The organism is Facklamia sp. P13055, assembly GCF_050409445.1.
Lineage (GTDB): Bacteria > Bacillota > Bacilli > Lactobacillales > Aerococcaceae > Facklamia.
Map to the genome: position 1 here is coordinate 1 of NZ_JBNUPL010000010.1, position 57,671 is coordinate 57,671.

Sequence of the window (57,671 nt, forward strand, 5' to 3'; positions counted from 1 at the left end):
AAGGTGAAAATTGAATTAGGCATTGCATTACTGGCATACAATATCAATAAACTGGGTGTTTTAATCATTTTAATCTATATCAATCGAAACAGGGTACTCAATATTTAAGTCAGGATCTTCTTCGTTCACTAATTTTAGCGTCATTTCTAAATCATCATCTAATTCAGGTGCCTCTTCATCTTCTTCTAAGCTTTGAATTTTTAAGATGATTTCGCCTTTAGCGCTTGCTTCAATTTCTTCTGAAAGAAAAACCATTTTTTATCGATTAAATCATCATCGATAGTAACATCTTCTGCCATGATATTCATGGTTCTATCTGTCTTATTTTCTACTTCAAAGACGAACTCATAATAATACCCTAATTCTTCATCATCTTTTTCATTTACTTCGACATATTTAATGAAGAAGTCTTTGTCATCCGTAATAATATATTCTTCATCTCCACCTGTTAATTCTTTTAACTTGGCTTTCTTGTCTTTCAGCTCCACTTTGAGAACTTTAATTTCGATTTTCAATTCTTCAATCTTTTCTTCATCTTGAGCGGAGACAGTCACTCCCCCCAACATCATCATACTTGCCAATAGCACTATATTTTTTTCATCAATGACTCCTCCTTTTGATTTTAACAGTTTTATTTCTTGTCTATATATTAACCATAACATTGAAGGAGAAGGCATTCAATTAGATAGCTTATTGCCTTAGAGAATAATAAATAGAAAACCAAAAGGACTTAAAAACTTTTTGAATTTTTATAACAATATAGTTTTAGAATAATTAAAGATAATTAAAATTTCTAATTGGAACAATTGTAAATAAAGTTAATTTCTTTATCTTTTTCCCTAGAATTTATCTATTAGATGGAGTATGCTTAAAAAGATGTAAAAAAGCTGGAAAAAAATTGTGAATAAAATAAGGTGATCAAATGTATAAGAAAATAGCAGCCAGCCTAGCAGTGTGTTCAATTTTACTGTTAATCATTTATATGACATTTAATGCTAACAATCAGAATGAATCGACCTTTTCAAAAATCGAATTGAGTGCTCGAAAGAACAAATCGCCTGAAGCTTATCGCAAAGAACTATTGGAATTATATGAAACGCAACCCTTAACCGGAGAGGGTGTGGTTGAAGAAAGAGAATTAAGAGATATTAGTCTCAATGAGTATAATACAAAAATAGAGACCATTTTAGCTGAAATAACTGATCAACCACTCAAAGAATCCATCCATTCTTTAGCCGAGAGAGATCGGCCGCTAGTCGAATTAAATCAAGAGGTTCGTAATCTTAAAAAGAATATGGAAAATCCTAACAAATATTCTCCAGGTTTTTTAATTAAAGTGAAAGAAATTGATCGTAAATTAGAAGCAAACAACTTAACAAGAACATACAAAGACTTGAGTCACTGTTATCAAAGTTGGGGAAAGGCAATTTATGAACATTCTATTCCAGTCCCTCGTAAAGTCTATGCTGACCCAGACCTAGGGAAGTTTATAAACATATCAGCCCAGCCAGATGAAAATACTAATACTCAAATGCACTCTGCTAAATTTGCAGTCTTAACGTTTGATGACGGGCCCAACCCAGTCACTACGCCACAAATCCTAGATATTCTTAAAGCACATGATGTGAAAGCAACCTTTTTTGTATTGGGTCAAAATGCAGAAAAGTATCCCGAAATCATTCAACGCATGCATGATGAAGGGCACTTGGTGGGCAACCATTCCTACAGTCATCGAAATTATACAATAATTAGTGATACTGATGTTCTATATGAACTGAATCACACTAACGAAATTATTGAAAGGGTGACTAATGCCCCTGTCAACTACTATCGAATGCCATATGGAGCAGGTGGCAAACGTGAAATGAATTTAACGGAAATGACTCCTGTTCTATGGAACGTTGATTCGGAAGATTGGAAGAGTCGAAATGAACAAGCCATTATCAACCGTGTAGTAGCAACCCTATTACCTAGTCCAGTAATTTTAATGCACGACATCTATCAAGAATCGGCTAACTCATTAGGAGCAGTCATTGAAAGCGTCCAAGCCAATGGGTATCAGTTTGTGCGACTGGATGAAATGATGTAATTATTCAAACCTCATTATCATAAGTATAAATGCCTAGCTAGAATTCAAGTCTAGTTGGGCATTATTTTTTCTTTTGTTTAATAGTTTTTTACAATTTTAGATTATAACTAATGAGCCATAATCTATTTATAAAAATAATATGCTATATAAACTGATTAAGTAATAACCAAGTGTTATAATTAAATCATGAAGCGTTTACACAAAAATTTAGGAGGTATTTTATGAAGAAGTTTTTCGCAAGCATTGTTGCCATGTTATCGGCAGGAATGTTACTGGCTCAACCAGTAGCTGCCTGTACAGGCGTATATGTTGGTAAGGGCCTTACAGAAGATGGGTCAGTTATTTTTGGCCGAACAGAAGACTTAGAACAAAGCCATAATAAGACTTTTGTAGTAATTGAAGCGACGGAAAATGAAGAAGGCGCAAAGTTAGTGGATGAATATACTAAGTTCGAATTTGAACTACCAGCTCAATCTTATAAGTATTTTGCTGTGCCAGATACCACCCCTGAGTGGGGCTTGTATTATGAAGCAGGTTATAATGAGTATGGTGTAGCGATGGATGCGACCACTACTACTTATACTAATGATGAAGTTTTAGCGGTTGACCCTTTAGTTGAAAATGGTCTTTCAGAAGGAATCATGACGACCGTCGTTTTAGGTCACGTTAAAACAGCGCGTGAGGGCGTGGAGTTGTTAGCATCGATTATCGATGAGAAAGGCTCTTCCGAAGGCAACGGATTGATTATTGCTGATAAAAATGAAACTTGGTATATGGAAATTTTATCCGGTCATCAATATGCTGCGATGAAGTTGCCAGATGATATGTTTGCCGTATTCCCCAACTCGTTCTTCTTAGAAACAATCGATGTGAACGATACTGAAAATGTGATTGCCTCTGCCGATTTAATTAACATTGCAGAAGAAGCGGGTACTTATGTCGAGGAAGAGGGGATGATTCGGGTTGCTGATTCTTATGCAGCTGAAATAGATCCCGGGTCTGTGTCTAGGTATTGGTCTGGAGTAAAAACCTTAGATCCAGATGCAGAAGTTTCTTTAGATGATACAGAGTTTCCATTCTTACATTCTACGGATAAAACAATCACATTAGATCAAGTCATGAGCTTACAACGAAATCGTTTAGAAGATACAGATTATATTCCAGCGGATAACATCGCATCTGCTACCGGTGGACAAGTTGTTAAAGAAACTGAAACAACAGAAGGTGAAGAAACCAAAGCAACAGAAAGCGAAGAGGCTGAGGCAACAGAGGGTGAAGAAACCAAAGCAACAGAAAGCGAAGAGGCTGAGGCAACAGAAGGTGAAGAAACCAAAGCAACAGAAACCGAAGAAACCGAAGTAGAAGAAAGCGAAGAAACCGAAGCAACAGAAACCGAAGAAACCGAAGTAGAAGAAAGCGAAGAGGCTGAAGCAACAGAGGGCGAAGAAGCTGAAGCAACAGAAGGCGAAGAAGCTGAAACAACAGAGGGCGAAGAAACTGAAACGACTGAAAAGCAAGAACCAGAAAAGCCTGAGAATGCTTTATATCCCATTGGTAACAAAAATACAATGGAAGCTCATATCTTCCAAATTTATGAAGATATGCCTGAAAAAGTACCAGGTGTGATGTGGTTAGCGATGGGATCACCTACCGTTTCACCTTACTTACCATACTTTGGAAATATCAATGACACACTATCTGCTTACCAAGTGGAAGCCAATGAATATGATCCAGAATCATTCTATTGGGCAGTAGATAATCTACTAACCATTATGTTAGAAGATGAAGAGAACTTAAAACCAGAAATGAGAGAAAAGATCTTAGCCATTGAAAAAGCTGGTAAAGATAAATACGAAGAATTACGTCAAGAACTTATCACGATGTATGCGGAAGATCCCCAAGCAGCTGCAGAATGGATTACTGAACAAACCATGCAATTAGCTCAAGATGCCTTTGACCAAATTAAAGATTTAGAAGCAGTGTATGTAGAGAAATAAGGCTCATTGTTCAATCGGATTGATAATATTTTTCAAGAGATCAAGCAGCATGTTTTTGTTGCTTGATCTTTTTTTCCTGACGTAAAGCGTTATGAAATGACTAAACCACTTGCTCGGAAGTGTGTGTAGTATTGATAGCCATCAGCATATCTGTTGAGAAGTTTAATCTTATGGTTGATTCCTTCAATTGGTTCATTGATTTGAGGAGGGAGGAATAAGTTCTATTTTTAATAATGGTTTGATGCCCATTATATATCGAACAAATAAGGATAGAATAGGTTAGTATTGTTTGATATAGATATTGTTTCAATAATTAACAGCAAAACATTTCACTATGTTGATGTAATAATTTATGATATCAAAAACTATTAATAAATAGGCTCAAGAAGCTAAGAATTATTGTTTAATCTAAGGCTTCTCTTTTGTTACTCTTAATAAGAGGATAAAACTTGATAAAGTTAAAGAGAGTGTTTCCGTGGAAATAAGAGTGTTGAATGAAGCAGATATAAAGGAAGTTATGACCATGAAAGAACTATTCAAGCGGTAAAAAAGCTTTAAAATTATATTCTGAAGATAAAACAGATAATCCCTTAAGAACAAACATTGATTTAGAAGAATTCGGAGGTCAAAATTTATCCATGCCAAGTTTAGCTGGCTCGGCGACAGGGTTTAAAATAGTTTCTGTCTATCCGAATAATATCCATGTTTAAAACAGGGGGACACGCTCAACATCAATTAGAAGCGATGTTATCAGCGCAACCAATTAAAGAAGAGTGTGCCTTTGATAGTGACCAAGAGCGTGCTAGCGCATTCGCTTAAAAAAATGATGGATTTATTCGCTAAAAAGTTTGACGTTGAAATTAAAGCTGTTGCTTCTCCAAAAGAAACAATCGGTGGGGACGACGTTATCACAATTGTTACCACATTACAAAAGCTGTTTTTGATAGTGAAAATCTTAAACCAGGAGCCCATATTAATGGCGTAGGCTCATACACGCCAGACATGCAAGAACTTCCTGAAGCAATTTTTGCTCAAGCAGGTAAGATCTATTTAGATACCAAAGATGGAGTCTTAAATGAATCAGGCGATTTAATCAATCCGCTCAAAAAAGGTATGATACAAAAAAGTCCATCACAGGTGAATTAGGTCAAATAGATTCAGGTAAAATAGCCGGGCGTCAATCAGAAGACGAACTCACTGTCTTTAAGACGATAGGCTCTGCTGTTTTAGATATTATAGTTGGAAAAGCGATTTATGAAAAAGCTATGGAATTAAACAAGAGCCAAGTGATTGAATTATAAAAAATATTATATTAATAGTAAATCACCCTCCGATTGTGGAGGGTGATTTTTAAAAAAGATTGCCCAAAAAACCAAAATCTTCCTCACTTCTCTAATTAACAATGCTATAATAAATTAAATATATTTTAAATACATTCGAGAAAGAGGTTGCTTATGAAGACGATTGCAAAATTTGGAACTTTTTGCTCAGTCATGATGATGATTAATTGTCTGATAATTCATCCGATGGCACTTGCGCTAGAGAATAGTCATAATGATTATGCAAATTATAAAAGTTCCGAAAACAATTATGAAGATTCGAGTATTTTAACTTCAGAAATATATTATGAAAATACCAGTTTAGTGTCCACTGAAAACATACAAGATAGCAGTGAATATGATTATACCACTAGCGAAGATGACTTCAATGAAACAACAGAAGATAGGCGTACTACGCTCAGTTTTGCAGATGACAAAGAAGCGCCTAAACTATTAAGTGTGATAACGAATAAAAGTGATTACCGCCCAGGCGAACAAATTGAAGTGAAAGTTAAGGTAGAAGATCGATCAACAATCGAATCTATTTTCCTAAGTTTCCATGATGATTTTGGCACAGGATTTGGAACATTCTTAGACATAGAAAATAAAATATATAAAGTGAGAGAAAACACTTATGAAGGAATTCTGTACGCAAAAGTTCCGGAGATTTCATCAAGAAAGTATAGAGTTTCAAAAGTATCAGTGATGGATAGTTCTAAAAATATAAAAGAATACAAACTAGATTTTATAGAAACAAAAAATTTATTTCCAGAAATACAGGTAATTAGTGATCTACAGGAAGATATTTCTCCTCCAAAATTGATTAGTGTTGAAACAGATAAAAATTACTATAATCCGGGAGAAGTAATCGAAGTGCGAGTGGTCGCTAGTGATCAGTCTGAGATAATAGACATGGTCGTCTCATTTAATAATCAGAATAATGAATCGCTTCAACAAATAATAGAAGAAAAAGATAAAGTTTCGAAAATAGGAGAGAATCTTTATGAATTCAAATCTTATTTTAAGGCACCAAATTATTCTGACTCACCCTTTGAACTTAAGTTTGCCTATCTAATAGATACTTATTATCATTACAAATATTACACTTCTTTAGAAGAAATGAATGATTTCGATATACCAACTTTTGAAGTAATAGCTCCAAATGATTGGGAAAGTACTGCTGAGACTAGTGAAGAATTTGAAAGTAGAGTGACAAAAAAAGAATTTTATTTTATTGATAATGACTCGAATGATTTAGTTTTTACAAGGACATCTCTTAATAATAAATATGAGGATATTTCAAAGTTTCTAGATGAATATAATCAAAATTATCATACTCATTTTATTCACTTAAGTAATCAATTGACTGACTCGCTTATATATGATGACGAATCAAATGGGGTTCTTTTTTCAAGATATCAAAAAGATATAGTGACTGTTTATATTAAAAATCTTGATGAAGCGAGCAATTTAAATAGAAGAAAGGAGCTTATCCCAAAAGGTATAATTTATGATGATTCTTGGGATGACGGGCCTCTTTGGAAGAGGATTAAAGTAGTCAATAAAAATGAATTACTATATGAAGACAATTCGGAAATTTCAAATAAATCAATAGATCAACTAATTAAAAAAGCACTTTCTATGCTAGATTCAGACAAGTTCTATTATATATCTACCGATGTAAAAACTAAGTTTTATTCACCTATATTTTCAGAAGTGCCTTATGGGGGCCCAGCTTATAATATTACCGTCTATGTAGGCGAAAGAATGATTGATAATGGAACTAGTGATGAAGAAGCCAACCAAACTCAAACCGAGGAGCTTTTAACCACTGAAGATACGACTACTTCATTGAGTATTGATTTCACCGGAGAAAAAACAACCACAACCGATTCCCAAAATTATTCGACTAACGAAGGGTTCACTCAAGTAGAACCTAATTTTACTTTTGAACTGCCTAATAAGGAAGAAATAGTTGATAGTTTATTAAATGATTATTATGATGAAGTGACTGGAGTATCTATTGGGGTGGACTGGCTAGATAGAGATATTTTTGATTTCATTGTAGCGCCGGTAGCTATGACTGAAGAACATATGAAACTATTGAATAATCGATCAGCTGATATTTATGATATTTATCCAATAGATTCTCAAGGTAAAAAAATTCAAATCAAACACCCAGCTACTGTTACAATCACACTGGATCAGAACCGAGTATTTCATTCGGTCGTCTATTTGGATGTAAACAGTCAAGTTGCATTTCAAGTTCCATCACTTTATTTGGAAAATAAGGTCCAATTCACTGCAGATCATTTTAGTGAATATGCGGTGGTATACAAAGACAATAACAAAAAAACAAAACTAAACAGTGAACAGGATAAAAAAGCATTAAATCAAAAAGAAAATTCTTCTATGTCAGGAAATAATCAAACACAGTTACCAAATACTGGTGAAAGTTATGCAACTAAAATGATGACTTTCCTATTAATAATTTTAATCATTGCTATCATACTTCCTCTTTTACCCAAATTTTCTTCTGAAGAGCCGCTTAACTAGTTTTACTATGAAAAGCTATTGGGTAAATTAAATAGTAAGCTGTTATAATAAGACCAAGGATTAAGTAAAGGAAGTCATCAATGAAGTTACCAACGATTAATTTTGAAGAAGTAAATTTCTTTACCATACTCTTAAGGCCCCTTTTAGCTATGTTGATTAGTGGTATGATTGGTTTTGGACGTGGATTGAAAAATCATCCAGCCGGTATGCGTACTTATATTTTAGTCTGTGTAACTTCAGCCATGGTAATGATGACCAATCAGTTTGCAGCCGAATTTTTTGAAGGGGTTGATCCTACACGGATGGGGTCGCAAGTTGTGAGTGGGATTGGCTTTTTAGGTGCCGGTATGATTTTAGTCACTAATCGTGACAAAATTAAAGGGTTAACCACGGCTGCGGGCTTGTAGTCTTCGGCTTGTATTGGCTTAGCAATTGGGATCGGCTTCTACGAAGTAGCAATTGTTGTAGGCTTTATACTCCTAATCACTTTGACCTTCTTACAAAGACTTGAAAGCTCATTAAGGAAGAAAACACCTTGGGTAACGGTTTTTGTGCAAGCAAATGATGTTCAATCTTTTAATGAGGTCCTTCATTTTATTGAAGTGTCATTAGTTACCGTCACTTTTATCAAACCCTTAGTGAATAATAGTGACCAACTTGATTATTTAGTCCGTCTAGTAATTCCTAAAGAAGTTCATGCTGAAAAGTTCTTTCAAGATATCAATCAGCTTGCAGGCGTGAGTATTTATGAATCGGAAGATGAATATAATGAATAAAAAAGCTAGTCAAATGTTATCACCATTGGCTAGCTTTTTGCTTATATATTTTTATAGAATATTCCTCTTGGATGTAATCAATTAGAGGATGATGATCTTGGTAATGGGTTGATTCAAGTGTTTTAATTGGAGTAATCCCCATCAAACAGTTGGTCATAAAACCAGCTTGGAAAGATTGTCTTTCTTGCCAGTCTATGGGGCGAATAGTCACAGGGAAATGGTCAAGCACCCATTGACGCATAATACCTGGAAGAAGACCTGCGCTTGTTGGAGCAGTGATAAGCTCTTGGTCTTTAACAAAAAAGAGATTCGTAAAGCTTCCCTCAGTGATCTGGTCTTTTTCATTTAAAAAGATGCATTCAAAAGCCCCTTTTTCTCTTATCTGCTTTAAATTAATTTTGTTCGCTAAGTACATAGTGGACTTATGTTGCAAGAGTGTGTTAGAGGAATGGCGCTGCCACTTGGCTAATTTTAATGGCTTTGCAGGCAAGAATCTCTTACCATAGGGATCCGATCGTTCTTGTAGAACAAGATTACCTGGTGAGAGGATGATTTTTAAAGCCCCATCCACCATTTCTTTCTCGTTAATAGAGTTGACAATAACGTTTTTGGTTATAGAACTTTTGAAACCTAAAGCTTTGGCTGATTGACACAAACGGCTAAGATGTTGGTCTAAGAAGAGCGCTTGTCCATTGATGACTTTAAGGGTGGTAAAAACACCTTGTCCAAAAAGAAAGCCTTCATCTAATTTGATGTAAGCCATGGTTGGCACTCCTTCATTAGTTGATCCAACATAGAATAATCAATAGTCTGAGCGGCATCGGTCCAGGCCTGGTCGGGATTGTGATGGACTTCGACCATAATCCCCGAAATATCAGCGGCTAAAGCGGCTTTACTTAAAGGGAGGATGAGGTCGCGTCTACCACTGGCATGGCTAGGATCAATAACGACAGGTTGTTTCGTTTTGGCTTGGAGGAGAATAGCACCTGCTAAATCAAGGGTGTTGCGTGTTTCATCTTGAAAGCTACGTATGCCGCGTTCGCAGTATACAACCGAAGCTTTTCCTTCGCTCATTAAATACTGACCGGCCATTTCCCATTCTTTAAGAGTTGCTGAAAAGCCTCTTTTTAATAGGACAGGTTTACCGGCTTGACCTAACAACTTCAGCAGTTGGTAATTATACATATTTCGAGAACCTACTTGAAACATGTCCACAAGATCGATCAGCTTTTCGACATCATATTCACTTAAAACTTCTGTGACCATCGGGAGGTGAACTGAATCAGCGGCGGCTCTTAAGTACTTTACACCTTCAAAGCCTAAACCTTGAAAAGCATGAGGGCTGGTTCTTGGTTTATAAGCACCCGCTCGAATCATGTCGACTCCCGCCGCCTTCAAGGCTTGAGCTTCTTTAAAAATATGTTCTTCAGATTCAATAGAGCAGGGTCCAGCGATAACAATAGCTGGTTGTTTGCCAAAAGTGACTTGCTTTACAGATACAGAATTCATTGTCATTTATATCTTCTCTTTCTATGTGATAGGTGATGGATTATTAGGATTAAAGAGGTAATTTTTGATAAAATCCAGAGCTTGAAGGTAGCCTGCAGGGCCTTGTCCTTCAATTGTTATTAAGGCTAAATCTTGGATATATGAGACTTGTCGGTAACTTTCTCTTTGACTAATAGAACTTAGATGGACTTCTACAAAAGGAATGGCAACGGCTGCTAAAGCATCGCGAATAGCGATGGATGTATGGGTGTAGGCAGCTGGGTTTATTACTATGCCATCCACCTTTTGATAAGCATTTTGAATTTTATCGACTAAGGCTCCTTCGTGGTTGGATTGAAAGATATCAAGGTCTACAGCATATTCATTTGCCCATTTTTTTAAAGAGTTTGTTAAGTCAGAGTATGAGGTTTGACCGTATATTTCTGGTTGACGGATGCCTAATAAGTTAAGGTTGGGTCCGTTGAGGACTAATAATCGCATGTTTGATCAGCCTTTCTTGCATTTCTTGATAGCTAGTTGGGATAGAAGACTTGACGGGAATAATGAGGTCTGCACTCTCTTGGTAGAGTGTTTTTCGTTCATTCCATAAACGCTTAACTTGGTCTAGTGAAGCTGAAAGTGGTCGGCCCTTTCGAGACAGTTCTTCTAAGGGGCGCTCCAATAGAATCAATCGACCATTCTGAGTTAGAGCTTGTCGGTTCCTTGCCCTTAAAATGGCACCTCCGCCCGTGGCAATTACTTGCCCATTTTCCTTAGCCACTTGATGAATGATTTTTTCTTCTAGGTCGCGAAAAGGTTTTTCGCCCACCTTGGAAATATATTCAGAGATCGGTTGATGGATGACAGCTTCGATCAATTGATCGGTGTCTAAAAAGGGGCGGCCTAGTTGATCAGCCAGTTTTTTTCCGAGAGTGGTCTTGCCAACACCTGGCATTCCGATAAAAACTAAGTTTTCGATTCCCTGCCAATAGGATTGGCAAATTTGATGGATGAAGTCTGTCGGATAAGACTTACCGGTAAAAAGTTGACTGGCAAAAAAAGCTTGAGCAATTAACATGTCGAGTCCACCTATAGCTTGAATGCCTTGGCTTTTGGCTTGGAGGACTAAAGAAGAGCGTAAGGGATTATAGATGAGATCAACGACCGCTTCTAGTTGAGGGAATGCGGTCAAGTTTAATCTTAAATCCTGGTTATTAGGGTACATACCAACCGGTGTCGCATTGAAAATAACTTGAGCCGCCTGATTGTCAGCCTTTAATGGTGGGAAAGCTTGGCGAATGCTTAAATGGCTAACTCGGTGACAGTCATGGTTTTTAGCATAAACAGCGATCATTTTGGCAGAGCCACCGGATCCAAGAATAAGCACATTTTTGCCTGTTAAGGTCAGATGATTATTTTTTAATAAAAAGTCTAAGCCAGCGTAGTCAGTATTATAGCCTTTGAGTTTTCCCTCTTCATTCACAATTGTATTGACCGATCCGATGGCTTTAGCCAAGGGGTCTAGGTTGTCTAAATAAGGTAAGGCCGCTTCTTTATAAGGAATAGTCACATTGAGTCCGAGGTAGTTTTTCTCTAAAAGAAAGTCTTTCAACTGATTGGGTTCTAATTCAATTAAGTGATAGGGATAGTTCCCAATTCGTTGGTGAATAGATTGGGAATAACTATGACCTAATTTACGTCCGATTAAGCCACAAAGAGTGGGTTTTTTATTTTTTTGAGATGTCTGTAACATAAGAACCTACTTTCTAAAGGCGGCAATTAATTTTTTGTTGAAATAGTTGGCCATTGACCGTCCATCATCATTAGGTCTAAAAGGCAAATAGCGGTCATTGCTTCAATAACGGGAACAACCCGAGGGACGATACAAGGATCATGCCGGCCCTCAATCGTCAATTCTTGATTAACTTGTTTATCAAGGTTGACACTTGCTTGGGGTTGACCGATAGAAGAAGTAGGCTTAATTGCTACTCGCATAATCAAGGGCATGCCAGTGGTCAAACCACCGATAATACCGCCGTGATGGTTGGTCAGCGTTTTAACCATCAGGTTATTATCCAAATAATAAGGATCGTTGTGCTGGCTGCCGCGTAAGTTTGCTCCAGCAAAGCCCGTTCCGAATTCTACGCCGCGAGTGGCGGGAATGCCAAACATGGCATGGGCTAATTTAGCTTCACACGAATCATAGAGGGGTTGACCGATACCAACTGGTAAGCCGTCAACGATTACTTCGATTTGCCCTCCTACAGAGTCTTTATCTTCTTTAGCGGCTAGGATAGCTTCCTTCATGGCTTGGCCTTGCAGGTCATCAATTACGGCAAATTCTTTATTAACTAATTCACTTAAGGCTTTAAAATCAGGTTGCGCAAAATCAACTAACCGGTCTTTTATACCAGCGATTGAATGAATGTGGCTATAAATTTGGATGTCGCTTGTTTCTAATAAATAGCGGGCAATACTACCAGCCATTACAATTGGAGCAGTCATGCGCCCTGAAAAGTGTCCGCCCCCACGAATGTCATGGTGTCCCTCATATTTAATGAAAGCAGGATAATCAGCATGTGAGGGGCGAGGGAGATAGTGATGTTGGGCATAATCCTTGGACTGCATGTCTTGATTCCTAATTTCTAAGCAAAGGGGCGCCCCACAGGTTTTACCGTCTACAATACCTGCTTTGACTTCAAATAAATCAGTCTCGTTACGGCTAGTTGACCAAACCTTTTTACCAGGACGACGACGTTCGAGAGCTGTTTGAATGGCTGCATAAGGGAAATCTAAACCGGCAGGAAGGCCATCAATGACTACCCCAATCGCTTTAGCATGGGATTGTCCGTAAACAGTGAGACGAAAATTTTGACCGAGACTAAAGGACATGATAGATACCTCCTAATTTTTGAAAATCATCGAAGAAGTGGGGATAAGATTTAGAAACACAGTCCGCCCCTTTAATAATCATAGGTTCTTGGGCAAAACTACCGGCAATGGCAGCTGTCATTGCAATACGGTGGTCTTGAAAAGTATCCACAATTCCGCCATGAAAGCCTTGCCCTCCTTGCAAGATGAACCCATCAGCTTCAGCTTGTATGTAGACACCTAAAGCTTGCATAAGAGCTACGGTAGATTCTATTCGGTCACTTTCTTTTAAGCGGAGGCGTTGGCCGTTAACGATGCGAGTAATCCCAGTTTTTCTAGCGGCTGCTAGGGTAAGGATAGGAATGGCATCGGGCAATTGACGGGCATCGATTTCCACTATTTGATTACTTGCAGTTGAAGTCTTACTGGGATGATAGTCAGTGGATTGTCTTGCCGGCTCGGGGATGGGATAGCCCAATTTATCCAAATAGGACAAAGCCTGACGGTCTGCTTGGAGACTGTCAAAAGTAAGATTTAAGACCTGGACGCCTGCTACTAAGAAGAAAAGGGCGTTGGACCAATCGCCTTCTACTTGGTAGGGCGCTGCTTGTATAGGTCCATCGAGTAAGTGATAGGCTTGAGTTTGATGAGAAAAATCAATCCTTTTACTAAATTCTTTTAAGCTAGCTAAGGTCATGTCGACATAGGCAGCGGATTCCAAAGGCGAAGTTAATTTTATCTGACTTGCTTTATTTAAATGAGCGAGAGCCAAAGCTAATCCTGAAATAAATTGAGAAGAAACATTACCTGGAAGTTGGTAATTTCCTGCTTCTAACTTGCCTGAAAGCCAGATACTAGGGCCTTCTTCTTGCCAATAAATACCTAATTGGTCAAACAAGTCCCAATAAGGTTGGTTGGTTCGATTGATCAAACTCCCTTGGCGAAGGATTTCGACCTGTTGGTTCTTTTCTAACCGACTAGCTAAGATAGGAATTAGAAAGCGTAAGCTTGTTCCCGACTCGCCCACATTGAAGTGGCGCTTCATAGAATGAGCATCTGGCAGGATATGGTATGCTTTTTGATCTGAATCATGGTGAACCAGGCAACCTAGTCCTTCAATACAAGTCAATGTTGCTTCTAAATCTTTTGAAAGACGGTCTAAATAGATGGTAGAGGGACCATTGGCTAAGCTGGCTGCAAAGAGTGCTCGATGAGCGTCTGATTTAGAAGGAATTGCAGAAATACTGCCTTTTAAAGAGTGAGGCATAATTTGAATATCCATCTACAATCGACTCCCTGCTTCAATCCATTGGCCTAATTCATGAATAGGAATGGCTTGTCGGACACAATTTCCTATTTCAACAGGAATAATTAAGTGAATCGTTTGGTCTTGTTTTTTCTTGTCGTGATTAATGGCGTTCAGTAAATCATGGTTATCACAGTAATAAGTCTGGAATAGTCCTTGTTTTTGGTATAAATCTTCAAGAAGAGGAACAAATGATTGGCGGGCCCAACCCAATTTAAAACTAGCACGAGCCATCCATAATAGGCCGATTGCGACTGCTTCACCATGGTTCACTTGGTGGTTGCTAATACTTTCAATGGCATGGGCGAAAGTATGACCTAAATTAAGGAATTGTCTTTTACCTTGATCGTGAAAATCATTAGCAACATAGGCGTGTTTTATTTCTAAAGACCGTTTAATTAGATTCAAGTAGTTGAGTTGACTTTTATCTCGTCTGATGTCCTCCAATAAAGCGGGGTCAGTAAGGATCGCATATTTTATAATTTCTGCTAACCCATTGTTAATTTGTCTGATATCTAAGGTGTCTAAATAGGCAATATCGATATGAACCCAAGCGGGATGATAGAAAGTACCCACTTGATTTTTATAGGCACCAAAATTAATGCCATTTTTACCCCCAATGGCAGAGTCAACCATAGCTAAAAGAGTCGTCGGAACTTGTATAAAGTTGATTCCTCTTAAATATGTGGCGGCTAAAAAGCCCCCTAAGTCACCAATGACGCCACCACCAAAGGCGATTAGGCAATCAGACCGAGTAAGTTTTTCTTCTACCATACGATTCATCACTTCTTGATAACAAGCTAATGACTTTGACGCTTCACCGGCAGGAACAATATGGTAAGAAAAGGATGCTAACTGACCAAGTTGATCAATTTGTTCTTGGTAAAGGGTCGCCACATTTTGATCCGTTAGTAGAAACTTTTTTCCGCTCATTTGGCTTAAGCGTTTTTTTAATTGACTAAAATGATGGTGTTCTAGATAGATTGGATAAGGAAAAACATTCAATTGGATGTCCAAAATGTACCCTCCTAAACAAAAATAGGAGCTCTGAGAAATTCAGAGCTCCGCTAAAGATGGATAATAAAACAGCGGAAGATAAAAGGCATCGCATGATTGTTCATTTCGTTTTACAGCAACTTCCCATCTGTAAATACTTTACGCACCTTTTATACTCTGTTCAAAGTTCTCCTTCATTATAGGTGAATGATAGCACTTGTCAATCATTGACAAGGATTAAATGCTATTCTTTTTAAATTACTTTTCAGGTATTTTTACTAACTACAAATTGTGATAAAATAGGACAATAACCAGTTGCATAGATATCGTTGAAAAAAATGTTAGGAGAAACCATTATGAAGTTTGTTATCATTGATAATTATGATTCCTATACTTATAATCTGTTTCAATTAATAGCCAAAGTGACGCAAGAAGTTCCGTTGGTTATTAAGAATGATCAAATGTCATATGAAGAATTCAAATTGTTAGATTTTGATGCGGTGGTTATTTCACCAGGTCCTGGAAGTCCTGAAAATCCTGAAGATTTTGGTCTTTGCCGTGAAGTAATCGAAAAAGAAGAACGTCCCATATTGGGCATCTGTTTGGGTCAGCAAGGAATTTACTATCTGAATGGAGGAGAAATTATATTGGCTCCTCAGCCTGTTCATGGGCGGCTGAGTGAAATCAGACATAATAATCAAGGACTTTTTAAAGGACTACCGCAAGATTTTAAAGTGACCCGTTACCATTCTTTAGTCTGTAAAGAAGAGAAATTGGAGAACATTCAAGTGGATGCGAGAACGCACGATGGCTTAATTATGGGGATTTCTCATCGTAGCAAACCTCAATACGCCGTTCAGTTTCATCCAGAGTCAATTGCTTCACAAGAAGGTGAGCGTCTAATTGAGAATTTTGTAGACTTGATCCACACCTTCCAAATACAGACAAATCCTTTGCGTGTTACAAAAGTTCCTTATCAAGGCAATGCACAAGCGTTGTTTAATCAGCTTTATCAAATTAATAAACAAACGCAATGGTTAGACTCTAGTCAAGTGACAAAAGCTTTGTCTCGTTTTTCTATAATTGGACAAGCGGGTCCTCGCCATGGCCATCGTCTGACCTATGATATTACGGATAATTTGGTTATCAAGACAGATATAAAGGGAAGAGAAGAAAGAATTCATCAAGATATATTCACTTATTTAGAAAAACATCAACCTCAATGGCCAATCCATCAAGATTTACCATGTGATTTCCAATTAGGTTATATTGGTTATTTTGGTTATGAGCTCAAAAGTTTAATGGAAGGGCCTAATCAGCATCAGTCATCGTATCCTGATGTCATATTAGATTATATTGATCGAGCGGCTGTTATCGATCATCACGAAAACCAACTCTATTTACTATCCTATAAAGATGACAAAGACTGGATCAAAGATTTAGATTTTTCACAGGCTTATATTTCAGTAGGTGAAAAAGAAGAGCTTATCATGGAGGACTTCGATCAACCAACTATTGCTTGGGCTATGGCTCGCAGTGACTATTTGAAAGCTATCCACCAATGTCAAGACTACATTCGAAAAGGAGAGTCCTATGAAATATGTTTGACCAACCGCTTGGATATCAAAGACCAGCTAGATGCCTATATATATTACCAAACCTTACGCCAAGCCAGTCCAGCCCCTTACGCAGCCTTTTTAACTTTTGATCATTTTGCTGTTGCGTGTTCTTCTATGGAAAAATTCTTAACTTTGAATCGTGATGGTAGAGTTCAAACCAAGCCCATCAAAGGAACGGCTAAAAGGGGTCAAAACTCAGCAGAAGATCAAGCGATTATTCATGCTTTAGCAACCGAGGAAAAGACCATGGCTGAAAACTTGATGATCGTAGACCTATTGCGAAATGATTTAGGTAAGGTCTGTCAGATTGGAACAGTAACGGTTCCCAAGTTGATGGCTGTTGAGAGTTATTCAACCCTTCATCAATTAGTGACTACCGTTCAAGGCTTTCTTGCAAAAAATGTTTCAGCTATTGATCTGTTTAAAGCTTGCTTCCCTGGTGGTTCAATGACTGGAGCGCCGAAGTATCGTACCCTCGAATTAATTGATCAATTAGAAGGACGTCCACGAGGTATCTACTCAGGGGCTATTGGCTATATTGCTAATAATGGTTGTATGGATTTAAATATTGTTATACGCACGGCGGTTATTGAAGAAGAAAAGACTAGTCTCGGTCTAGGGGGAGCAATTATTGCCCTTTCAGATCCAGAAGAAGAGTACCAAGAAACTTTAGTCAAAGCCCAAGGAGCTCTTAATGCCTTAAAAGCCTATTACCATCTACCTTCAACTTACGAATTTAAAATTGAAGGGGCCTAAAAGGATTCATTAAAGATAAATGAGTTTGTTAAACGAAGAAAACCAGCAAGCATACCATTATTATGCTTGCTGGTTTTTTTATTATTTAACTTTCCCAAGTGTTCGCAAACTATTAAGAACTGCAAGGATGGTCACACCAACATCGGCGACAATAGCCATCCACATGGATGAGAAGCCTAAAGCGGCGAGGCTTAGGAAGAGCACCTTAATTCCAAGTGCAAAGGCTATATTTTCTTGAGCAATGCGTAAAGTTTTTTGAGCAATTTTAATAGCTTGAGGGAGTTTGGCTAAAGAATCATTCATAATGACAATGTCTGCTGATTCAATAGCTGCGTCAGATCCCATTCCTCCCATGGCAATTCCAATATCTGCACGGGCAAGAGCCGGGGCATCATTGATGCCATCACCGATAAAGGCTACATTAGAGGATTTTTTATTAGACGTTGATTGCTTAACGTTAGCTAAAATTTTCTCCAGTTCGATCATCTTTTCTTGTGGAAGCAAGTCACCTTTTGCTTGATCAATCCCAACAAGTTGAGCGATTTCGTCGACGGTTGCTTGATTGTCACCAGAAAGTAAGATGGCAGAGGAAATACCTAATTGATGTAATTCTGTCAGCGCGGACTGAGAATCTGGTTTGATCTGGTCTTTAATGAGGACATAGCCTTGATATGCTTGATTAATACTGAGATAAACGACAGTGGCAGCAGTCTTTAATTCTGGCACTTCGATCTTGAATTGATCCATCAAGTCCTTGTTTCCAGCAAGTAAACTTTTACCGTCCACAATTCCTTTAAGACCTTTACCGGTGATTGTTTCTACTTCTTGCACACGATGAGGATCTAAGGGCTGATTATAGGCTTCTTGAATGGAGAGTGCAATAGGATGGTGGGATTGGCTCTCCAAGTGAGCCAGTGCTTCTAAAAACTCATTTTTGCTTAAATATAAGGCCTCTACTTTGTCAATCGCAAAGTTACCTTGAGTGATTGTTCCGGTTTTATCTAAAACTAAGGTCTTAATCTTTGTTAGGGTTTCGAGGAAATTTCCGCCTTTAACCATGATACCTTCACGTGCTGCTGCACCAATTCCACCATAAAAACTCATAGGAACAGAGACAACTAAGGCACAAGGACAAGAGATAACTAAAAATTGTAACGCACGGTAAAAGCTTGTTGACCAAGAAATGTCACTAAAAAAGATAGGAGGCAAAGTAGCCAAAAGAACTGCTAAGGCAACTACAACCGGTGTATAAACGCGTGCGAACCGAGTAATAAATTTCTCAGTAGCTGCCTTTTTGGAAGAAGCATTTTCAACTAAGTCGATAATTTGGCTGACCGTTGAATTTTGGAAGGTCTTAGTGACTTTAACTTTCAGCTGAGAACTTAAGTTGATCGAACCTGAGTAGAGGGTGTCGCCTTCTTTTAAACTCTGAGGAAGAGATTCTCCAGTAATAGCTGAGTGGTCTACTTGAGATTGACCTTGGATAATTTGTCCATCTAGAGGGACCTTGTCTCCGACAGCTACGATAAACTCTTGACCTTCAACTAACTCGCGGGGGTCAATTTTGGTTAATGTACCATCAGTTTGTTGAATACGGGCAAAGTCAGGACGAATTGCCATCAAGGATTGAATTGATTGGCGAGATTGGTTAACGGCACGGTCTTGAAACCATTCTCCGATAGAATAGAACAGCATAACGGCAACTGCTTCAGGGTACTCACCAATCACAAAGGCACCTAAGGTAGCAATCGTCATTAAGAAATTTTCTTCTAACCAGTCCTTATTTTTAATTTTATTCCAAGTAGTTTTAAGTACATTCTGACCTATGAACAGATAGGTCAGACCAAAATAACCCACTAGAAGCCATTCAGAAGAAATATAATTTGTTAAAAAGAATCCTAAGATAAATAAAGGAATGGTAATTAAAATACGCCAGCCTTCGCTATCAAGTAAGCCTTGACTGTCTTTATTTTTATCAAGGTTTAGATTTGATTTTTCTTCTAGCTCAAAGAGCGGAACCAATTTTATCCCTTGTTCGACTTCTTGTACATTTTGTTCCAAGCTTTGAATGAGATTAGACTCCATCACTTGGTCCGTGTCGATTGTTAATTGTCCTTGTGCGAAATTAACGGTCGCTTCAACTTGATCCGAATTGTTTAAGCGAGTTTCAATTTTTTGAGCACAGTTAGCACAAGACAAACCCTGCATTTTAAATTTATAAGTCATTATTATCATTTCCTCCTTCTGCTGCATGTTCCAATGCATTGTGATATAAAATACGCACATGGTCATCAGCAATTGAATAATAAACAATACGTCCTTCTTTGCGCTTTTTAACTAAATTTAATTTAAATAGATAAGCGAGTTGATGAGAAGTGGCAGATTTGGACATGCCTATTAGATGGCCTAAATCGCAAACACACAATTCTGTCTTAAGCAAATACCATAAAATTTTTGCTCGAGAGGGTTCTGCTAATGCTTTAAAGAGTTTGATTAGAATTTTAAAATGTTCTGGATTGAGAGGCACTTCTTGAGCTTTCTTAATCGCTTCAGGATGAATTGCATTCTCTTGACAGCTATCCATGGCATGACCTACTTTCTGTTTATAAATAGTAAAAATTATCATTTATAGTTGAACAGCCGTTCAACCTTTACAACTTAAATATACCACGCACTATTATTTTTGTCAAATGAATACTAATGGTTGATAAACGGCTGTTAAACTATAATAAACTGACCTCTAAATGAATAGAAATCAGGTAGAAAGAGTAAACGATTAAAAAATAATAAGTAAAATAGTATATAGATTGAGGGCCTTTGAGTAGACGTTAGTGAGTTTAATTGACTGTTTTAAAAGGAAATTTAATAAAGTAGAGGTTAGTTTATGAATCTTATTTATCATTTCATTGAAATAAGATTCTTTGACTAAGAGCCGGTTGACTGATAATGATACAAGCCAAATCGCCAAACACCATAAACAGGTATAGCAAAAACTAGACTCAAAAAAGGAAATAGAGCTAATCGCCAATCATTACTCTTACCTACTAAATATAAAAAGGGATAATACTGGACCAAAGCCAGAGGGAGAATAAAGGTTAGAAACTTTAATATCTTCTTTCCATAAATAGAGAAGGGATATTGACCAAATTCACGTCCGCCATCTGTAAAAATATTCATAATCTCTAATCCTTGAATGGTAAAAAAGAAAGGCTTGCTGAAAGAAAATATAATAAGGAAAATAACAAGCTGGCTGTTAAGATCATTATGAATAAAGTAGCAATCTTATTCCACGACCATACCATCTTGCCTCTTTCAATGACGAAAACTAGTAGTAAGGCTGCTTGGATTAAGCGTCCTATACGTGAAAACTCAAATTTTGATCCAATAACTTGGAGTAAGGGGCTTTGGGGGCGAGTGAGGACACGATCAAATTCACCATTAGCAATCATCTGAGGAAAAGAATCGAATCCCCTGGCTAGCATTTCAGCTAAGGCGGCCGCAAAAGTGAAAATTCCAGCACATAAAAGCACTTCATCTTTTGAAAACCCTTGTACGCTGTGAAATCTTTCTAACATAAAATAAATGCCTAGTACAGAGACAAAGGTTGCTAAGAATTGCCCCATAATTAATAACAACATAGAAACAGGGTATTGCCATTGAGCCTGCCAATTGAGTTTAAAATAAAGACCTAAAATTTTAAACACTGCATTTAACCTCCTTGAATAACGAATTTAGATAGAGCATGTTGCATCAGCCACCAACCGACCACCAACAGAAGAATCAGCCAAAAAGCTTGAGGAATGATAATATTCCAAGAGCTAATGTCTAGAGAATAGACTCTAAGAGGAATGTTTTGCATATAGGCGAAGGGTGTCCAATGGATAAAGGTTTGTAAAGGCTGGGGTAAAAAGGGTAATGGAATGATTGCTCCGGTTAGAAATTCCCCGATCGTAGCAACAATCACTCGAATTCCCACGTCCGTTAAGAAATAAAAGACACTAATATAGACTAACATTAAGAAGGCAATGATTAATAAAGTAGACAGAATCATCGTCACTATAAAAAGTAGGAGGTGGTTTGGCGGCAAAAGCTTATAAGGTTCTGGCAGAAAGCTTGCTACAATTATCATTGGCAAACACCGTAATAAAGTGCGAGCAATTCGCATGGCAAGGTTAGATATAAACCAATGGGGATAGAGACCGAGAGGACGCGTCAATTGATAGGCAACATTGCCTGAAATGATTTCTTCGAAGATAGTACGGTCATAAATCCATAAAGCAAACAAATTAAGACCGGCTTGTTGGATCCATATATAAGCGCAGACTTGTTCAAAAGTCATAGGTTGACTTTGTGCGTTGGTTTGATAAAAAGATTCGAACATTTTGATGAGAAGTAGGCCCCAAGCAAATTGGGTAAGAATACCTGCTAAAGCAGTCGTTCGATATTGAATGGCTGATTGAAATTGAATGCGAAATATTGCGCTATAAGTTTTCATAATTGATACTCCCGATAAAGCTGGATTACTAGGTGATCAAGGTTAGTAGCATGAGGGCTTATAGATTGTAAATCAAGATTTTGATTTAATAAAGCAATAAATTCATTTTTGGATAGAAGATCCGAATCAAAAGATAATAAAGCTTCTGATTCAGTCGCTTGATAAATTTGAATACCCGGGTGATGAGGTAGTCTTCCTTTATTAAATTCAATGTTCCAAATCTGTTTTTGTTGATTTTTGTTCTTTAATTCCTCCAGGGAACCGTCGAGCAGTATTTTTCCTTGACCAATCAATATAATCCGTGAAGAGAGTGCTTCAATATCTTGCATGTCATGCGTGGTTAAAATAACTGTTGTCTGTTCTTCTTGATTAAGATCGATAATGAATTTTCGAACAGCTAATTTAGAAACTGCATCTAAACCAATAGTAGGTTCATCTAGAAATAGAATGGCTGGCTGATGAATTAAAGCAGCGGCAATTTCACACCGCATTCTTTGGCCTAAACTGAGTTGTCTAACGGGAGTATCCAGTAAGTTTTCGATAGCTAAAGCATATGCTAACTTATCAATTTGTTGATGATAACGCTGTGGATCCACACGGTAAAGGTCACGGATCAGGTCAAAAGAATCCTTAACTGGTAAATCCCACCATAGTTGAGAACGTTGTCCAAAAACGACGCCGATATTTCTAACATGGTCGATCCTGTTTTTCCAAGGCGTTAGGCCCATTATTTGGCACTCACCAGTATCTGGATGGAGGATACCTGATAGGATTTTAAGTGTGGTACTTTTACCAGCTCCGTTTGGGCCAATATAGCCTATCATTTCGCCTTTTTTAACATTAAAAGATACTTGGTCTAATGCCTGATAGTATTCAGTCTCTCTCTTTAAATAAGATAAACCAGGCATTGAGGAGTGTTTTTTTCGTTTGGCTATTTTAAATTGTTTTGAAATGTTTTCAACCTGAATCATCTAATCTCTCCTAAGTTTTTTGATTATTTGAATTATATAGCTAGCGAACTAAAGAAGTAAAATTGAGCCTTTGAATTGTATAACAAGAAGCCTTTCAAGTCAACGAAGAGAAGGTTTTCAATCATAATCTGTTAATAAAGATGATATAATAGGTAAAAGTGGAAAGGGGTGGATCAATGACTTCTGTTTCCATCGAAAAATTGTATACTTATCTTCTGCAAGAAATGGGTCCCAGTGGTTGGTGGCCGGGGGATTCTAAATTAGAAATCATTTTAGGTGCTATTCTGGTTCAAAATACCAACTGGTCGAATGTTGATAAAGCCTTAACTCAATTAAAGCTGGCGACTGGGTTTGATCCGCAAAGGATTCTAAGGTTGGAAAGTAGTCAGTTAGAACAGCTGATTTATTCAGCTGGTTTTTATAAAAATAAAGCCCTAGCTATCCAAGCCGTTTTGAATTGGTTCCAAGAACACCAGTGGAATTATAGCCATATAGTAGAAAAATACGGATCTGATTTAAGAATAGAATTACTTAAGCTTCGAGGTATCGGCCAAGAAACGGCTGATGTCTTCTTAGTCTATATTTTTGACCAAGTCGCCTTTATTTCAGATGCATACGCTCGCAAGTTGTTTTCTTATATCGATCAAAAAGACTATAAAAGCTATCAGCAATTACATGCAGTCGTGCAAATGCCTGAATCATTCACTTATCTTCAAGCTCAAGACCTGCATGGACTGATTGATGAATTTGGTAAAAATTATTTAAAGGATCCTGTTAGGATGGAACGGATAGCTGGAGAGGTGAAGAAATAGTTACTGTATTTTTATGATCGATGCTAAAGCATTTTAGTCGGAGATGAAGGGCTGTTAACTTATAATTTGAAAAAGGAGTGGTTTGATGAAAATTAAAAATTGGTTACTTGTAGGAGCTCCATTGGTCGGTGGAACAATTATTGGCCGTTTAACGGCCGATAATGCCAAAGCAGACTATGAAAAGTACAAACAACCCCCATTTGCACCTCCCAAAGAGACTTTTGGCATTGTTTGGCCATTATTATATACCATGATTGGGATTGCTCGAATAATCATCGAGGAAAGTAAAGAGAAAGACGAAGCCGTTATAAGCTATCGAACCCAATTAGGTCTTAATGGTCTTGGGTCACTGCTATATTTTAAGTAAAAATACCACGGCATTACTTTAAATGAAAGTTTTGTTTTTCATAGCTGTTCGAGTCACAGCTTGGAAACTTTATCAAAAGGACACTTGGAGGATTACTTTTATTGCTCTATGTAATTTGGTTGGCCTTTGTTTTTTATCTTAATGGAGCTACTTGGTTCTTAAATCGAGATTAAGTGTCTTATTGCAATGAATAAATTAGGAGGGAAATAATGCGATTATGGCATGAAGATTTGATTCCCTTATTACCTCGACAGCAACTCTTAGGACAACATCGAGAATGTTGTGCCTTAAGAGGGAAGGGGTGGGGCAAGCCACATTCTACTGTAAACTATGTTTTTAGTTATCATCCCTATAAATTATACCAATACCATGTTTTAGTAATGGAAGAAATGATAGACAGAGACTATCAGCCGGATAGCCTCTGGCTAGATCCCAAATACCGTGGCAAATCAGCTCCGTCTTATAAGGATTTAGAAGAACGCTCATTAGATTATCCCATTTATCCAGAACATGATGAAGCATATCTTCAAGCTTGTTTGATGAATTTAAAGGATAAGGGGATTGTTATTTAAATAAAAAACAATTAAGACTGTTGCAAAAAATTTTCTTTTGAGAATAATTTTGTTTAATGGGCTAAGAATAACTATTTATTGACAAAAAATTAGTTATAATAGTAAATTGAAAAAGAGGAGGTAGACTATTAAAATAGTGGTTTATTGTGGTGCTTCCTAATGGAACAGGGATATCGGATGAAGTAGTGGAAGCCGTCTCTTGGAGTCGGGTGGGTCAAAACACGAATCCCTGTATATTCATGAATGTTAATGGTTATTACAATGGACTACAAAAAGTTTACCAACAAATGGTTGAAGAAGGATTTCTCTTAACGGAAGATTATAAGCAAATTGAAGGATTCATTAAAAACGAATCACGATTGTAAATAAGTGAAAATCAGCCTCTAGTACAAGTCGCTTAGTAATTGATTCTGGTAGAATAGATATACTATTAAGAAAAGGAGACTAAAATGAAAAACAAACACACTTTTAAATTATCTATCCTATTAATAATGGTTTTAGCTTTGACTGGCTGTCAGGCTATAAGTGAATTTGTTTCTGGCTTTAAACAAGATTTTATTGGTTTGACTATGACCGTCCAAACTTATGATGAGCAAGCCCAGATCATTGATTCTATGACGGGAAAATCAGTTTCAATTGAACGAGATGAAGAGTTCGATTCACAAACAGCTGAAGGCTCAACCAAAGCTGACTCACAGGTTTTAGATATTCAAATTGGTGGGCACACGATGACTCATGTAGGATCATCTTTGATTGCTGCTGAGAAGGGGTTAAATGACTTGACGATGGAGGTAGATAATCGCGTTGAACTTTATGATACGAGATCGAACCTTCCATTCATTTCGCGCTTACAGGACAATTTAGGCCAAACCTTTTTTGGTAAAAAGAAGACGATTATGGTGCGAAGCCAAAACGGAACACCTTTAGCCGTTTATTCAGGGAATAAGGTCTCCTATTTTAAAACGGATGTACCTAAGTCGACAGGACTCATAATAGATGGCAAGTATCTCTTTATTTACCGTTGTGATTACACGATTTATGACAATGAGTTACTCGAAAATAGTTAGTTATTTAAAGCGATTTTTGAAAATAAAAAAGAGGCGGACGTCAGTCACAGCCTCTTTTTAAACTTTCCATCCTCGGGCATGTTTCATTTCTTGCCCTTGATCATCGTATTTCTTTCTTTTGCTCGAAAGGTGCTCTATTTCGATAGCATAGACTTGAACATAATCGAAAGCTGTGTCAATGGCTTTATCAACTAGTGAATAATGTTTAGGGACATATTTTTTGGCGATCAGACGTAAGGCCTTGAGCAATTCTTTTTCGTTAGTAACTTTGCGAATTTTACCATAGATAATGGCTGACTCAAATTCAGTAGTAAAAACAGTACGGGCTAAAGTGCCCCAAGCAGTGGGATCAGCAGCAATCGTTTCGACTTCGCTTTCGCTATATAGATTTGGAACCTGAACCTGTCCAACAAAAGTGACACAGACAGCCATACCGTCTTCAAGTAAATCAACCTTTTTACCGGCTCTTGCACTATGAAAATAGAGGGTTTGATTGTGACGTATCATTGACAAAGGAATTGCATAAGGATAGGGTTGATCGGGCATACTTAGTACACCGTATTGAGCTTGATCGATAACTTTTTCAGCAAAATCATTGGGCATGGCACGGTCTTGACGGCGCATGGCTTGATGGATATCAGACATTTGAGATCTTCTTTCTATGGAGGTAGAGGATAAAAGCGACTTCTAAAAGAAAACATCAGGGGGTTTAGACCTGATGTTTTCTATTGATAGCTTATAAGTCTTTGAATAGAGTGTCAATAATTTGTTGATTACTGATGTTGTGAATTAAATCTTGCGGATAGTTATCATTAAAATGGTCTTGCATGGTTTTTTTATTAAAGCTAATCCCTTTTACAGAATGCTCAAAATCCCTTAAATCGTGCGTGCTAAAGAAGTCTCCTTCAAAAAGGAGTGATTGAATGACACCTTTTTCCACTTTGCAATGAAGTTTGAGGAGACCTCCGGGTAATACCGCTTCGTTAACTAAAGAAAACGCTGGATTACGGCCGAAGACCCACTCCCAGGACTCAAATTTTTCTTTTTTAAGTTTTTGAACGGCTAGTTCGTCTGCTTCACTTAGGTGGAAGTAACTTGGCTGCTCGCCTATAATTTCTTTGACTAAAGCGTCTTTAAAGGTCTTAGCATCCCAATCGTCTGGGCAGTAATTCTTAATATTAGTGGTTCGGTCTTTCACAGATTTGATCCCCTTGGAAATTAATTTATGTTTAGCTGGATTGAGATAGTTTGCCATGGCTGTCAAGTCAGTCTCAAATAAAAGTGATCCATGATGCAGAATGGAATTTCCTTTAAAACATTGTGCATTGCCGGAAATCTTTTTACCATGAATCATTAAATCATTGCGGCTATTCATTTCAGCAGGGATTCCTAAACTTTGCAATGCCTGAATGATGGATTGCATGAAGCGTTCAAAATTAATTGCTTCATGCCGCTTGTCGCCTTGAGGACGAGGTGTGATAAAACTAAATTGCCAGCCACCTCGGTCGGTGAAGATAGTACCGCCCCCTGTATTACGTCGTGTAATAGCGACTTGATCTTTTTCTAGTTCTGGTAAGTTCAGTTCAACATATGCATTCTGGTAATTACCCAGCATGACTGTAAAATCGGTTTGCCAGATCATGAAAAGGTCTTCTTTTAAAGCTTTTTGGGTCATTAAGTATTCTTCTAAGGCAAAGTAATAGTTAGGATCAAGTGAATCAGTCGGTAAATATAACATGGGTCTTTATGCTTCTTCTTTGGCTAATTGAGCCACTAAGCTATTTTCAGCATCAAAGTTATGGTCAACACCGACGGCATCCAAGGATTCATGAGCCTTGTAGGAGCTTCTTACTTGAGGTCCAGAGGCTACGAACTTGAAGCCCTTTTTCATCCCCATTTTATTGTATCTACCAAATTGTTCAAGCGAAATATATTCTTCTAGTTTGTAATGCTTAGGGGAAGGCTGAAGGTATTGTCCAATTGTAAAGAAATCTACGCCTACCGCTAAACTATCATCCATAGCTTGAGCAACCTCTTCTTCAGTTTCACCTAAGCCTAGCATTATCCCTGTCTTTGTATAGATATGGGGTGCTTGTTTTTTAATATATTTTAAAACGTCAAGAGAACGTTCATAGGTAGCGCGGTGACGAATTCTTGGAGATAAACGCTCTACCGTTTCGATATTATGATTAATAATTTCAGGATTTGCTTCAATAACAAGGTCAAGACTTTCTTTGTTACCTAGGAAATCTGGTATAAGCACCTCGATCGTTGTGTCTGGGCATTTTTCTTTAACAGCACGAATTGTGCGAGCAAATTGTTCAGCTCCACCATCTTCTAAATCATCACGTGCCACACTGGTCACTACCACATGGCGAAGCCCCAGTGTTTTACAAGCATCGGCTAAGTTTTCAGGCTCCTTGTCATTCACTTCTTCCATATTGCCTGTCAGAATATCACAAAAACGACAAGCTCTTGAGCAATGGCTACCAAGGATCATGAAGGTGGCTGTACCATTTTTGTAGCACTCACCTAGGTTAGGACAGGTAGCTTCGGCACAAACGGTATTAAGTTGTAGGCTAGAAAGTAAGTTATTAACTTGATCGACGGATTCATTGTCAAAGCGGATACGTGGTTTTACTTGGGTTGATGAAGAGGCAGTGATTTTCATTTAAGCTTCCTCACTTTCTTCAATGGTCGCAATTAAATCACCAGCAGTCACTTTGTCACCTAGCTCTTGATGGATAGCTATTAGCTTTCCAGAAAAAGGCGACTCAATCTCATGAACAGCTTTATCGGTTTCGACTGAATATAATACTTCACCTTTTTGAATGCTTTGGCCAACCTCTGTGGTCCATTCAATAATGACCCCTGACAATACTTTTGAACTTAATTTTGGAAATACAATTTCTTTTTTCAAAATGACTCCTCCAATCAATTAATTTAAAGTTATTTCCTAGGAAATCTCTACGCTCCATTGTAGACATTCCGCTATAAATGTTCAATACTTTTCACAAAAATTTAATCCAGTTCTTGCCTTCCCACCCAAGTTCATAAAACCTAGCGTACAGGCATTTTTATACCAAATACACTTAAGTTCGTGAAAAAAATAATAAGAAAAGTCCGAAAGATTGTGATAAAAATTCAAGAACTAGGTCTTGATTAATCATCATAAAGAGAGGTAAGAATTTATTTTGTGAATGTCTACTTGTGGAATGGGTAAGAATGTTCTATTCTTAATGGAAGATAGAGTGAAATGAGGAAAGGTGCATATGATAGAAAGCTTAAAACTATATTTTGAAGATCAAAAATCTTGGTGGGTATTTGTTTATAATGTTATACTTGCTTTCTTTTTAGCGGTACTTGTTATGTTAATGGATGTGCGCTATTGGGGAGACCTAGATGCGCTACCGAGTGTGTTACTAACCAGTCAAAACTTTGCGCAAATGATATTAAGTTCTTTAGCAGGCTCCCTTTTTGCTGTGGCAACTTTTACTTTTGCTACCATGCTGAGTGTGATGTCCTATTATGCTTCTAGTTTTGGGCCGCGAACAATTGAAAATTTTCTTTTTCGTAAATCGTCTACTCAAACTTTGGGTATTTATTTAGGTGGTTTTGTTTATTGCCTGGTTTCCTTATTTTTCATGCGCGAATCTCAAGGCGAATATTTAGTGATGTCGGGGACAGTGGCTTTAATGTATGGGATTACAAGTGTTTTATACTTTATTCGTTTTGTTTTTGATATCTCACAATCTGTTCAACACAATCAGGTCATTAAAGGACTATTTGAAAGAGCTTCAAAAATTATCTCGGAAAATAAAGCCTTTTTTGAAGCAGCAACATTTGTGGACCAATTGCCTTCTATTAAAGGGGCAGCCAGTCAAAGTGTGCAGTCTTTGAAACAAGGTTATCTAGATTTTGTCGATATTGATCGTTTATTTGATTTAGCAAAAGAATGTAAATGTGTGATTGTTTTGAAGGTTAGAAATGGTGATTTTGTAGGTAAAGGAGCTGTTTTAGCTGAGGCTTATTCTTTGAAGAAACAAAAAGATTGGGAAAAGTTTGAAGAGAAATTGAATCGGTCTTTTATTTTTCAACACGAACCTTCTTCTATGTACAATCCTGATTTTGCTCTTTCGAAGTTAACAGATATCGCTTTGCGGAGTGCCTCACCTTCTATAAATGACCCCAACACCATTAGTCATGTTTTTCGTTACCAGTCCATTTTATTAGGTGAATTAGGGCAAGCTCCGGCCAGGTATGCAGTCTATTTAGAAGAAATAGAATTACCTTCGTCACAAACACTAGAAGTAGGCGTTTGTTATGACTACTGCCCTTTTCAGAAGATTCTATTCCAAAATTTTGGTCAATTGGTTCAGTATATTAATCAAGACGCCTATTTAATTCGTGATCTTTATGAAGCCTTATATTTCATTGGCCTTAATTCTTCTCATAAGCATCAAGAGGTTATTAAAGGGTTTATATCATACTTATCAAATAAAATAACCGACCATTTTGAGTCTGAATATGACCAAAGAATGTTTAACGAAGTGATGGAACCTATTGCTAGGTTAAGGCCTAAAGAAACTGAGAAAAATGAGGAATAAAGGTGTAAAAAATTGCTGTAATTTGTTAGACTATTGGTGTGAGCAAAGATTTTAGTTTTTTAATGAGGCCGATCACAACGAATCAGCTTTATCAGTTTTAATGTGCGATTAAAAGACACCGTTAGTAAATAATGGCACTGTTTATCAAAAAAAAGCATAAAGCCGTTGAAAACGCTTAAATAATCAGCTAATATAGATTCTATAAGAGTAATTATTTGTGATTTATTATATGGAGGGTGACTAATGAGTAAAAAAACAATTATGTTGGTGTGTGGTACTGGAATGTCTACAACCATGTTGGTTAATAAGATGAATAATATTGTAAAGACTGAAGAACTAGATTATGAGATTATTTCATCTTCGATCCATGAAATGGAAGATTATGTAAACAATGAAAATATCGATGTCTTATTATTAGGACCACAAGTTTCTTATTTATCAGAAGGTTTGTCTAAACGCTATGCTCCAAAGCAAATCATTGTTGAAAGTATTGATAAAAATGATTACGGCTTAGCAAACGGTAGAAAAGTCTTGTTGCAAGCCGAATCGCTTTTAGACTAAAATGAAAGTAGAAGAAGTACAAGAAATTGCCATGCTAATGATTGCCAATGGTGGCGATGCGCGCAGTCAATCAATGGAGGCTATCCGCTTTGCTAAAGAAGGCAATTTTGATTTGGCTCAGCAGAAGTTCGCATTAGCCCAGGAGTCAATCTTAACTGCTCATCAATTGCAGACAAAGTTATTGGTAGGCGAAGCTCAAGGGAATAGCTCGGAATTATCTTTATTAATGATTCATGCCCAAGACCACCTGATGAACGCAATGACTGTTAACGATATGGCAAAAGAAATCGTCGATTTATATCAATTAATCCTACCGAATCATAAAAAATTTAAATAAATAATTATTTAAACCTTCTTTTTCTTTAAGAAGGTTTTTCCTTTCCATGGGAGAAGTTCACCAGCCCTATGTTGAAGCTAGCAGCGATAATTGATAAAATAAAGAATATCAAAAATGATAGGAGTGGTTAGATGTTATCTGATTCGATTCAAAGATTAAAAAGACATTATGGCTATTTTATGGGGACTATTCTTATTGCAACTGTAGGATCCTCCGTAATCAATAGAATTCTCAATATGTTCTCTCCGGTTAATGATCAATTGAATACATTTATTACCAGTGTTAATGAAACGATGACACCCGATCAATTAGTTCAATTTAGTCAAGATTTTTTTAAAGCACAATATACAGGTGTAGGAGGCTTAATAGCCTTAATCACTATGATACTATCGGTATTCCTACGCATTATGCAAAGAAGATCCTATTTTCAAAAGCTAAATTTTCCTGAAATGCGAATAGCAGATTCAGCTTTCTTTCATACCTCTCCTGTAAAAATCATTACACTTCCGATCAAGTCATTTTTTGCCAATGTCTTGGGTTGGATCGCCGGGTTCTTACTATTATTTGTTTCTGGCTTGATATTTTTTCAACTAAGCCAATATGGCAATACGGCTAGCTTAGTTTTTGTTTTGATATTTATGCTGTTGGCATTGGCCTTAAGCGTGTTTTTAGTACCTATTTCATATCTAATAGCATATGATGTGGAAGGCAAGTATAATTTCTGGGCAACCTTTACTAAAAGTTTAACGGTAGCTAAAAATAATTTTGGCCGAATCGCAAAAAGCCTAATAGTTATTCTTTTAATCTTTATTGTCTTTTTTATTTTGATAGGTCTTCTAGGCTTCGTTATGATGGATGGAGTTGGAGCGATTGTTACTGTAGGGTTGTTAGGGCTTCTAACAATAATTGGGTTAATTTTTTGGGTAGGTCCTTTAGTTGAAGTGTATATGGCTCAAACTCTAAATCATATTTTTAACAGAGAATATTAATTTCAATTGTTTTTTAAGGAGAAAAAAGATGAACATCGAAAAAATTATGGATATATTTCAAAATGATATGAAAGTCGCTGTGCTAGCAACGGTTGACAATGAAAATAAACCGCATGCTCGACATGTTCATGTTGGTCTAGCAAACGATAAAGGAATCTTTTTCATGACCAATCCTAAAACAAATCTTTATCAACAACTCCAAGACAATAAAGCTGTTGCAATGACAGCTATGAAGGAAGAAGATTATTTGATTCAGGTGATTCGGATTGAAGGGAAAGTACGAGAGTTAGGTAAAGAAAAATTAACAGAAATTTTAGGTAACAACCCTTATGTCGAAATAGTTTACCCTGATCAAGCAGATCAAGTGGGTGCCCAAGTGTTTCAAATATATGAAGGTAAAGGCTTCTACCACTCAATGACTCAAGGTCATAAGTATGAGTTTGAAATTGGTGGAAAATTATCTAAGATGTAATGATAAAGCCCTTTGAAAATGTAGAAGTTACATTTTCAAAGGGCTTCACTAATTGTTCAATTAGAAAGAATGCTGGAGGGATCTTGCTCTCAGTCAAAGATAGGTGGAGCTATACTTTATTAAAGCCAAAATCTCTCAAAGGTAAAGATTTTTTCATATAGCTATTTAGTAATCGAAGTGATTTTATTTAATCGGTTTTTAATCCTAACAAATGTTTTAAAAGGTCCTCTATTACGCTAGCAATTATAAAGGTCACCCAAGAAATTGCCCAAGCGCTACTGATAAACGACCAGAGAAAATAAATAACAGTGACCAATGGCCAGTATATATCATCAAATATTTTATCTGTTTTTTTAAGACGCTCTCGACTGTTGATTTCTTGAGGGCTAACCTGTGATGAAAGGCCAGATTCCAATAACTTTTTATAAGTTGATTGATTTCCTCCTAAATAGATGAAAAGGAAGACTGCGCTAGCAACACAGATCAAGAGTCCGGAAATAGTCAAATCTGCTAGACCAGTTGCTACATTTAGACTGTCAACTATAACGATAGGTATAATGGGTAGAAGAATTAAGGCGATACCAGCAATGAATCCATAAGAGCTAACTTTCTCTTGTTGTTTCAAGTCGTTTTTTAGTTGCCTTTCTAAGTTCTTAGATAAACGATATTCTCCCTTAGCTACTTTTTTTGGTTTGCCATTAAATTGGCTAGCTGTTACATAGAAACCAACAGCAATTACAATTGACACTATGATGATACTAATTCCGAAGCTATCGGCTAAGGTGCTGTTTTCACCTAAGACACTTTCTAAAGTCATGAAGACTGATGAAGAGGCAATCATCAAAAAGGTACCGAGGGCTGTTAATAAATTTGACTTGGTGCTATTGGTAATAAAAGCATGGATTTCTTCTTCTGTGAGTAAGGGATAGTGTGGCAGTTTGTTTTTATCTTGTGTTTTGAATTGATAAGCATCAATCAGTTCCTCAATACTGCCAAATTCAGTAATCACTTTACCAACGGCTTCATGCTCACTCAGACCTGAATCAATTAAGTCTTGGTATTTGTCTTCCATATTTGCCAAGATTTCTGCCTTCAGTTGAAGCATTTCATCATTGACTTCAATCTTGTTAAACATAGAATCAAGATAGGTTTTTATTACGTCCATAATTAAGCTCCTTTAATAATATTTTCCACGATTGCTTTAACGATTGTCCATTCTTTGACTTTATCTTGTAAGACTTCTTTCCCTTTTTGCGTTAATCGATAGTAGGTTCTTGGACGACCATTTGTTTTCTGGCCGGGATAGTCTTCGATTAAACCATCTTTTTTTAAGCGGTTAAAAATGGAGTAAAGAGTTGTTTCTTTCATGATGTATTTTTCATTGGATAAATGAGAAATTGTTTTGCCAATTTCATAACCATAGGAATCACTCTTATCTAAAATAGCTAGGATGAAAAGGTCGTTATACCCTCTAAAAATATCACTATTTATCAATGAATCACCTCACTCTTTTTACTGTATCTGATGGAGTATTTAAATTATAAAACAATTACTACGGCAGATAAAGTAGTTTTTTAAAAAATCAGACCATAGTCCTAGGAAAATAGGAATAAAACAAGCGTCTCTCGATTGTTTAATCGAGAGACGCTTTGATTTTATTATTTGGCTTAGATTTAAAATAGGAATTAAGCTTTAAATAGTAATTGGTGTAATTTCAATGGTTCAATATATTGGCCGTCTTTATAGACACGCATATTACCACCAGAGATTTCATCAATTAGGACAACTTCATCGTTGTTTTGTAAAGTACCAAATTCAAACTTAATATCATAAAGATCAAGACCATGAGCTTTTAATTCATCAGATACAATGGTTGTAATTTGACGAGTGAGCTCAACGGTGCGGTCTACTTGTTCAGCGGATAAAATATCAAGAACAACTAATCCGTCTTTAGTGATTGGTGGATCTTGACGATCATCATCTTTAATTGTGAACTCCACGTATTGAGGAAGATCACTGCCTTCTTCAATATAATCACCGTAGCGACGGAAGAAAGAACCCACTGCTTTTTGGCGGCAAATCACTTCTAAACCTTTACCAAACACTTTAGCAGGCTTAACCTCCATTGTTTGTTCATCCATGTTTGCATTAACAAAGTGTGTTGAGATTCCAGCTTGATGGATTTTTTCAAAGAAAAATTGAGACATTTCTAAACCAGCACGACCAACGCCTTCGATAGATAGACCAACAGAGTTCGCCCCAGGGTCAAAGACACCGTTTTCTCCAGTGACATCGTCTTTAAATTTTAAGAGGTAGTTTCCATTTTCCAAGGAGTAGACGTCTTTTGTTTTGCCTTTATAAACTAATTGCAATTTCAACACCCTTTCTTATTAACATAAGTTAATTTTAGCACACCCCTATCTTAAGGAGTATAAAAAGTTAGATGAATAAACGAAATTCCAGTTAAACGTTCGGGAAAACATACGAACAAATTTTCTGGTTTAGAAAGTGACCTGTGTTATAATGAGGTGAAGAGTTTTTTTACGGACAGAGAAGAGAGGGATTATTTTGACTAAAGATAAAATTACCATCAAGGGTGCAAGAACCCACAATTTAAAAAATATAGACATAGAAATACCTCGTGATCAATTAGTTGTAGTGACTGGATTATCGGGGTCTGGCAAGTCATCACTTGCCTTTGATACCCTATATGCAGAAGGCCAAAGAAGGTATGTAGAAAGTTTGTCAGCCTATGCACGTCAATTTTTAGGGCAAATGGATAAACCGGAAGTCGATTCGATTGAGGGTCTGAGTCCCGCCATTTCAATTGATCAAAAGACAACCAGTAAGAACCCGCGCTCAACCGTAGGAACAGCTACTGAAATTAATGATTTTTTACGTTTGCTTTATGCCAGAGTAGGGACTCCCTACTGTCCTCGTCACAACTTACCCATTGTTAGACAATCTGTTGAACAGATGGTGGATCGCTTATTGGAATTACCAGATCGCAGTAAAATTCAAATTCTTTCACCACTTGTAAGGAATCAAAAAGGGCAGCATAAAAGAGTGTTGGAGCAAGTAGCTAAAGAAGGTTATGTTCGTGTAAGAGTAGATGGAGAAATATTTGATTTAACCGAAGTTCCCGAACTTTCAAAAAAAGTCAGTCATACTATTGAAATTGTGGTCGATCGAATTGTGATTAAAGAAGGGATTCGATCTCGACTTTATGACTCCGTTGAAACAGCAGTGAATGCTTCTAAAGGTTATTTAGTTGTAGATGTAATTGATGGAGAGGAACTTTATTTTAATGAGCATTATACTTGTCCATACTGTGATTTTTCTATTGAAGAGTTAGAACCAAGACTTTTTTCTTTTAATGCACCCTTCGGTTCTTGTCCGGCTTGTGATGGTTTGGGTGCTCGTTTAACTCCTGATGAAGATTTAATTATTCCTGATCCAACCTTAACTTTGCGTGAGGGAGCCTTTTTACCTTGGGGCAAAGAAGGTTCGGGCTACTATGCTTCTATGCTAGAACAATTTGCTAAAGCTTACGGTATCCCAATGGACCTTCCTTATGAAGAATTAACCAAGGACCAACAAGAAGCGCTCAAATATGGGCAACCTAACTTTCACTTTAAATTTACCTTTGAACCCATGCACGGTGGTAAGAAGCGAACGGTTGATCAGACATTTGAAGGGATCTTTAATAATGTTGAAAGACGCTATAATCAAACAAGTTCAGATTATATGCGAGATGTTTTGCGTAATTATATGCAAGAGTTAGAGTGTCCAACTTGTAGAGGTCAACGCTTGAACGAAAAAGCTTTAAGTGTAAGAGTGGCTGATAAAAATATTGCTCAAGTGACAGCATTGTCTATTGATATGGCAAAAATACATTTTGAAAATATACAATTTGATGAGCATGACTTGATGATTGCTCAACCGATTATGAAAGAAATCAATGATCGTTTGACTTTTCTAGATAATGTGGGATTGGAGTATTTGACACTCGATCGAATTGCAGGCTCGTTGTCAGGAGGAGAAGCTCAAAGGATTCGTTTAGCTACCCAAATTGGCTCGCGACTAAGCGGCGTGCTTTATATACTGGATGAACCTTCAATTGGCTTGCATCAACGAGACAATGATCGCTTAATTCATTCATTAATGGAGATGCGTGATTTAGGGAACACCCTAATTGTTGTTGAGCACGATGAAGAGACCATGTTAGCAGCTGACTACCTAATCGATATTGGGCCTGGTGCGGGCGATCAAGGAGGAAAAATTGTAGCTGCTGGAACCCCTCAAGAGGTAATGGGGAACCCTGACTCTCTTACTGGTAAATACCTAAGGGGCGAAAAAGGGATTGTTGTGCCTAAAAAACGTAGACAGGAAGACTTAGGTTGGATTGAGGTCAAGGGTGCTCGTGAAAACAATTTAAAAAATATCGATGTTTCTTTTCCAATTGGTCGCTTAACTTGTGTGACTGGCGTTTCCGGTTCTGGCAAATCGTCCTTAGTGAATCGCATCTTAAAAGTTGCCTTAGCTAAGCGGTTAACCTCTACTCAGGAAAGACCGGGTAAATTCAAAGATATCAGTGGATTTGAAGAGCTAGAAAAAGTGATTGAAATTGATCAAAGTCCAATTGGTCGAACTCCAAGGTCTAACCCGGCAACCTATACTTCTGTTTTTGATGACATTCGTGCATTATTTGCGAATACTAATGATGCTAAAATTCGCGGTTACAATAAAGGAAGATTTTCATTTAATGTCAAGGGAGGACGTTGTGAATCTTGTGGTGGAGCAGGTATTAAGAAAATTGAAATGCATTTTCTCCCAGATGTTTATGTTCCGTGCGATGTCTGTCATGGCGCCCGTTACAATTCAGAGACACTCGAAATTAAATTCAAAGGACAATCGATAAGCGATGTCTTAAATATGACAGTCGATGAAGCAGTGGAATTTTTTGATGCGCATCCAAAGATAGCGCGCAAAATGAAAACGCTGCAAGACGTAGGTTTAGGCTATATCCAGTTAGGACAATCGGCAACCACTTTATCGGGTGGAGAAGCACAGCGAATGAAATTAGCCGCTGAACTTCATCGTGTTTCCAATGGCAAAACGCTTTATATTTTGGATGAACCGACTACTGGATTACATGTTCATGATATTGTTAAATTAATGAATGTTATTAATCGATTAGTAGAGGCTGGCAACACGGTAGTTATTATTGAACACAATCTTGATGTAATTAAAACGGCAGACTATATTATTGATATGGGGCCCGAAGGTGGTAGTCACGGAGGTCAAGTAGTGGCTGTTGGTACTCCGGAAGAAATCGCTAGAAAACGAAAGAGTCATACTGGCAAATTTTTAAAAGATATTTTGAAGCGCGATAAAGATAAGGGTTTTCGATAATAGAGAGCATAGGCTGGGAAATTAAGACGTCCGGCCTATGCTTTTTTAATAATAGCCGCTATCCTAATAACAGGAATCAGATAACGATTTCTTTAAAAACAAATATCAGCCTAGGGACCTATGATTAAAGAGTAATTAACTAGCATAATAGAAGATGAAGAGGGTCAGTATAAATTAGGAGGATTATTATGAACGAGAAAGAAAGAATTATCGAATTAGTTAGACAAAAAATTATATCTATGGATGAAGCCTTAAGATTACTTGAAGCAGGTGGTATGGCAAACGATTCATCAGAACCTACTGAGGATAGCGCTAAGACAAAAGACACTAAAATTGAGAGCAAGACATTGGTAAAAGATGACCTCAACCGCCTGGTTCGTTCAATGGTAGATCAAGCAGTGAATGCAGGGACAAGTGTAGTGAAAGAAGTAGCTCAAGCAAGCAATCAAGTCGTTAAAGAGGTCAATGATTCACTGGAAAACCGTAAAGAAACAAAAGACAGACCTTCTTTTAAAGAACAGACCAGTGATCAAGAAGAACATGCTTCTTATCAAGCAAAGGCTGAAGCTTTTGAAACAAAAGGGCAGGCCATTCAGCAAGAAATTGAAGAGGTTAATGAGCGACTTCATCAATTTAATGAAGAAAAGATTATTATCCAACAGCGGTTAAGAGAACTAGAAATTCTGGCTGAAATTGAAGAACTGACCACTGAGATGAAAGATCAGGTCAAAGATTTTACCTTACAAGAAAGAGCGATTGACAGTGAAATTAAACATTTAGAACAGCAAGTCGAAGGACTTTATGATCAGCAAGAGGATCTATATGAAGAATGTAAAGAAAATCAACAAGCTGACCCTGAATTTAAACGGTTTATTTCTAATTCCACCCAAGTTCTTACTGAGCAAGCGCACCAATTTAAAGAAGAAGCAAGCAGAGAAGGTAAACGCCTTGGCAAGCAAGTGAAGGATCTGATAAAATCCTCACTCAATAATTTCACCACTAAGGATGTTAATGTATCTTTCAATGTGCCTTGGATTAAGAGTCAAGTATTAGACCATACTTTTTCCTTTGATGGAGCAACTTTAACAGCGATGGATTTTAATGTATTAAATGGTGATTTACAAGTAGAATTCCATGAAGGCGACGACATTTTAGTAGAGGCTGCTATTAAGCTGATGGGTGGACAAGATAAGCTAACGGTTGACTTGTTCAAAGAAAAAGTAACTATAACCACCATTGAAAATAAATTGGTTTTTCATGTGGATGCTATGAATTTAGCTATGGATGCCAAGATCAGCTTGCCTCATAAGCTATATCATTCAGTTGTTTTAAATACCCTTAATGGAGATATAAGAGTCAAACAAATGGAAGTAAACAATCTAATCATTTCTAGTAAGCGAGGAGACATCCGTCTTGCTGATACCAAGGCAGATGAAGTGAATATTGACACAAAATTAGGAGATGTTAAACTTAAAAACATCTCAACTGATATATTAGGTTTGAATCTAGTCAATGGTGATGTAAAAATTAAAAACTCAACCATCCAAACAACTAGTCTTAAAAATATTAATGGAGACTTCCGAATTGTTGGACCAGTTGGTAATATTAAGGCCAGTACAGTTAATGGAGATTGTTACATTACTAAAAAAGATATCGAACCAGTTAACATCTCACTTTCAGCTGTTCATGGCGACCTTAAAGTCAGCTTACTAAAAGAACAGGCTTTCACCGCAAGAGGTAATCTCTCTGAAGGACAAATTAAGCATCGAATGTCTGGCTTAGACCGACAAGAAATTTTTGATGGTGGTAAATCATTTATATACAATCGTCCCGGTCATCTGGATCAGAAAGAAGTTCAGATTGATGCAAGTATTACCTTTGGAGATTTGTACCTAAAAGATGGAGATTCTGAGACAGGAAAGGAAGGTAAATAATGCAACGATTAACACGCTCATCATCCGATCGCCGCATTTTTGGTGTTTGTGGTGGTATAGCAGAATACTTTAATATTGATTCGACTTTAGTCCGTTTAATTTTTCTGATTGCTATGTTTTCAGCAGGAGTGGGTTTTTTCCCATACATTTTAATGGCGGTTATTATACCCTATGATTATCAAGTTGGCAAACCCTCTTTACGTCGTAAAGGAAAGAAATATTCAGAAACTAATTCTCATCAGGTGATTAAAGATATTACTCCTCAAGATGACGATAACTGGAGTGACTTTTAGAAAAATAAAACGAGCCCTCATCTTATTAGGTGAGGGCTCATTTTTAATGATAGCGCCATTTGCTAGTCAGAAGGCTCTTTCTATGATACCATTTTAGAGAAAAATGAATGGAGGATCGGACCGTGGGAAAATATGTGACAGTCCAAAAATTAACTGAAACTTTAGATGTGGAGATTGTCTATGGTCATGAACATGTCGATAAGAAAATTGTTTCCAGTGAAGTTTCAAGACCAGGACTTATTCTGGCAGACTTCAAAGAATTCTATCCGAGTGATCGGATTCAATTAATCGGTCGAACAGAAACAGCTTATTTAGATACCTTGACTAGCCAAGAACGTATTGAGAAATTCCGCTCTATCTGTCGTGAAGATACGCCTGCTATTGTAGTCGCTCGAAAAATATCTATACCTTCAGAACTTATTTTAATAGCTAAAGAACGTCAGGTGCCACTACTTTCAGCTCGTTCTCGTACTAGCCGGGTCTTGGCAAATCTAACCAATTATTTAGAAGGACAATTAGCAGAGCGTTTTTCAAAGCATGGAGTCTTTCTTGAAGTATTTGGGATGGGAGTCTTGTTAACAGGCACCTCTGGAGTCGGCAAATCAGAAACCGCTTTAGAGTTGATTCAAAGGGGTCACCGTCTAGTAGCCGATGACCGAGTAGAATTTTTTATGGTGGATGAGCTAACCCTAATTGGTGAAGCGCCGGAAATTCTACAAAACTTATTAGAAATTCGTGGCTTGGGAATTGTTGATGTAATGAGTCTTTATGGAGTCTCGGCCATTGTACGTTCTAAAAAGTTAGAATTAATTATCGAGATGGTATTAGATGATGGACAAATTGAATATGATCGTTTAGGGTCTGGTCAACAATACGACCGGATTTTTGATGTTCAAATCCCAAGAACGAGAATACCGGTAAAAACAGGACGGAACTTAGCAGCTATTATTGAAGCAGCCGCTATGAATTTCAGAGCCAACAGTATGGGCTTTGATGCTACAGATGCCTTTAATGCTAAATTAGATGCTTTGATCATGTCTAATCGTGAGGTGACTAATGATTAATTCTTTCGGCTCAATTTTTATGAAGATAGATCGCATCGCCTTTCATATTGGAAGTTGGCCTGTCTATTGGTATGGGCTAATCATTGGTTTCGGAATGTTATTGGCCTATTTCTTATATATAAGGGAAGTTAAACGTAAAGGGGCCGATCCAGATAAGGCCTTTGATCGCCTTTTTTGGGCAATTATCATCGGTTTTATAGGGGCTAGAATTTATTATGTAGCCTTTTCTTGGCAGTCCTATCAAGATAATTTGTTGAGTGTTTTTGCTATTTGGAACGGTGGTATTGCAATCTATGGCGGAATTATTGCGGGCTTTCTAACCTTAATATATTTTATTCGTAAAGATAATTTAAATGCAGCATTAGAAATGGACATGGCAGCACCTGCCTTGATGTTGGCACAAATTGTTGGGCGGTGGGGTAATTTTATTAACCAGGAGGCTTACGGAGGGATTGTGAGTCGCTCCTATTTAGAAAATTTAAGATTACCTACTTTTATCATTGATCAAATGGAAGTCCAAGGGCAATATCGTCAACCCACCTTCTTATTTGAGTCTTTATGGAACTTTATCGGTCTTGTTTTAATTATGACGATAAGAAGGAAGCGTTTCTTAAAAGAAGGAGAAGTCGCAAGCTTTTATGCAGTTTGGTACGGTATAGGTAGAGCTTGGATTGAAGGTTTACGAACAGATAGTCTTTATTGGGGACCTTTTAGAGTCTCACAAGTTTTTTCGTTAATTATCGTTGTAAGTGCTATTTCAATTATGATTTATCGAAGAGTCCACTTGACACTTCCCTTCTATAAGGAATCAGATATTGCAAGATAAGGAGAAAAAAATGAACATTACAATTCTAGGATCAGGTTCGTGGGGGTCTGCTCTAGCAAAAGTCTTATCAGACAATCAACATAGTGTTACTATTTGGAGCATTGATCCTCAGGTGGTTGATGAGATTAATCAACAACATACCAACTCGCATTTTCTTAAAGAATTTGAGCTGAATGAGACTGTTAAAGCAACGCTTGATTTAGCACAAGCCTTAAAGAAAGCAGAAGTCTTGCTTTTTGCAGTACCCACCCAAGCAATTCGTAAGGTTTCTAAAGAAGTAAATAAACTTTTAGTCAAAATGGAGCGACCTCCTTTAATTATTCATGTGTCTAAAGGACTTGAACAAAAAAGTCACTTGCGTATTTCTCAAGTGCTTCAAGAAGAGCTGACCACAGATCTTTACAGAGCTTTAGTCGTCTTATCCGGTCCTAGCCATGCGGAAGAGGTCGCACGCGAAGATCTTACATCCGTTACCGCGGCCAGTGAATCGCTAGAAGCTGCTGAAACTGTTCAAGAGCTCTTTATGAATAATTATTTCCGTGTATACACTAACACGGATGTGATAGGGGTTGAATTAGGCGCTGCCTTGAAAAACATTATTGCTTTAGGCGCAGGAATTCTTAATGGTTTAAACTACGGGGACAATGCTAAGGCCGGTTTAATTACACGGGGCTTGGCTGAAATATCGCGTTTGGGTATACGCTTAGGGGCAGACCCGCTAACTTTTCTTGGTTTAAGTGGAGTTGGAGACCTCATTGTAACTTGTACCAGCATTCATTCACGTAATTGGCAAGCTGGTAATTTGTTGGCTAAAGGCTTAACCGTTGAAGAAGTGACAGAAGAAGTCCAGATGGTGGTTGAGGGTATTTTTACTTGCCTGGCAGCTTATGAGTTGGCACAAGAATATCAAGTCGATATGCCAATTACTAATGGCCTCTATCAAGTTCTTTATCAAGGAGCGGATGTTAAAGAAGTGGTTAGTCAATTAATGAATCGCTCTGGCAAACAAGAAGCCTCTTTAGCCCAACACAATGAAGTGATCACCTCAGAGAAAGGAAGATAAGATGGAAGATACGATTGAAAAGACAATGATTAATGTCGATGTTGTGATAGTAGGCGCTGGCCCTGGAGGAATGACGGCAGCCCTATACGCTTCACGTGCCAATTTAAAAACAATTATTCTTGAGAAGGGTCTACCAGGAGGAGAAGTTAATAATACGGCTGATGTAGAGAACTATCCAGGTTTTTCTAAAATAGCCGGTCCAGAATTAGCTCATAAATTTTTTGAATCTGCTATGGAGTTTGGCGCGCAGCATTCAATGGAAACGGTGGTTGGAATTGAGTTACATGACCAAGTAAAACATGTCATTACCAGCAAGAACATCTATGTAGCACCTGTTGTCATTATTGCTACTGGATCTCAGCATAGAAAGTTAGATATTCCAGGGGAAAATCTTTTAAGTGGTAAAGGAGTTTCTTATTGTGCTGTTTGTGATGGCTTCTTTTTCCGTAACCGCCACTTAGTGGTTGTAGGAGGGGGAGATTCGGCTGTCGAAGAAGGAATTTACCTCACTCAGTTTGCTGATAAAGTAACCATTGTTCACCGTCGAGACAGTCTTAGAGCTCAACAGATATTACAAGAGCGTGCTTTCAAAAATGATAAAATTGACTTCATTTGGGATACGACTGTTGAAGAAGTTATAGGTGATCAATCCGTAGAAGGCGTGTTCTTACGAAATAGAAAAACCGGCGAACGCTACACATATCCTTGTGAGGGAGTCTTTATCTACATTGGCTTAGTGCCGAACTCTTCGTTGGTTAGCCATCTAGATATTACGGATGAAGAAGGATGGATTATCACCAACGAAAAAATGGAAACGCGGATTCCGGGCATTTTTGCTGTAGGAGATGTTCGCCAAACACATTTACGTCAAATTGCCACGTCTGTTGGCGACGGGAGTCATGCAGGCCATATGGCTTACCAATATATTCAAACCTTAGCAGACTAATTTTTATAATTAATCAGACTTAGCTATTTTTAAAGGTAAGTCTTTTTAAGAAATAACTAAAAACGTGGGAGATTAGTCAAATTTCTACTATTTTATCCCAATCATGATATAATAAATAACAATGAGAAAGGTGGCGAGAATATGCCTTGGCGTGAATTATATAAAAAATGGAAAAACAAAGAAAATCTTGACCAAGCGGTCAAGAAATCTCTAGAAGAACAAGCTGGCGATGAAACAAAAGATGCTTTTAATAATGTTTTAAGCTTTGGTACGGCAGGGATGCGCGGTATTATAGGAGCGGGCCCGAACCGAATGAATATTTATACAGTTAGACAAGCAACAGAAGGTTTAGCCATGTTAATCAATGAAGCAGGTCAAGAAGCAAAAGAGCGTGGTGTTGTTATTGCCTATGATTCGAGACACTATTCCCCCGAGTTTTCAATGGAAGCCGCTTTAGTCTTAGGTAAGCACGGAATTAAGGTTTATTTATATGAAAGCCTACGTCCAACACCTACCTTGTCCTTCGCTGTGCGTTATTTACATGCTTATGCGGGTATCATGGTAACGGCTAGTCACAATCCGGCAGAATATAATGGTTATAAGGTCTATGGTGAAGATGGCGGTCAAATGCCACCAGAAGATGCGGATAAGTTAACTCGGTTTGTACGGTCCATTGAAGATCCACTAGTCATTGAAGTAGGAAATAAGACGGAATTGTTAGGGTCAGGTAAAGTTGAAATTATTGGTGATCGTGTGGATCAAGCTTATCTAGCTGAGATTGCTAAAGTAACGATTGATTCTAATCTAATTGCTGAGATGGCAGAAGAAGTAAAAATTGTTTTTACTCCACTACACGGTACGGGAATGTATCTAGGGATGCAGGCTTTAGAACAAGCAGGGTTTTCTAACATCCATGTTGTTGAAGAGCAAGCAGAACCAGATGGAGGTTTTCCAACTCTTAAATCCCCTAATCCTGAATCGCCTGAATCATTTGACTTGGCTGAACAAATTGGGCGAAATATTGAAGCTGATATTCTTTTAGCAACAGATCCGGATGCTGATCGTTTAGGTGCGATGATTCGTACTCAAGAAGGAAATTATCAATTGCTATCAGGAAACCAAATCGCCTGCTTAATGTTGAACTATATGTTAAAAGCATACCAAGCCAAAGATCAATTACCTGAAAATGGTGTAATCATAAAATCGATTGTTTCAACAGATCTAGCAGAAGAAATTGCTAAAGCCTATAAGGTTGAGACGGTAGATGTTTTAACAGGTTTTAAATTTATTGCAGAAAAAATTAAACAGTACGAAGAATCAAAAGCGCACACCTTCATTATGGGCTTTGAGGAAAGTTTTGGCTATTTATTGAAGAGCTTTACACGTGATAAAGATGCTATTCAAGCCTTAGTAATGTTGGCTGAAATTACAGCCTTTTATAAAAAACAAAACAAAACCCTCGCACAAGCGCTAATGTCAATTTATGAAGAATATGGTTATTATAAAGAAAAAACTTTATCCATCTCTTTTACATCACTTGATGGAAAGCAAGAAATGGAAGCGTTAATGAATGAAACGCGGGCTAATCGCTTGACGGAGGTAGCTGGTATTCCTGTTGCCGAAGCCTACGATTATTTAAATAGTAATTTGATTTATGCAGATGGTAAACAATCCAGTCTTTCATATCCTAAATCCAATGTTTTAAAATATAAATTGAAAGACGGATCATGGATTGCCTTAAGACCAAGTGGCACAGAGCCAAAAATAAAATTATATATGGGCGCTAAAGCTGAAAGTGAACAGGCTGCAAATGACAAAATAGTGAGTTTAGAGGCCTTTTTGAATCAATTGATTAAGTAAGTTAAATCTCTGCTGAAATCTTTTTCTTTTTAAGAAAGTGGATTTCAGCAGCTTTTTTAGCTAAAAGATTCATAGATAGAGTAGAAATTAATTTGTGATATAATAGAGAGTAATAAATATTCACCAAGAAAAGAGGGAGACCATGTCAAATTTGGAATTAGTCATTATCACTGGGATGAGTGGTGCAGGCAAAACCGTTGCTGTTCAAAGTTTTGAAGACCTTGGATATTACTGCATCGATAATATGCCGCCAAGTCTTTTGCCAACCTTTTGGCAATTGATGCGAGAATCAGGTAAAATCACTAAAATCGCTATGGTAATTGATTTAAGAACACGGGAGTTTTTTGATGAGTTATCGGATATAATCGGTACGATGGATAATAATCAAGATGTTACTTCAAGAATTCTCTTTTTAGAAGCCAATGACCAAGAATTGGTTTCTCGTTATAAGGAGTCACGTAGACATCATCCATTATCACAAGCAAATGAAGTCTCAACATTGAGTGCGATTGCTAAAGAAAAAGAGTTATTACGCGATTTAAGAACGCGTGCTCAAATGATTGTAGACACTTCTGAAATGAAACCCAGACAACTAAGAGCTTATATTATGGAACATTTTGCTGAAAAGGAGCAAGTTACCTTTAGAATAGATGTAGTCTCTTTTGGTTTTAAGTATGGTCTTCCAATAGATGCAGATGTTGTCATGGATGTGCGTTTTTTACCTAACCCTTATTATATTCAAGATTTAAGAGGATTAACTGGAGTGGATAATGCGGTTTATGATTATGTTATGAGTCAACCGGAAAGTCAAATTTTTTATAATAAGCTAATCGACTTATTAAATTATTGTGTTCCTGGCTATAAACGCGAAGGCAAAAGTAGGGCTGTGATAGCGATTGGTTGTACAGGGGGGCAACACCGTTCAGTGGCCCTAGCTGAAAGAATTGGCGAACATTTTACTCGCATGAATTATTGTACAAATGTTAATCACCGTGATATGGCAAAAAACCAAAACCAAGTATTAAAGAAGGTTGCTAGAAATGAATCAGATGCGTCAAGCTCGTTATAAAGTTGCGGTAATCGGTGGGGGAACCGGCTTGCCTGTAATTTTAAGAGGGCTAAAGAAATTAGATGCCAACATTACAGCAATCGTTACTGTTGCCGACGACGGAGGGTCATCTGGCGTTATTCGTGATTATATTAACGTTGTTCCACCGGGAGATATCCGTAACTGTATGTCAGCTCTTTCCGAAGCAGACCCAGTCTTACTTGAACTCTTTCAATATCGCTTTAACACGGATGATGATTTTTTAGCAGGCCATGCCATTGGAAATCTTTTGATTGCCGCTTTAAAGGAAATGAAAGGCTCACTGTCGGAAGCCATTGATATCTTATCGCAATTTATGAATATTAATGGTCAAATCCTACCAGCAGCTCCTGAACCATTAATTTTGCAAGCTTTATTTGAAGACGGAACGATTGCTGTTGGCGAGTCGAAAATAGCCCACCATCGTAAACGCATTCAAGAAGTTAATGTAATGACTATTGAAGGAAAACCTGCCGTTAAGGCTTCTTCAAGGGTTGTGGAAGCAATCATGGAAGCAGACTTAATTGTATTAGGTCCAGGCAGTTTGTATACTTCTATTTTGCCCAATTTAATGATTGATGAGATTGGACAAGCGATATCAAAAACCAATGCTCAGGTAGTTTATATTTGTAATATTATGACTCAATTAGGAGAAACAGAAAACTTTACGGATGCAGATCATATTGAAGTATTACATAATCATTTGGGAGTTCGATTTGTCGATACCGTTTTGGTTAATACTACAGAAGTTCCCAAAGAATATATTATCAATCAACCAAACAAAGAGTATCTGCTTCAAGTAAAACACGATTTCAATGGTTTGCGTCGTTTAGGATGTCGGGTTATATCTAGTGAGTTTTTAAGTATGAAAGAAGGCGGCGCTTATCATGATACGGATAAGGTTGTTGAAGAATTAGGGCACTTATTGAATAGTGTGCGTTTGCTTGATAAAAATAGTTCTGATTCAAATAAGCACTCAGTTTTATAAATGGACTAAATGTTGGTTAAGGAGAGAGTAGGATGACATTTGCAGCAGAAGTAAAAAAAGAATGTACATTATTAGAAGTTCACAAAGAGCATGCCAAAGCAGAATTAGCGGCATTGATCCGCATGAATGGTGCGGTTTCTATTTATCAACAAAAGCTAATTTTAAATGTACAAAGTGAAAATGCTGCAATCGCAAGAAGGTTATATACCTTACTCAAGGACTACTTTGATGCTGAAAGCGAACTGATTGTTCGGCGCAAAATGAAATTAAAAAAGAACAATGTCTATATTGTGCGCTGTCGTTATCATGTACAAGAAATTTTAGAAGATTTAGAAATTTTTGATCAATTAAGCCTCATCTCAAGAGTGGCTCCCGAAATAATGCAAAACGACCCAAAGAAGCGCTCTTATTTGCGAGGAGCCTTTTTAGCGGGAGGCTCGGTGAATAATCCGGAGTCAAACTCTTATCATTTAGAAATATACTCGAGTTATGAGGATCATAATGAAGATCTTTGTAAAATGATGAATGATTTTCATTTAAATGCAAAAACAATTGCTCGTAGAAACGGATATATCACCTACTTAAAAGAGGCAGAGAAAATCGCTGACTTTTTAGTAATTATTGGAGCCAATCGAGCAGTCTTAAAATTTGAAGATGTGCGGATTGTTAGGGATATGAGGAATTCAGTTAATCGCTTAGTTAATTGTGAAAACGCTAATCTTAATAAAGTAATTGATGCTTCGCAAAAACAAATTGCAGCTATTAAACGGATTGAAGCCAAAAAAGGATTGTCCTCTTTACCGGAAAAATTAGAAGAAATGGCACGTTTTCGTATTGAAAATCCAGATATGAGCTTAAGAGAGTTGGGAGAGCAAATTCCTAACGGACCTATTTCGAAATCGGGAGTTAATCATCGGTTGAGAAAAATTGTTGAATTGGCCGAAAAAATCTAAATAATATATTTGCTTAGCACTTTTAAACTTCTTTTTTGGTATTTAATATTAACACCATTAAGGAGGAATTATATGAATCAAGTAACTTTTGTTGGTAGATTATGTCGAGACATACAGTTAAAAGAGGTTGGCGATTCAGCGGCTGTTACTAATAATGTCATTGCAATCAAACGTCCTTTTCGCGATCGTAATGGTGAATCAGTGACTGACTTTATTCCTTTCGTCGCTTGGAACGGTTTGGCAAAATTGATTCACAAGTATGCATGCAAGGGGCAACGCATTGCTTTATCAGGAATGATGCAAAGTCGCAGCTATCTCAACGCTGAAAAAGAAGAAATTTATGTTATTGAATGTAATGCCAGCGAAATTACTCTCTTGGATAAGCCGAAATCTAAGGCGGTTTCTAATCAAGAGATGGAGATGAAGGCGGAAGATATGCAGGTGTCCCAAGAAACGATTCAGCAAGTGTTAAATGATATTTCAAATTGATAAGCTGTTTTAAAAAAGTTGCCGAGCAAATACTTGCTCGGTTTTTTGTTTTTATAAAATAATAAGCCCAAAAACTATAATTGTTATATACTACCTTGGACTGAGTGGAGAAGACCTAGTGTCTCTTATAATAAGATTTGTGTATAATAGAAAAAACAGTAGGTTCTTAAAAAGGGGGAAGCCAAATGAAAATATTAATGATTGAGGATAATGAATCCGTTTGTGAAATGATGGGGATGTTCTTTGAAAAAGAAAATTTTGAAGCAAGCTTTCATGGTGATGGAAAAGAAGGATTTGAAGCCTATCGGACGCAACCTAACATTTGGGACATTGTTATTCTGGATTTAAATCTACCTTCTATGGATGGAATGACCATTTGTCGCAAAATTAGACAGATTTCTAAAGAGACGCCTATTATTATGCTAACTGCTCAAGATTCTGAAAGCGACCAAGTGATTGGTTTAGAAATGGGCGCGGATGATTATGTAACCAAACCCTTCAGTCCCTTGACGTTATTAGCGAGGATGAAAGCTCTGCATCGAAGAGCACAAGTAGTTTCAGCTGATGCAGCTGTTAAAGAAGAAAATGAGTTTGATATTGAAACAAAAACTGTCAAAATCAATACTTCTACACGTGAAGCTTACTATCACGATAAAAAAATAGAGAGTTTAACACCTAAGGAATTTGATTTATTTGTAATGTTTGCTCAGCATCCTAAGCGAGTGTTTACCAGAGAGCAATTACTCAAGAGTATTTGGGAAGATCCCTTTTTTGGTGATGAAAGAACAGTAGATGCACACATAAAAAAATTAAGACAAAAAATAGAGCGTTATGGTTCCCAGTTGATTCAAACAGTTTGGGGAGTTGGTTATAAATTTGAAGAACTAGGTGATTAATTATGAAGTTCTTATGGCAGCAAATAATTGTTTTCTTAATAGTATTATTGACTGCCCTAACGGTTTCTGCATACCGTATTTCCGATTATATGGAAAAGAAGATCTATGAGGATCGTGAATTGCAGCTCTTGCGTTATGGTGAAAATATAGTTGATAATTATTTTTCGAGAGAAGATTTGGTTCGTGCATCCCAGTTACTGTCAAGTGAAAAAATAATTATCCAAGTGAATTTGTCCGATGGACGAATAATTTATCCTACTTATGATCAGCGCTTTGGTTCGAAGTTGAGTAAAGAAGATCTGGAACAGATTGCTAAGGGTGGAAATGTTGGTTTACGCTACTCACAAAGATACGTAGACCCAGACACGCAGTTACAAATGGCAACGGTCTACATTCCTTTGAAAGAAAATCAAGTAGCAGGTTTTCCTCCGGGTTTTATTAGTTTAGGGGCACCACTAGAAGATTTAGAAGAAAAAGTGACGGCCATGCAAGAAAAAGTATTATTTGCTTATTTATTAGCAGGTATTGCAGGCTTAGGGATGAGTGTTCTCTTTTCAATCTATCAGACTAATAAGTTAAAACAGCTACGAAAAGCCAGTCAAGAAATTGCCTCTGGAAATTATGAAATTAAGGTGAATACCAAAGGTCAGGATGAATTTGCTGATTTATCTAAAGATTTTCAAAAGATGGCAGATTCTCTTGTTCAATATGAGTCGGAAGTTGAAAGACAAGAGACATTAAGGAAACAATTTATGATGGATGTGGCTCACGAAATGCGAACCCCTCTAACAACCATGAGTGGATTATTAGAAGGTTTACGTTACGATATGATTCCTGAAAATCAAGTGGATCGCAGTTTGGAACTCATCCACTCTGAAACGCAGCGCTTGACACGTTTAGTTAATGAAAATTTAGATTATGAACGAATACGTAACAAACAAATCAGCCTAAATAAAGTTTCTATCAATACCGAAGTTTTATTTGAAAATATAAAAACCCAATTACAAGTAAAAGCTAAAGAAAAGAATGATCAATTAGTTAGTCAAATTGCACCAGATTTCACTTTATGGGCAGACTATGATCGTATTACTCAAGTTTTGATTAATTTAGTAACCAATGCCATTCAATTTTCGCAAGATAGTGAGATTGTTTTAGAAGCTAAAATGGTAGACGCAGGTTCTCAAATAAAAGTGATCGATCATGGTATTGGGATTGACACCGATCAGATTCGTTCCATATGGGAAAGGTTTTATAAAGTTGATGTTTCAAGAAAAAACACAAAGTTTGGGGAATCTGGCATCGGTTTGGCTGTTGTCAAATCCTTGGTTGAAGCTCATAATGGGAAAATAGAAGTTGAGAGCGAACTCAATAAAGGGTCAGTTTTTATAATAACGTTGCCACGTCAAAACAAATAAGCTATAATGTACCCTTGTTAATGATAACTAACAAAACTGACATGATAAGGAGGACTATCGAGTGGGGAAAACTTTAAAAGGCATAATATCTATTGCTCTTATTTTAGGTTTAGTAGGAGTCATTACTTTGAACGCTTACGTAAATTCAAATTCAAAAGCTAATCTTGTTCAAAAGCCTAACCAAGAATTCACCAACATTTTGGACGATATTCAATCTCAAATTGATGAGCTATATTATGATGAAAACCAAGATTTCTTAAAAGAATCATTCCAAGTGGAAATGATAGACCCAATTAAAAAGAATATTAATAAGTTGAATGAATCAACGACTGTTAAGAATCAATATCTTGATCAGTTGAAAGAAATTGAAAAACGTTTCCAAGCACAAAATGAGGTCAATGACTTCTTTGCAGGAACCAAAGATGCTATCCGTGGAAATGAAGTGAATGAAGATTTAATGATCCGCGAAGGGCTCACTAAAGAAAAAGTGCTCAAGGTAAAAGAAGAATATTACTATGAAGAAATTGGAATTGATGAGCAGACTTCGGATTCAAATCAAGAAGTAGAATTAGATGCTTTTCAAAAGGCGATTAATCTTCTGATTGATCAAGTGGAAGAAAGTGTTGTTGAAGGTGATGAACTTTTAGAACTTTTCAAAGATGTAGAAAAAATTGATATCGTTGATGGTAATATTGGTAAAATAGCACAAGCTATGCGCAAATTCGATCAGCGATTATTAGAAGTCAAAGATTCACTTCCTTCTCTGTATAAAACAATGAATAAAAAAGCGGATACTTATACCCATAAAGTGATTAAAGAAGTGGCAAAAATAGCTAAAGATGTGCCACAATACTATCAACTCTTAGTTAGCTCTTTGGAACCATCTGAGCGTTTAAGTCAAGCTCTTGAAGATAATAAGGAACTTTTCGAAGGATCAGAGGAAACAACGGTTGAAGTAGTTGAAACAACTCAAAAGATAGCTGAAACTGTTGAGACTTCTAACGATTATTATTACGAGGAACCAGAAAACTCATGGACTAATCCAGAGCCAACACCTCCAAGTACAACTGTTCGACCAGGAACATCTGAACCAGTTGAATCGACACAAGTAATCGAGACATCTGAAGTTAATGACGATAATTATTACTAATATGCCTTTGATTTTTAATTAAGAAAAGCACTTCACCTTCAATTCATGCCTTTTATTAAAAGGTTATTTATTGGAAGTTGGAGTGCTTTTGTTAAAATAATTGGATATAAGAAATAAGGAGGAAAGATATGGATGTTTTATGCTTTATCGCCCATGATCAGCTAGCAAATTCTTCTAGCCAGCAATTTTTATTAGCTAGTGGCCAAGCGCTCACCCAAACAGACTACGTTGATTTAACGGCTGAGTGGCAAGACAAAGGTTTTTTTGATTCCAAACAAGAGCTTTTAAGAATGGCTGATTATGAGCGTATTTTATTTCAATTTCCTCTGTATTGGTATCAAGCACCGGCTATCTTAAAGGTTTGGATGGACCAAGTGTTTAATGATCAATTAAACTTTAAACAGACAGTGAAAATTTTACAAGATAAAGAATTTGGAATTGTATTAACGGTAGGTTCTAGACTCGAAAGTTTTCAACCAGGTGAACGAGCGGGAGTTAGTTTAGCGGACTTAATGTCACCTTATTATGCTTGGGCAAACGATTTTGCTATGAAGTATCGTCCACCTTTTATTATTTCACAATTTCATTATTTAACAGAAGAAGAAAAATATCATTTAATGATTGATTACGTGACTTATTTAAAAACAGGTCGACTTTATTTACTAGAAGATAAGGTGAATGTTTTGTTAGAAGAACTTGATCGACTAAAATTAAATTTAGACCCGCTTGATCAGCATATATATGACCAATTTATTCAGAAATTAATTGACCAAGCAGACGAGCTAAAAGAATTAGAACTTTTTGATGAGGAGTAGTAAAGATAATATGCAAAAAGCAAAGATGTTCCAAGTTCCTATTGAAAAATGGGTAGAAAGTTGCAAAGATTATCCAAGTCGTGCTGTTTTAAAGGTAGCTTTAGCTGTTTTGAAAGAGCAAGAGAAGAGAATTGAACAAAATAGAGACCAATTAGATGCTAATGCATGGAGTCCCAAAGCTTGGTCTTAGATAGGCTTGCAAGATAGTAGAATAGACTTTATACTAAAACGAAAGAACGAGTGGGAGTGAATGTGATGTCAATAATTGAAGATTTAAAGTGGCGAGGCGCTATCAATCAACAAACAGATGCAGAGGGTTTAGAGAAGCTATTATCTAAAAAAACGATTGCCTTATACTGCGGAGTAGATCCAACGGGGGATTCTATGCATATTGGGCATTTAATTCCTTTTATGGTTTTAAAGCGGTTTCAATTAGCCGGTCACCAACCGATTGTCTTGATTGGAGGGGCAACAGGATCGATTGGCGATCCTTCAGGTCGAACCAGTGAAAGAAGCTTACAAACAATGGAAGTAGTCCAAAAAAATGCTCAGAAGCTGACACAACAAATGGAAAAACTGTTCTTAAAAGGGGATTCGGCTGATAATACTTTCAAAATAATGAATAATTATGATTGGTTAAGTAAACTCTCTTTATTAGAATTTCTGAGAGATTATGGTAAACACTTTAATGTTAATACGATGTTGGCTAAGGATGTTGTAGCCAGTCGACTTGAGAATGGAATTTCATTTACTGAATTTTCCTACCAAATTCTTCAATCCGTTGATTTTCATTACCTCTTCCAAACACAAAATGTTCAATTACAAGTCGGTGGTGGTGACCAGTGGGGAAATATTACAGCAGGTTTAGATTTTATCCGTCGTATGGAAGGAACAGAAGCAGAGGCCTATGGTTTAACTATTCCTTTAATGCTTAAGTCAGACGGTACTAAATTTGGCAAATCAGCAGGAGGAGAAACTGTTTGGTTAGATCCAGAAAAGACGACTCCTTATGAATTTTATCAATTCTGGCTTAATCAAGCAGATGATGATGTTGTTAAATATTTAAAATATTTCACTTTCCTCGAGCAATCAGAAATTGAAGCTTTAGAAAAAGAAGTGGCTGAACAACCGCATTTAAGAAAGGGACAACGTCGTTTAGCTGAGGAAATCACACGGTTTGTGCATGGTCAAGAAGCATTAGAAGAAGCCGAAAAAATTACTCACGCTCTGTTTACCGGTAATGTGGGTAATCTAACTACTCAACAAATTGAAGCAGGATTTAAAAATATGCCGCATGCACTAGCGAATAAAGAAGCAATGAATATTGTAATCTGGCTAGTGGAGACAGGGATCGTTCAGTCCAGAAGACAAGCCAGAGAATTTGTTAGCAACGGTGCTATATTAATTAATGGCACAAAAGTAACTGATTTGGATTATGAAATCAGTCAAAAAGATGCCATTGGAGACCTTTATATTATTGTCAGACGCGGGAAAAAACACTATACACTGGTCACTTTAAAATAGCGGTTGGTTCAAAACATCCTTAGAAAATTTCTAAGGATGTTTTTATCTGTTCAAATGTTTCAATAAGGTTACAAGTCTTATACGATTCAACGAAAACGCCCTTTTTTGATGTTTAATGTGTTAATATCATTCTTGTTAAGAGAAAAGTATCAATAGATATATTTAAATAAAAGTTCAAAGAGGAGCTAATAAGAATGAAAATCAAATTTTCTAAGAAGCTATTAACGACATTATTAACTTCATCAATTATACTTTCATCAGTTAGTAGTTTACCAATCTATGCTCAAGATATTGAGGGTATTAATGCAAACATTGATTATCAAGTAAATAATTTAAATGCTGAACAAACTCAGCTATATGCTCAGTTAGTAAATTCATACAATCAAATTGAAACAATTAAAGAAGAGGCTGAGCAACTTCAAAATTCGATTTCAGACGATAACCAAACAATTGAATTATTAAACCAAGAAATTGAAGAACTACAAGAAATGATTGACAAGCGTCAAGAGTTAATTGCTGAACAAGCGGTTGCTATTCAAGAAAAAGGTGGAACTACCAACTACCTAAATATTTTAGCATCTTCAGAATCACTTTCTGATTTCGTTGGACGAATGGATGTAATTATCAAGCTGGTTTCTTCTAATAAGGATTTATTAAATAGTCAAAAAGAAGACATGGCAAGTGTTGAAGCTAAAAAAGTAGCGACTGAAAAAGCTAAAGCAACAAAAGTTGATAAAATGATCAGCTTAGAAGCATTAAAAGGTGATTTAGAAGTTGAAACAGCTTCAGCAGAATTAGCTTACGCAGAATTAACTAGACAAGCAGAATTAGCTGAAGAAAACCGTCTAGCTCTAGAAGCAGAAGCAGCGGCCTTTGAAGCGGCAACTCAAGTAGCAATTATTGAGAACACACAAGCAGTTGAAGAAGCAGTTGTTGAATCTAGTGAAGATGTTGTAACTTCAGAAGTAGCACCATTAGAAACAATTGAAACATCTCAAGAGACTACACAAACAGCAGAAGTTTCATATGAAGTAGTTGCTTCACTAGAGACAATTGAAAGTGAAGAAGCAGTTGTTACAACTCAAGCAGTAGAAACAAGTTTAGAGCCTATTGAGACAACACAAGCTATCGAAACTACTGTTGCGCCAGTTGAAACAACACAAGTTGTTGAAACGAGTCTTGAGCCATTAGAAACAACAGCGGTTGAAGTGATTGCAACCACTGCAGAAGTAATCGAAGAAGTCCAAGCGCCAGACTTGTCATATAATACTGGATCATTAATCGGAAATGCTGAAAAATATATTGGTATCCCTTATGTATGGGGAGGTAAATCTCCAGCAGGATTTGACTGTTCAGGGTTTGTTCAATATGTTTTCAAAGAGACCTATGGTATGGAAATTGGTGGATGGACTGGTGCTCAAGAAAATGCGGGCACTAGAATTTCAATAGACCAAGCACAAGCAGGTGACTTATACTTCTGGGGTAGTCCTGGAGGAACTTACCACGTTGCTTTAGCAACTGGTGGAGGAAATTATATTCATGCTTCTCAACCAGGCACACCTTTAGGTTACTCAAGCATTTCAACATTTACCCCATCGTTTGCGGTAAGAGTCTTATAAAAATTAATGAGAGTCAGGAAACTGACTCTTTTTTTATACAATCATTTAATTAAGCAAAAGACTGCTTCTAATCTATGATATAATATGAGAGATAATTTATTTGAAAGGGGCACTCATCCGTGACCGAACAAAAAACTTTTTATATTTCAACACCGATTTATTATCCCAGTGGTAAATTGCATATAGGAAATGCTTATTCCACTCTAGCTGCTGATACCATGTCACGCTATAAGCGTTTAATGGGTTACGATGTTTTCTTTGTAACTGGAACTGATGAACATGGTCAAAAGATTGAACAAAAAGCTGAGGAA

At 37.0% G+C, this 57,671-nt stretch carries 57 protein-coding genes, 1 pseudogene and 1 riboswitch (1 of these 59 running past the window's edge); of the genes and pseudogenes, 38 read left to right on the top strand and 20 right to left on the bottom strand.

The features are described from left to right. Window positions 1-200 precede the first annotated feature (200 nt). A complete protein-coding gene (locus ACQV2O_RS05130) occupies window positions 201-662 on the bottom strand; it encodes a hypothetical protein (RefSeq protein ID WP_428875149.1) in 462 nt (153 codons plus the stop codon). A gap of 260 nt (window positions 663-922) precedes the next feature. On the opposite strand from ACQV2O_RS05130, the gene ACQV2O_RS05135 reads away from it, so the two are divergent. The 7 genes from ACQV2O_RS05135 (at window position 923) to ACQV2O_RS05165 (ending at window position 8,737) form a co-directional block, all read left to right on the top strand. Next, complete coding sequence (locus ACQV2O_RS05135; RefSeq protein ID WP_428875150.1) at window positions 923-2,089, top strand: polysaccharide deacetylase family protein; 1,167 nt, start codon at window positions 923-925, stop codon at window positions 2,087-2,089. Window positions 2,090-2,310: 221 nt separating this feature from the next. Continuing rightward, window positions 2,311-4,086: a C69 family dipeptidase gene (locus ACQV2O_RS05140; RefSeq protein ID WP_428875151.1), complete on the top strand. Its 1,776-nt coding sequence runs from the start codon at window positions 2,311-2,313 to the stop codon at window positions 4,084-4,086. A 1,002-nt stretch (window positions 4,087-5,088) separates the two neighbouring features. Beyond that, window positions 5,089-5,232, top strand: a complete 144-nt coding sequence (locus tag ACQV2O_RS05145) for a hypothetical protein (RefSeq protein ID WP_428875152.1) — start codon at window positions 5,089-5,091, stop codon at window positions 5,230-5,232. 20 nt (window positions 5,233-5,252) lie between these two features. After that, window positions 5,253-5,387 carry a hypothetical protein gene (locus ACQV2O_RS05150; RefSeq protein WP_428875185.1) on the top strand — a complete coding sequence of 45 codons (135 nt, stop codon included), beginning with the start codon at window positions 5,253-5,255 and terminating at the stop codon, window positions 5,385-5,387. A 153-nt stretch (window positions 5,388-5,540) separates the two neighbouring features. Next, window positions 5,541-7,961, top strand: a complete 2,421-nt coding sequence (locus tag ACQV2O_RS05155) for a hypothetical protein (protein WP_428875153.1) — start codon at window positions 5,541-5,543, stop codon at window positions 7,959-7,961. Window positions 7,962-8,041: 80 nt separating this feature from the next. After that, entirely contained in the window at window positions 8,042-8,368 is a 327-nt protein-coding gene (locus ACQV2O_RS05160; RefSeq protein WP_428875154.1) for an MgtC/SapB family protein, read from the top strand. A gap of 144 nt (window positions 8,369-8,512) precedes the next feature. Beyond that, entirely contained in the window at window positions 8,513-8,737 is a 225-nt protein-coding gene (locus ACQV2O_RS05165; protein WP_428874362.1) for a hypothetical protein, read from the top strand. A 19-nt stretch (window positions 8,738-8,756) separates the two neighbouring features. On the opposite strand, the gene ACQV2O_RS05170 is transcribed toward ACQV2O_RS05165, so the two are convergent. From ACQV2O_RS05170 to aroB, 7 genes are read right to left on the bottom strand one after another with little or no spacing between them, the layout of a single operon-like run. Continuing rightward, window positions 8,757-9,500 carry an aminotransferase class IV gene (locus tag ACQV2O_RS05170; RefSeq protein ID WP_428874361.1) on the bottom strand — a complete coding sequence of 248 codons (744 nt, stop codon included), beginning with the start codon at window positions 9,498-9,500 and terminating at the stop codon, window positions 8,757-8,759. Further along, complete coding sequence (aroF, locus tag ACQV2O_RS05175) at window positions 9,482-10,252, bottom strand: 3-deoxy-7-phosphoheptulonate synthase (protein WP_428874360.1); 771 nt, start codon at window positions 10,250-10,252, stop codon at window positions 9,482-9,484. Before aroF ends, ACQV2O_RS05170 begins: the two co-directional genes overlap by 19 nt. 15 nt (window positions 10,253-10,267) lie before the next feature. Next, window positions 10,268-10,726 carry a type II 3-dehydroquinate dehydratase gene (gene aroQ / locus ACQV2O_RS05180; RefSeq protein WP_428874359.1) on the bottom strand — a complete coding sequence of 153 codons (459 nt, stop codon included), beginning with the start codon at window positions 10,724-10,726 and terminating at the stop codon, window positions 10,268-10,270. Continuing rightward, window positions 10,692-11,978 carry a shikimate kinase gene (locus ACQV2O_RS05185; RefSeq protein ID WP_428875155.1) on the bottom strand — a complete coding sequence of 429 codons (1,287 nt, stop codon included), beginning with the start codon at window positions 11,976-11,978 and terminating at the stop codon, window positions 10,692-10,694. The genes aroQ and ACQV2O_RS05185 overlap by 35 nt, the downstream gene beginning before the upstream one ends. A gap of 26 nt (window positions 11,979-12,004) precedes the next feature. After that, window positions 12,005-13,117 carry a chorismate synthase gene (gene aroC, locus ACQV2O_RS05190; protein ID WP_428875156.1) on the bottom strand — a complete coding sequence of 371 codons (1,113 nt, stop codon included), beginning with the start codon at window positions 13,115-13,117 and terminating at the stop codon, window positions 12,005-12,007. Continuing rightward, on the bottom strand, window positions 13,107-14,378 hold the full coding sequence (locus ACQV2O_RS05195; RefSeq protein ID WP_428875157.1) for a 3-phosphoshikimate 1-carboxyvinyltransferase: 1,272 nt from the start codon (window positions 14,376-14,378) through the stop codon (window positions 13,107-13,109). Before ACQV2O_RS05195 ends, aroC begins: the two co-directional genes overlap by 11 nt. Continuing rightward, complete coding sequence (gene aroB, locus ACQV2O_RS05200) at window positions 14,379-15,419, bottom strand: 3-dehydroquinate synthase (RefSeq protein ID WP_428874355.1); 1,041 nt, start codon at window positions 15,417-15,419, stop codon at window positions 14,379-14,381. Between the two features lie 67 nt (window positions 15,420-15,486). After that, window positions 15,487-15,580, bottom strand: a riboswitch (THF riboswitch). Between the two features lie 174 nt (window positions 15,581-15,754). Between aroB and pabB the strand changes: the two genes are divergently transcribed. Then, window positions 15,755-17,773, top strand: coding sequence for an aminodeoxychorismate synthase component I (pabB, locus tag ACQV2O_RS05205; RefSeq protein ID WP_428875158.1), 2,019 nt, complete (start codon window positions 15,755-15,757; stop codon window positions 17,771-17,773). Window positions 17,774-17,854: 81 nt separating this feature from the next. On the opposite strand, the gene ACQV2O_RS05210 is transcribed toward pabB, so the two are convergent. From ACQV2O_RS05210 to ACQV2O_RS05230, 5 genes and pseudogenes are all read right to left on the bottom strand, one after another. Continuing rightward, window positions 17,855-19,999 carry a heavy metal translocating P-type ATPase gene (locus ACQV2O_RS05210; RefSeq protein ID WP_428874353.1) on the bottom strand — a complete coding sequence of 715 codons (2,145 nt, stop codon included), beginning with the start codon at window positions 19,997-19,999 and terminating at the stop codon, window positions 17,855-17,857. Next, window positions 19,989-20,357 (bottom strand): ArsR/SmtB family transcription factor, encoded by a 369-nt coding sequence (locus ACQV2O_RS05215; protein ID WP_428875159.1) that lies wholly within the window; start codon window positions 20,355-20,357, stop codon window positions 19,989-19,991. Before ACQV2O_RS05215 ends, ACQV2O_RS05210 begins: the two co-directional genes overlap by 11 nt. Window positions 20,358-20,698: 341 nt before the next feature. Then, a pseudogene (locus ACQV2O_RS05220) lies at window positions 20,699-21,411 on the bottom strand (ABC transporter permease). Window positions 21,412-21,482: 71 nt separating this feature from the next. Then, window positions 21,483-22,268 (bottom strand): ABC transporter permease, encoded by a 786-nt coding sequence (locus ACQV2O_RS05225; protein ID WP_428875160.1) that lies wholly within the window; start codon window positions 22,266-22,268, stop codon window positions 21,483-21,485. Beyond that, window positions 22,265-23,239: an ABC transporter ATP-binding protein gene (locus ACQV2O_RS05230; protein WP_428874349.1), complete on the bottom strand. Its 975-nt coding sequence runs from the start codon at window positions 23,237-23,239 to the stop codon at window positions 22,265-22,267. Before ACQV2O_RS05230 ends, ACQV2O_RS05225 begins: the two co-directional genes overlap by 4 nt. Window positions 23,240-23,415: 176 nt before the next feature. On the opposite strand from ACQV2O_RS05230, the gene ACQV2O_RS05235 reads away from it, so the two are divergent. The 5 genes from ACQV2O_RS05235 to ACQV2O_RS05255 all read left to right on the top strand — a co-directional run bounded on the left by ACQV2O_RS05235 (window position 23,416) and on the right by ACQV2O_RS05255 (window position 26,057). Further along, entirely contained in the window at window positions 23,416-24,051 is a 636-nt protein-coding gene (locus tag ACQV2O_RS05235; protein ID WP_428875161.1) for an endonuclease III domain-containing protein, read from the top strand. Window positions 24,052-24,136: 85 nt separating this feature from the next. Beyond that, window positions 24,137-24,418: a TspO/MBR family protein gene (locus tag ACQV2O_RS05240; protein WP_428875162.1), complete on the top strand. Its 282-nt coding sequence runs from the start codon at window positions 24,137-24,139 to the stop codon at window positions 24,416-24,418. A 209-nt stretch (window positions 24,419-24,627) separates the two neighbouring features. Further along, the gene (locus tag ACQV2O_RS05245; protein ID WP_428875163.1) at window positions 24,628-24,990 is read left to right on the top strand and encodes a TIGR02328 family protein; all 363 of its coding nucleotides are present in this window, start codon (window positions 24,628-24,630) and stop codon (window positions 24,988-24,990) included. A gap of 146 nt (window positions 24,991-25,136) precedes the next feature. Continuing rightward, on the top strand, window positions 25,137-25,355 hold the full coding sequence (locus ACQV2O_RS05250) for an LOG family protein (protein WP_428875164.1): 219 nt from the start codon (window positions 25,137-25,139) through the stop codon (window positions 25,353-25,355). An 84-nt stretch (window positions 25,356-25,439) separates the two neighbouring features. Further along, window positions 25,440-26,057 (top strand): DUF5052 family protein, encoded by a 618-nt coding sequence (locus tag ACQV2O_RS05255; protein WP_428875165.1) that lies wholly within the window; start codon window positions 25,440-25,442, stop codon window positions 26,055-26,057. Between the two features lie 57 nt (window positions 26,058-26,114). Here ACQV2O_RS05255 and ACQV2O_RS05260 read toward each other — a convergent pair whose 3' ends face one another. The 4 genes from ACQV2O_RS05260 to ACQV2O_RS05275 all read right to left on the bottom strand — a co-directional run bounded on the left by ACQV2O_RS05260 (window position 26,115) and on the right by ACQV2O_RS05275 (window position 28,977). Further along, entirely contained in the window at window positions 26,115-26,702 is a 588-nt protein-coding gene (locus ACQV2O_RS05260; RefSeq protein ID WP_428875166.1) for a pyridoxamine 5'-phosphate oxidase family protein, read from the bottom strand. A gap of 91 nt (window positions 26,703-26,793) precedes the next feature. Continuing rightward, on the bottom strand, window positions 26,794-27,795 hold the full coding sequence (locus tag ACQV2O_RS05265) for a lipoate--protein ligase (RefSeq protein ID WP_428875167.1): 1,002 nt from the start codon (window positions 27,793-27,795) through the stop codon (window positions 26,794-26,796). A gap of 6 nt (window positions 27,796-27,801) precedes the next feature. Next, window positions 27,802-28,728: a lipoyl synthase gene (lipA, locus tag ACQV2O_RS05270; protein WP_428875168.1), complete on the bottom strand. Its 927-nt coding sequence runs from the start codon at window positions 28,726-28,728 to the stop codon at window positions 27,802-27,804. Next, window positions 28,729-28,977, bottom strand: a complete 249-nt coding sequence (locus ACQV2O_RS05275; RefSeq protein WP_428873171.1) for a biotin/lipoyl-containing protein — start codon at window positions 28,975-28,977, stop codon at window positions 28,729-28,731. Between the two features lie 352 nt (window positions 28,978-29,329). Here ACQV2O_RS05275 and ACQV2O_RS05280 point away from each other — a divergent pair, with 352 nt between their 5' ends. The 5 genes from ACQV2O_RS05280 to ACQV2O_RS05300 all read left to right on the top strand — a co-directional run bounded on the left by ACQV2O_RS05280 (window position 29,330) and on the right by ACQV2O_RS05300 (window position 33,023). Beyond that, window positions 29,330-30,664 (top strand): DUF2254 domain-containing protein, encoded by a 1,335-nt coding sequence (locus tag ACQV2O_RS05280; protein WP_428875169.1) that lies wholly within the window; start codon window positions 29,330-29,332, stop codon window positions 30,662-30,664. Between the two features lie 243 nt (window positions 30,665-30,907). Then, window positions 30,908-31,225 carry a PTS sugar transporter subunit IIB gene (locus ACQV2O_RS05285; RefSeq protein WP_428873173.1) on the top strand — a complete coding sequence of 106 codons (318 nt, stop codon included), beginning with the start codon at window positions 30,908-30,910 and terminating at the stop codon, window positions 31,223-31,225. A gap of 1 nt (window position 31,226) precedes the next feature. Next, window positions 31,227-31,562: a PTS lactose/cellobiose transporter subunit IIA gene (locus ACQV2O_RS05290; RefSeq protein ID WP_428875170.1), complete on the top strand. Its 336-nt coding sequence runs from the start codon at window positions 31,227-31,229 to the stop codon at window positions 31,560-31,562. A gap of 131 nt (window positions 31,563-31,693) precedes the next feature. Then, window positions 31,694-32,551: a hypothetical protein gene (locus ACQV2O_RS05295; RefSeq protein ID WP_428875171.1), complete on the top strand. Its 858-nt coding sequence runs from the start codon at window positions 31,694-31,696 to the stop codon at window positions 32,549-32,551. 28 nt (window positions 32,552-32,579) lie between these two features. Continuing rightward, window positions 32,580-33,023 (top strand): pyridoxamine 5'-phosphate oxidase family protein, encoded by a 444-nt coding sequence (locus tag ACQV2O_RS05300; protein ID WP_428875172.1) that lies wholly within the window; start codon window positions 32,580-32,582, stop codon window positions 33,021-33,023. Window positions 33,024-33,210: 187 nt separating this feature from the next. Here the strand turns inward: ACQV2O_RS05300 and ACQV2O_RS05305 are convergent, their stop codons facing one another. The 3 genes from ACQV2O_RS05305 to ACQV2O_RS05315 all read right to left on the bottom strand — a co-directional run bounded on the left by ACQV2O_RS05305 (window position 33,211) and on the right by ACQV2O_RS05315 (window position 35,395). After that, window positions 33,211-34,188: a permease prefix domain 1-containing protein gene (locus ACQV2O_RS05305; protein WP_428875173.1), complete on the bottom strand. Its 978-nt coding sequence runs from the start codon at window positions 34,186-34,188 to the stop codon at window positions 33,211-33,213. A 2-nt stretch (window positions 34,189-34,190) separates the two neighbouring features. Further along, on the bottom strand, window positions 34,191-34,517 hold the full coding sequence (locus ACQV2O_RS05310) for a PadR family transcriptional regulator (RefSeq protein ID WP_428873178.1): 327 nt from the start codon (window positions 34,515-34,517) through the stop codon (window positions 34,191-34,193). A gap of 191 nt (window positions 34,518-34,708) precedes the next feature. Continuing rightward, window positions 34,709-35,395 carry a phosphoribosylaminoimidazolesuccinocarboxamide synthase gene (locus ACQV2O_RS05315; RefSeq protein ID WP_428875174.1) on the bottom strand — a complete coding sequence of 229 codons (687 nt, stop codon included), beginning with the start codon at window positions 35,393-35,395 and terminating at the stop codon, window positions 34,709-34,711. A 196-nt stretch (window positions 35,396-35,591) separates the two neighbouring features. On the opposite strand from ACQV2O_RS05315, the gene uvrA reads away from it, so the two are divergent. From uvrA to metG, 20 genes are all read left to right on the top strand, one after another. Beyond that, complete coding sequence (uvrA, locus tag ACQV2O_RS05320; RefSeq protein WP_428875175.1) at window positions 35,592-38,438, top strand: excinuclease ABC subunit UvrA; 2,847 nt, start codon at window positions 35,592-35,594, stop codon at window positions 38,436-38,438. 188 nt (window positions 38,439-38,626) lie between these two features. Next, window positions 38,627-40,372, top strand: coding sequence for a DUF4097 family beta strand repeat-containing protein (locus ACQV2O_RS05325; protein WP_428875176.1), 1,746 nt, complete (start codon window positions 38,627-38,629; stop codon window positions 40,370-40,372). Continuing rightward, window positions 40,372-40,665, top strand: a complete 294-nt coding sequence (locus ACQV2O_RS05330; protein WP_428873182.1) for a PspC domain-containing protein — start codon at window positions 40,372-40,374, stop codon at window positions 40,663-40,665. Before ACQV2O_RS05325 ends, ACQV2O_RS05330 begins: the two co-directional genes overlap by 1 nt. A 122-nt stretch (window positions 40,666-40,787) precedes the next feature. Further along, a complete protein-coding gene (gene hprK / locus ACQV2O_RS05335; protein ID WP_428873183.1) occupies window positions 40,788-41,729 on the top strand; it encodes an HPr(Ser) kinase/phosphatase in 942 nt (313 codons plus the stop codon). Further along, window positions 41,722-42,555, top strand: a complete 834-nt coding sequence (gene lgt, locus ACQV2O_RS05340) for a prolipoprotein diacylglyceryl transferase (protein ID WP_428875177.1) — start codon at window positions 41,722-41,724, stop codon at window positions 42,553-42,555. Before hprK ends, lgt begins: the two co-directional genes overlap by 8 nt. 10 nt (window positions 42,556-42,565) lie before the next feature. Further along, entirely contained in the window at window positions 42,566-43,618 is a 1,053-nt protein-coding gene (locus ACQV2O_RS05345; protein WP_428875178.1) for an NAD(P)H-dependent glycerol-3-phosphate dehydrogenase, read from the top strand. Between the two features lies 1 nt (window position 43,619). Beyond that, complete coding sequence (trxB, locus tag ACQV2O_RS05350; RefSeq protein WP_428875179.1) at window positions 43,620-44,564, top strand: thioredoxin-disulfide reductase; 945 nt, start codon at window positions 43,620-43,622, stop codon at window positions 44,562-44,564. A 141-nt stretch (window positions 44,565-44,705) separates the two neighbouring features. Then, window positions 44,706-46,424, top strand: a complete 1,719-nt coding sequence (locus ACQV2O_RS05355; protein WP_428875180.1) for a phospho-sugar mutase — start codon at window positions 44,706-44,708, stop codon at window positions 46,422-46,424. 142 nt (window positions 46,425-46,566) lie between these two features. Next, window positions 46,567-47,493 (top strand): RNase adapter RapZ, encoded by a 927-nt coding sequence (gene rapZ, locus ACQV2O_RS05360; RefSeq protein ID WP_428873188.1) that lies wholly within the window; start codon window positions 46,567-46,569, stop codon window positions 47,491-47,493. Beyond that, the gene (locus tag ACQV2O_RS05365; RefSeq protein WP_428873189.1) at window positions 47,465-48,499 is read left to right on the top strand and encodes a gluconeogenesis factor YvcK family protein; all 1,035 of its coding nucleotides are present in this window, start codon (window positions 47,465-47,467) and stop codon (window positions 48,497-48,499) included. The genes rapZ and ACQV2O_RS05365 overlap by 29 nt, the downstream gene beginning before the upstream one ends. A 32-nt stretch (window positions 48,500-48,531) precedes the next feature. Continuing rightward, window positions 48,532-49,452: a DNA-binding protein WhiA gene (gene whiA / locus ACQV2O_RS05370; protein ID WP_428873190.1), complete on the top strand. Its 921-nt coding sequence runs from the start codon at window positions 48,532-48,534 to the stop codon at window positions 49,450-49,452. A 72-nt stretch (window positions 49,453-49,524) separates the two neighbouring features. Further along, on the top strand, window positions 49,525-49,941 hold the full coding sequence (locus ACQV2O_RS05375) for a single-stranded DNA-binding protein (RefSeq protein WP_428873191.1): 417 nt from the start codon (window positions 49,525-49,527) through the stop codon (window positions 49,939-49,941). Window positions 49,942-50,126: 185 nt separating this feature from the next. Further along, entirely contained in the window at window positions 50,127-50,837 is a 711-nt protein-coding gene (locus ACQV2O_RS05380) for a response regulator transcription factor (protein WP_428873193.1), read from the top strand. 2 nt (window positions 50,838-50,839) lie between these two features. Beyond that, the gene (locus ACQV2O_RS05385; protein WP_428873194.1) at window positions 50,840-52,252 is read left to right on the top strand and encodes an ATP-binding protein; all 1,413 of its coding nucleotides are present in this window, start codon (window positions 50,840-50,842) and stop codon (window positions 52,250-52,252) included. Window positions 52,253-52,313: 61 nt separating this feature from the next. Next, entirely contained in the window at window positions 52,314-53,402 is a 1,089-nt protein-coding gene (locus ACQV2O_RS05390; RefSeq protein ID WP_428875181.1) for a hypothetical protein, read from the top strand. A 128-nt stretch (window positions 53,403-53,530) separates the two neighbouring features. After that, window positions 53,531-54,217, top strand: a complete 687-nt coding sequence (locus tag ACQV2O_RS05395) for an NAD(P)H-dependent oxidoreductase (RefSeq protein ID WP_428873197.1) — start codon at window positions 53,531-53,533, stop codon at window positions 54,215-54,217. A 10-nt stretch (window positions 54,218-54,227) separates the two neighbouring features. After that, complete coding sequence (locus tag ACQV2O_RS05400) at window positions 54,228-54,407, top strand: hypothetical protein (protein WP_428875182.1); 180 nt, start codon at window positions 54,228-54,230, stop codon at window positions 54,405-54,407. Between the two features lie 65 nt (window positions 54,408-54,472). Further along, on the top strand, window positions 54,473-55,741 hold the full coding sequence (tyrS, locus tag ACQV2O_RS05405; RefSeq protein WP_428873200.1) for a tyrosine--tRNA ligase: 1,269 nt from the start codon (window positions 54,473-54,475) through the stop codon (window positions 55,739-55,741). A 194-nt stretch (window positions 55,742-55,935) separates the two neighbouring features. Further along, a complete protein-coding gene (locus ACQV2O_RS05410) occupies window positions 55,936-57,360 on the top strand; it encodes an NlpC/P60 family protein (protein WP_428875183.1) in 1,425 nt (474 codons plus the stop codon). A 119-nt stretch (window positions 57,361-57,479) separates the two neighbouring features. Further along, window positions 57,480-57,671: the start of a methionine--tRNA ligase gene (gene metG, locus ACQV2O_RS05415; protein WP_428875184.1), read on the top strand. Its footprint extends 1,845 nt past the window's final position; 192 of the gene's 2,037 nt are visible here — the first part of the coding sequence; it begins with the start codon at window positions 57,480-57,482; the stop codon falls past the right edge of the window.

Excerpts from the sequence above, each read along its gene's own strand:
- ACQV2O_RS05170 (WP_428874361.1), bottom strand. The coding sequence starts at position 9,500 with ATGGCTTACATCAAATTAGATGAAGGCTTTCTTTTTGGACAAGGTGTT.
- ACQV2O_RS05410 (WP_428875183.1), top strand. The coding sequence starts at position 55,936 with ATGAAAATCAAATTTTCTAAGAAGCTATTAACGACATTATTAACTTCA.
- ACQV2O_RS05245 (WP_428875163.1), top strand. The coding sequence starts at position 24,628 with ATGCGATTATGGCATGAAGATTTGATTCCCTTATTACCTCGACAGCAA.
- ACQV2O_RS05135 (WP_428875150.1), top strand. The coding sequence starts at position 923 with ATGTATAAGAAAATAGCAGCCAGCCTAGCAGTGTGTTCAATTTTACTG.
- ACQV2O_RS05355 (WP_428875180.1), top strand. The coding sequence starts at position 44,706 with ATGCCTTGGCGTGAATTATATAAAAAATGGAAAAACAAAGAAAATCTT.
- lipA (WP_428875168.1), bottom strand. The coding sequence starts at position 28,728 with ATGAAAATCACTGCCTCTTCATCAACCCAAGTAAAACCACGTATCCGC.
- ACQV2O_RS05345 (WP_428875178.1), top strand. The coding sequence starts at position 42,566 with ATGAACATTACAATTCTAGGATCAGGTTCGTGGGGGTCTGCTCTAGCA.
- ACQV2O_RS05300 (WP_428875172.1), top strand. The coding sequence starts at position 32,580 with ATGAACATCGAAAAAATTATGGATATATTTCAAAATGATATGAAAGTC.
- tyrS (WP_428873200.1), top strand. The coding sequence starts at position 54,473 with ATGTCAATAATTGAAGATTTAAAGTGGCGAGGCGCTATCAATCAACAA.
- ACQV2O_RS05155 (WP_428875153.1), top strand. The coding sequence starts at position 5,541 with ATGAAGACGATTGCAAAATTTGGAACTTTTTGCTCAGTCATGATGATG.
- pabB (WP_428875158.1), top strand. The coding sequence starts at position 15,755 with ATGAAGTTTGTTATCATTGATAATTATGATTCCTATACTTATAATCTG.
- aroF (WP_428874360.1), bottom strand. The coding sequence starts at position 10,252 with ATGACAATGAATTCTGTATCTGTAAAGCAAGTCACTTTTGGCAAACAA.
- ACQV2O_RS05240 (WP_428875162.1), top strand. The coding sequence starts at position 24,137 with ATGAAAATTAAAAATTGGTTACTTGTAGGAGCTCCATTGGTCGGTGGA.
- ACQV2O_RS05400 (WP_428875182.1), top strand. The coding sequence starts at position 54,228 with ATGCAAAAAGCAAAGATGTTCCAAGTTCCTATTGAAAAATGGGTAGAA.
- ACQV2O_RS05260 (WP_428875166.1), bottom strand. The coding sequence starts at position 26,702 with ATGTCTGATATCCATCAAGCCATGCGCCGTCAAGACCGTGCCATGCCC.
- ACQV2O_RS05365 (WP_428873189.1), top strand. The coding sequence starts at position 47,465 with ATGAATCAGATGCGTCAAGCTCGTTATAAAGTTGCGGTAATCGGTGGG.
- rapZ (WP_428873188.1), top strand. The coding sequence starts at position 46,567 with ATGTCAAATTTGGAATTAGTCATTATCACTGGGATGAGTGGTGCAGGC.
- ACQV2O_RS05160 (WP_428875154.1), top strand. The coding sequence starts at position 8,042 with ATGAAGTTACCAACGATTAATTTTGAAGAAGTAAATTTCTTTACCATA.
- whiA (WP_428873190.1), top strand. The coding sequence starts at position 48,532 with ATGACATTTGCAGCAGAAGTAAAAAAAGAATGTACATTATTAGAAGTT.
- ACQV2O_RS05225 (WP_428875160.1), bottom strand. The coding sequence starts at position 22,268 with ATGAAAACTTATAGCGCAATATTTCGCATTCAATTTCAATCAGCCATT.
- ACQV2O_RS05235 (WP_428875161.1), top strand. The coding sequence starts at position 23,416 with ATGACTTCTGTTTCCATCGAAAAATTGTATACTTATCTTCTGCAAGAA.
- aroQ (WP_428874359.1), bottom strand. The coding sequence starts at position 10,726 with ATGCGATTATTAGTCCTCAACGGACCCAACCTTAACTTATTAGGCATC.
- ACQV2O_RS05285 (WP_428873173.1), top strand. The coding sequence starts at position 30,908 with ATGAGTAAAAAAACAATTATGTTGGTGTGTGGTACTGGAATGTCTACA.
- ACQV2O_RS05255 (WP_428875165.1), top strand. The coding sequence starts at position 25,440 with ATGAAAAACAAACACACTTTTAAATTATCTATCCTATTAATAATGGTT.
- ACQV2O_RS05195 (WP_428875157.1), bottom strand. The coding sequence starts at position 14,378 with ATGGATATTCAAATTATGCCTCACTCTTTAAAAGGCAGTATTTCTGCA.
- trxB (WP_428875179.1), top strand. The coding sequence starts at position 43,620 with ATGGAAGATACGATTGAAAAGACAATGATTAATGTCGATGTTGTGATA.
- ACQV2O_RS05290 (WP_428875170.1), top strand. The coding sequence starts at position 31,227 with ATGAAAGTAGAAGAAGTACAAGAAATTGCCATGCTAATGATTGCCAAT.
- ACQV2O_RS05295 (WP_428875171.1), top strand. The coding sequence starts at position 31,694 with ATGTTATCTGATTCGATTCAAAGATTAAAAAGACATTATGGCTATTTT.
- aroC (WP_428875156.1), bottom strand. The coding sequence starts at position 13,117 with ATGTCCTTTAGTCTCGGTCAAAATTTTCGTCTCACTGTTTACGGACAA.
- ACQV2O_RS05230 (WP_428874349.1), bottom strand. The coding sequence starts at position 23,239 with ATGATTCAGGTTGAAAACATTTCAAAACAATTTAAAATAGCCAAACGA.
- lgt (WP_428875177.1), top strand. The coding sequence starts at position 41,722 with ATGATTAATTCTTTCGGCTCAATTTTTATGAAGATAGATCGCATCGCC.
- ACQV2O_RS05305 (WP_428875173.1), bottom strand. The coding sequence starts at position 34,188 with ATGGACGTAATAAAAACCTATCTTGATTCTATGTTTAACAAGATTGAA.
- ACQV2O_RS05375 (WP_428873191.1), top strand. The coding sequence starts at position 49,525 with ATGAATCAAGTAACTTTTGTTGGTAGATTATGTCGAGACATACAGTTA.
- ACQV2O_RS05380 (WP_428873193.1), top strand. The coding sequence starts at position 50,127 with ATGAAAATATTAATGATTGAGGATAATGAATCCGTTTGTGAAATGATG.
- ACQV2O_RS05215 (WP_428875159.1), bottom strand. The coding sequence starts at position 20,357 with ATGGATAGCTGTCAAGAGAATGCAATTCATCCTGAAGCGATTAAGAAA.
- ACQV2O_RS05145 (WP_428875152.1), top strand. The coding sequence starts at position 5,089 with ATGCAAGAACTTCCTGAAGCAATTTTTGCTCAAGCAGGTAAGATCTAT.
- ACQV2O_RS05140 (WP_428875151.1), top strand. The coding sequence starts at position 2,311 with ATGAAGAAGTTTTTCGCAAGCATTGTTGCCATGTTATCGGCAGGAATG.
- ACQV2O_RS05265 (WP_428875167.1), bottom strand. The coding sequence starts at position 27,795 with ATGTTATATTTACCGACTGATTCACTTGATCCTAACTATTACTTTGCC.
- ACQV2O_RS05185 (WP_428875155.1), bottom strand. The coding sequence starts at position 11,978 with ATGTTACAGACATCTCAAAAAAATAAAAAACCCACTCTTTGTGGCTTA.
- ACQV2O_RS05325 (WP_428875176.1), top strand. The coding sequence starts at position 38,627 with ATGAACGAGAAAGAAAGAATTATCGAATTAGTTAGACAAAAAATTATA.
- ACQV2O_RS05385 (WP_428873194.1), top strand. The coding sequence starts at position 50,840 with ATGAAGTTCTTATGGCAGCAAATAATTGTTTTCTTAATAGTATTATTG.
- ACQV2O_RS05130 (WP_428875149.1), bottom strand. The coding sequence starts at position 662 with ATGTTATGGTTAATATATAGACAAGAAATAAAACTGTTAAAATCAAAA.
- ACQV2O_RS05210 (WP_428874353.1), bottom strand. The coding sequence starts at position 19,999 with ATGACTTATAAATTTAAAATGCAGGGTTTGTCTTGTGCTAACTGTGCT.
- ACQV2O_RS05395 (WP_428873197.1), top strand. The coding sequence starts at position 53,531 with ATGGATGTTTTATGCTTTATCGCCCATGATCAGCTAGCAAATTCTTCT.
- ACQV2O_RS05330 (WP_428873182.1), top strand. The coding sequence starts at position 40,372 with ATGCAACGATTAACACGCTCATCATCCGATCGCCGCATTTTTGGTGTT.
- ACQV2O_RS05280 (WP_428875169.1), top strand. The coding sequence starts at position 29,330 with ATGATAGAAAGCTTAAAACTATATTTTGAAGATCAAAAATCTTGGTGG.